The sequence below is a fragment of the Streptomyces bikiniensis genome (assembly GCF_000716625.1).
GTDB classification, from domain to species: domain Bacteria; phylum Actinomycetota; class Actinomycetes; order Streptomycetales; family Streptomycetaceae; genus Streptomyces; species Streptomyces bikiniensis.
Map to the genome: position 1 here is coordinate 57672 of NZ_JNXJ01000006.1, position 56044 is coordinate 113715.

Sequence of the window (56044 nt, forward strand, 5' to 3'; positions counted from 1 at the left end):
TCGGGCACGACCTGGGCGGCTACCTGGCCTGGACGGCGGCCGTGATGCGGCCCAAGCTGGTGCGCCGGCTCGTGGTCTCCTCGATGCCGCACCCGCGCCGCTGGCGCTCGGCGATGCTCTCCGACTTCTCCCAGTCGCGGGCCGGTTCGCACGTCTGGGGCTTCCAGCGGCCGTGGCTGCCGGAGCGCCGGCTGGTCGCGGACGACGCCGCGCTCGTCGGGGAGCTGATCCGGGACTGGTCGGGGCCGCGGCCGGTCGCCGACGAGGAGGCGATCGAGACGTACCGGCGGGCGATGCTCGTCCCGTCGACGGCGCACTGCTCGATCGAGCCGTACCGCTGGATGGTGCGGTCGCTCGCCCGTCCGGACGGCATCCAGTTCAACCGGCGCATGAAGCGGCCGGTGCGGGTGCCGACGCTCCATCTGCACGGCTCCCTGGACCCGGTGATGCGGACCCGCAGCGCGGCCGGTTCGGGCGAGTACGTGGAGGCGCCGTACCGCTGGCGGCTCTTCGACGGCCTCGGGCACTTCCCCCACGAGGAGGACCCGGCGGTCTTCACCGCGGAGCTCGTCAACTGGCTGAAGGACCCCGAGCCGGACCGCTGAGGGAACCCGGGCAGGCCGCTGACGCGCCGTCGGGCCCCCGTCCGGCGAACGGAGTTGCCCCGAACGGCCATGTGCCTCGCGCATACTCCGATTGGCGGGCTCCGGGGAGGTTACCGACCTTGGGGCACGGGCAGACGTCCGGGTATGGGCTGGACGCACGACTACGGTGACACGACGGCACGCGACCGCGGCTCGGCCGCCGGACCGGGACCCCTCGAAAGGGGCGGACCTCCGGAGCCGGGCCGTACGCACGCCGTGCAAGGGGTGGGGATCTCGCGCATCCTGCGCCGCCGGGCCCGCTGGGTCTCGGCCCGGCTCAGGCACACCCGCGGCTGACCCTCCGGGGCTTCCGGAGGTGGTGAGCGGTAGCAGCGGCACGAGGGGTCCGCGGGGGTTTCAGAGGGCGCAGCCCTGGGTGTCGACCTGCTGGTTGGCCGCCAGGCCGCGCTCGACGTCCCCGCGGACCTCGTCGGCCGTCAGGGCGTAGCCCGTGTTCGCGTCGTCGCGGGAGCGGGCGAAGATCACGCCGTACACCTCGCCGTCCTCGGTGAGGAGGGGGCCGCCGGAGTTGCCCTGACGGACCGTCGCGTACAGCGAGTACACGTCCCTGTTGACCTCGCCGCGGCTGTAGATGTCGGGGCCGGGGGCGCCGATGCGGCCCCGGACGCGCGCCGAGCGCACGTCGTACGCGCCGTTCTCCGGGAAGCCGGCGACGATCGCGCCGTCCCCGCTGCGGGCGTCCTCGTCGGCGAAGACGAGCGGCGTGGCCCTGAGGTCCGGCACGTCCAGGACGGCGATGTCGCGCTGCCAGTCGTAGAGGACGACCTTGGCGTCGTAGAGCTTGCCCTCGCCGCCTATCTGGACGGTCGGCTCGTCGACGCCGCCGACGACGTGGGCATTGGTCATGACGCGGCGCTCGCCGAAGACGAAGCCGGTGCCTTCGAGGACCTTGCCGCAGCTCTGCGCGGTGCCGACGACCTTCACGATGGAGCGCTGGGCGCGGGCGGCGACCGGGCTGTTCGCGAGGGCCGGGTCGGGGGGCGTGACCGGGGTGATGGGCTCGTTGACGAAGGGGCTGAAGACCGGCGGGAAGCCGCTGCGGGCCAGGGTGGAGCGGAAGTCGGCGAACCAGCCCGAGGCCTGTTCCGGCATCACCCGCTCCAGGCCGAGCAGGACTCTGGAGCTGCGTACCTCCTTGCCCAGGGTGGGCATCGAGGTGTTGGCGATGAGCGAGCCGATCAGCCAGGCCACGAGCAGCATCGCGACGACGTTGACCAGGGCGCCGCCCGTGGCGTCGAGGGCGCGCGCGGGCGACCAGGTGATGTGCCGGCGCAGCTTGTTGCCGAGGTGGGTGGTGAAGGCCTGGCCGACGGAGGCGCAGACGATGACGATCATCACGAAGACGACCGTCGCCGTGGTGGAGACCTCGCTGTTGTCGGTCAGCTCGTTCCAGAGGACCGGGAGCAGCAGGACGGCGACGAGACCGCCGCCGAGGAAGCCGATCACCGAGAGGATGCCGACCACGAACCCCTGGCGGTAACCGATGATCGCGAACCACACGGCGGCGAGCAGCAACAGGATGTCCAGCACGTTCACCGTCAATAGCCTCGCAGATTCGTTTCCGGTCGCCCCGGGGTCAGCCTGTCATGAGCGCCAGTCGAGCGGGACCTGTCTGGCCCTGTCCCAGGGCAGCTCCCAGCCGGCGAAGTGGAGCAGCCGGTCGATCACTCCGGCCGTGAAACCCCAGACCAGGGCGGATTCGACCAGGAAAGCCGGGCCTTTGTGGCCGCTGGGGTGGACGCTGGTCGCGCGATTGGCGGGGTCCGTGAGATCCGCCACGGGGACGGTGAAGACGCGGGCGGTCTCGCCGGGGTCGACGGCGTCGACCGGGCTCGGGTCGCGCCACCAGCCGAGGACCGGGGTGACGACGAAGCGGCTGACGGGGATGTAGAGCTGGGGCAGCACGCCGAAGAGCTGGACCCCGGCGGGGTCGAGGCCGGTCTCCTCCTGGGCCTCGCGCAGGGCGGCGCGCAGCAGTCCGCCCTCCTCGGGGGCGCCGTCCTCGGGGTCGAGGGCGCCGCCGGGGAAGGAGGGCTGTCCGGCGTGTGAGCGGAGGGTGCCGGCGCGCTCCATGAGGAGCAGTTCGGGACCCCGCTCGCCCTCGCCGAAGAGCACGAGGACGGCGGACTGGCGTCCGTCCCCGCTCGCGGGCGGCAGGAAGCGGCTCAGCTGCTCGGGCCGGACGGTGCGGGCGGCGCGGTCGACGGGGGCGAGCCAGGCGGGCAGGCCGTCGCGGCTGACGAGGCCGCCGGTGCCGAAGCCGCGGGCCTCGTACCCGTGCGGCTCGGGCCCGGGGGTCCCGTGCCCCTGGGTCTCTTCTTCAGTGCGCGTCATGGGCACCCCCGTTGGTTCTCAACGCGATGGACGGACGGGATCGTTCCCGGGGCCCGTCCCCGGGCGGAGGGGACGGGCGCGTCGGGCTCAGCCGCTCGCGCCCAGGGGCGGTGCCGGGCGGCCCGGGTAGTCGGGCGGCGGGTTGAGCCGCTGGCCGGGGAAGCCGCCCTTCTCGTACTTGAGCAGCTTCGCCGCCTTCTCGGGGTCGGTCTCGCCCTCCCCGTACGAGGGGCAGAGGTGGGTGATCGGGCAGGCGCCGCACGCGGGCTTGCGGGCGTGGCAGATGCGGCGGCCGTGGAAGATCACCCGGTGCGAGAGCATGGTCCACTCGCTCTTGGGGAAGATCGTGGCGACCTCGGCCTCGATCTTGACCGGGTCGTCGGACTCGGTCCACCTCCAGCGCCGGGCGAGGCGCATGAAGTGGGTGTCGACGGTGATGCCGGGGACCCCGAAGGCGTTCCCGAGGACGACGAAGGCGGTCTTGCGACCGACGCCGGGGAGTTTGACCAGGTCCTCCAGACGGCCGGGGACCTCGCCGCCGAAGTCGTCCCGGAGGGCGGCGGAGAGGCCCATGATCGACTTGGTCTTGGCGCGGAAGAAGCCGGTCGGCCGGATCAGCTCCTCGACCTCCTCGGGCACGGCGGCGGCGAGGTCCTCGGGCGTGGGGTACTTCGCGAAGAGGGCGGGGGTGGTCTGGTTGACCCGCAGGTCGGTGGTCTGGGCGGAGAGGACCGTGGCGACGAGCAGTTCGAAGGGGTTGCGGAAGTCCAGCTCCGGATGGGCGTACGGATAGACCTCGGCCAGCTCGCGGTTGATCCGGCGCGCCCGGCGCACCATCGCGAGCCGCGACTCGGGCTTGGCGGCGCGGCGCGTCTCCGTCTCGGCGGCGCGGCGCGGCGCGGGCCCGGCGGTCCGGGACGGCTCGGACGGGCCCGCACGGCGCGCCTCCGGCTTGGCGGTGCGGGTCGGTCGGGGGCCGGTCGCGCGTCCCGGCTCGGGCGCAGACTTCCGATTTGTCGCCTTCGCCCGTTTCGACGCACCGTGTTCGCCCACGGCGGAATTACTTTCGGCCGACACCTTTACAGCCCCCTTGGCCTGCGCTCTCACCGGCGAGTTGGACACGCGGCCAGCCTAGGGGCCGCCACCGACATCTGCCCCGGGCACGGCCGATCAGCCCCCGATCGGGCCCCTGACGTACGGAAGTGCGGCACGGTGCGTCAAACTTGTTGTGATTGATCGCACTGTTTTGTGCGTCCGGCATCATGGGATCCGGATCCCGTGAGCAGGTCGACAGTAGGAGAGAACTCGTGGACGACGTTCTGCGGCGCGCCCCGCTCTTCGCGGCGCTCGATGACGAGCAGGCTGCCGAGCTGCGCGCCTCGATGAGTGAGGCGACGCTCGCCCGTGGCGACGCGCTCTTCCACGAGGGCGACCCCGGCGACCGCCTGTACGTGGTCACCGAGGGCAAGGTGAAGCTGCACCGCACCTCCCCCGACGGCCGCGAGAACATGCTGGCCGTTCTCGGCCCCGGCGAGCTCATCGGCGAGCTGTCCCTCTTCGACCCGGGCCCGCGCACCGCCACCGCGACCGCGCTGACCGAGGTCAAGCTGCTCGGCCTGGGCCACGGCGACCTCCAGCCCTGGCTGAACGCGCGCCCCGAGGTGGCCACCGCGCTGCTGCGCGCGGTCGCCCGGCGCCTGCGCAAGACCAACGACCAGATGTCCGACCTGGTCTTCTCCGACGTGCCGGGCCGGGTCGCCCGCGCGCTCCTCGACCTGTCGCGCCGCTTCGGCGTGCAGTCGGAGGAGGGCATCCACGTCGTCCACGACCTCACCCAGGAGGAGCTGGCCCAGCTCGTCGGCGCCTCCCGCGAGACGGTCAACAAGGCGCTCGCGGACTTCGCCCAGCGCGGCTGGCTCCGCCTGGAGGCCCGCGCCGTGATCCTCCTCGACGTGGAGCGCCTCGCGAAGCGCTCGCGATAAGAGCACCGCACGCGTACGCGTGAAGCACGTGGAGAAGGCCGCCCCCGTGGACCCGGGGGCGGCCTTCTCCGTACGTACGCGCGTACTACCGGCCTTGCCGGCGGTGGATCAGCGCTTCGTGCCGTCCACGATCACCGGGGCGGAGCCGCCGTTCGCGCAGGGCACGGCGTAGACCGGGTTCGCCGCCGCGGCCTCCTTGAAGGCGTCGATGCACTGGTTCATCAGGACCTTGTCCGTCAGCGAGTCGTTGAGGATCTTGTTGGCGCGGGCGATGCCCTCCGCCTCGATCCGGCGCCGGTCGGACTCGGCCTTGGCGGTGCGGGCGGCCTCCAGGGCGCGCTCGGTCGCCTGCTGCTGCTGGATCTTGCGGTCGATCTGGTCCTGCAGCGCCTTGGACGGCTTCACGTTGCGCAGGTTGACCGTGGTCACGTCGATGCCGCGCGGGGCCAGGCGCTCCTTGACCAGGGCGGCGATCTCCGCGTTGATCTTCTCGCGGGCGGAGCTGTAGCCCTCCTCGCTGGTGTGGCGGGCGAAGACGTTGCGCACGATCTCCCGGCTGTCCGGGAAGACCAGCCGCTGCTGGATGGCGGCCTCGCTGCCGGCGAGCCGGTACAGCTCCACGGCCTTGGCCGGCGCGACCGCCCACTTCACGGTCACCTCGGCCTCCATCACCCCGCCCTGCGAGGAACGGACCTCGACCACGTCCTGGTCGGACAGGTTCAGGTCCACCGGGCGGGTGGAGAAGGAGGTGACCGTGGTGAACGGCGAGATCACGTTCACGCCGGGCGTCATGGGCGAACCCACCTTGCCGAAGGTCACCGGCACGCCGACCTCGTACGCGCCGACCACGTGGACGACGCTGGTGACGCCCGCGAGGAGGGCGGCGATCAGCGCGCCCAGCGCGCCGAGGCGGAGGCCGGAGCGGTCCATGGAGCGCCCCACCAGGTAGAGCACCACCGCCGCTATGAGCAGAAGAACGGCCAGGACGAACACGAGAAATCCCCCCGTGGGACGGTTGCCGGAACAACGGACGTAAAGGGACCGTAAGGCATGGCGCGCCCCCCGAGCCATGCCGCGTCCCGGCAGCCGCGCCCGGCCTCCGCTGCCGGGCCCGGACCCACACCGGAAGGCCGCCCCCGGCCCGGAGGCGCCGGTCAGATCAGCCCGCGCTCCCTCAGGTACTCCAGCTGCGCCCGTACCGACAGCTCGGCCGCCGGCCACAGGGAGCGGTCCACGTCCGCGTACACGTGGGCCACGACCTCGGGCGCCGTGCGAAGGCCGTTCTCGGCCGCCGTCTCGACCTGGGCGAGCCGGCTCGCCCGGTGTGCGAGGTAGAACTCCACGGCCCCCTGCGCGTCCTCCAGGACCGGCCCGTGGCCCGGCAGGACCGTGCGCACCCCGTCGTCGACGGTCAGCGAGCGCAGCCGCCGCAGCGAGTCCAGGTAGTCCCCGAGGCGCCCGTCCGGGTGCGCGACCATCGTCGTCCCGCGCCCCAGGATCGTGTCCCCGGTCAGGACCGCCCGGTCGGCGGGCAGGTGGAAGGAGAGCGAGTCCGAGGTGTGGCCGGGCGTCGGGACGATCCGCAGCTCCAGGCCGCCGACCGTCACCACGTCCCCCTCGCCGAGCCCCTCGTCGCCGAGCCGGAGCGCCGGGTCGAGGGCCCGCACGGGTGTCCGGGTCAGCTCGGCGAAGCGCCCGGCGCCCTCCGCGTGGTCCGGGTGGCCGTGGGTGAGCAGGGTGAGCGCGACCCGCTTGCCGAGCTTCCCGGCGGTGGCGACCACGTTCCGCAGGTGCCCCTCGTCGAGGGGACCGGGGTCGACGACGACGGCCAGGTCCGAACCGGGCTCGGAGAGCAGCCAGGTGTTGGTGCCGTCGAGGGTCATCGCGGACGGGTTGGGCGCCAGGACGTTCACGGCGCGCTCGGTCGCGGGCCCGCTGACCACGAGCCCGCGCGGCTGCCCGGGCAGGGCGGCGGCGTCGCTCATCGCGGACCCCCGGACGGAATGATCTTGGTGAATTCCTCGTGGCCCGGCCAGCTCAGGACCAGCTCCTCGCCCTCCAGGCGCGCCTGCGCGAGCACGGGGGCCAGGTCCCGCGCCTCCGCCGCCGCGAGGGCCTCGGCTGCCGTCCCGTACGGCTCCAGGGTGCGGAGGGTGGAGATCGTCGGCGGCATCATCAGGAGTTCGCCCCGGTCGTAGCCCGCGGCGGCCTCCGCCGGACGGATCCAGACCGTGCGGTCGGCCTCGGTGGAGGCGTTGCGGGTGCGCTGCCCGGCCGGGAGGGCGGCGACGAAGAACCAGGTGTCGTACCGGCGCTGCTCGAACTCGGGCGTGATCCAGCGGGCCCAGGCGCCGAGCAGGTCGGAGCGCAGGACGAGCCCGCGCCGGTCGAGGAAGTCCGCGAAGGACAGCTCGCGGGCGACGAGCGCCCGGCGGTCCCGCTCCCAGTCCTCGCCCGTGGTGTCCCCGACGACCCCGTCCTCGGTCTCCCCGGCGAGCAGGACGCCCGCCTCCTCGTACGTCTCGCGCACGGCGGCGCAGACCACGGCCTGGGCCTGCGCGGGGTCGTCGAGGCCGAGCCGGGCCGCCCAGGTCTCCAGGGACGGGCCCGCCCAGCGCACCGGGTGCTCGTCGCGCGGGTCGACACCGCCGCCGGGGTAGGCGTACGCGCCGCCCGCGAAGGCCATCGAGGTGCGGCGGCGCAGCATGTGGACGTCGGGTCCCGCGGCCCCGTCCCGCAGGAGCAGGACGGTGGCGGCGCGCCGGGGCACCACCGGGGTCAGCTCACCGGCGGCGAGGGCGCGGATGCGGTCGGGCCACTCGGGCGGGTACCACTGACCGTTCGACTGCTTCGACTGACCATTCGACATGGCCGGATGCTATGCGCAAGCGCGGGAATGCACGAGGGCGAGCCGCCGGGCGGAACTCCGCGCGACACACGTGAAGGCCGGCCGCCCGACGACGGGCGGCCGGCCTTCACGCGCGCGTACTCGCGCACTACAGCGGTCGGGCCGGGCGAGGATCGCGCGCCCGGCCTTCACGCGCGCGTACGCGCGGGTGGAGCGGCGGTCAGGCCTCGGTCAGCTCCACCTGGACCTCGACCTCGACCGGGGCGTCGAGCGGCAGCACGGCCACGCCGACGGCGCTGCGCGCGTGCACGCCCTTCTCGCCGAGGACGGCGCCGAGCAGCTCGCTGGCGCCGTTGATCACGCCCGGCTGCCCGGTGAAGTCGGCGGCGGAGGCGACGAAGCCGACGACCTTCACGACGCGCTTGACGCGGTCGAGGTCACCGGCGACCGACTTCACGGCCGCGAGGGCGTTGAGCGCGCACGTGGCGGCGAGCTGCTTGGCCTCCTCGGCGGTGACCTCGGCGCCGACCTTGCCGGTCACCGGGAGCTTGCCCGCCACGATCGGGAGCTGGCCCGAGGTGTAGACGTACACGCCCGACTGCACGGCCGGCTGGTAGGCGGCCAGCGGAGGGACGACCTCCGGCAGGGTCAGGCCCAGCTCGGCGAGCTTCGCCTCGACGGCCCCGCTCACGACTTGGGCCGCTTCAGGTAGGCCACGAGCTGCTCGGGGTTGTTCGGCCCGGGCACGACCTGGACGAGCTCCCAGCCGTCCTCGCCCCAGGTGTCCAGAATCTGCTTGGTCGCGTGCACCAGAAGCGGCACCGTGACGTACTCCCACTTGGTCATGGGCCCGACTGTATCCGCTGCCGGGGAGCGCTTCTCCGAGGCGGCCCCCCGGACCCCCGCCCGGCCCCCCCCGCTCCGGGCGGGTCCCCGCGGCGGCCCCTAGGGGGCGTCTCGGGGGCGGCCTCCTGATTGGGCGCGGCCGCCAGTGGTTAGGCTCGACAGCGTGAGCAGGCTCCAGGTCGTCAGCGGCAAGGGCGGAACCGGTAAGACGACGGTCGCCGCCGCCCTCGCGCTCGCCCTCGCGACGGAGGGGAAGCGGACCCTCCTCGTCGAGGTCGAAGGCAGGCAGGGCATCGCACAGCTCTTCGAGACGGAGGCGCTTCCGTACGAGGAGCGCAAGATCGCCGTCGCGCCCGGCGGCGGGGAGGTGTTCGCGCTGGCGATCGACGCCGAGCGCGCGCTCCTCGACTACCTCCAGATGTTCTACAGACTGGGCAGCGCGGGGCGGGCCCTGAAGAAGCTCGGCGCGATCGACTTCGCGACGACGATCGCGCCGGGCGTACGGGACGTGCTGCTGACCGGCAAGGCGTGCGAGGCGGTCCGGCGGCGGGAGAAGGACGGCCGCCCGACCTACGACCACGTGGTCATGGACGCGCCGCCCACCGGCCGCATCACCCGCTTCCTCAACGTCAACGACGAGGTGGCCGGCCTGGCCAGGATCGGCCCGATACACAACCAGGCGCAGGCCGTCATGCGGGTCCTCAAGTCCCCCGAGACGGCGGTCCACCTGGTGACCCTCCTGGAGGAGATGCCGGTCCAGGAGACGGCGGACGGCATCGCGGAGCTCCGCGCGGCCGAACTCCCGGTGGGACGGGTCGTGGTGAACATGGTCCGGCCGCACGTCCTCGACGCCGCGGCGGTACGGGCCGCCTCCGGCGACCACCGGGAGGCGATCGCGAGGACCCTGGCCTCCGTCGGCGTCACGGGCTCCGCGAAGCTGGTCGAACCGCTCCTCGACCAGGCGTCCGAGCACGCCCGGCGGGTGGAGCTGGAGCGGACGCAGCGCGCCGTCCTGGACGGCATCGGCGTCCCCGCGTACGAGCTTCCGTACCTGGGGGACGGGGGGGACGTCGCGGGGCTCTACCGGCTGGCGAAGGAACTGCGGAGGCAAGGGGTGGGCACGTGACGGAGAAGACTGCGACCGCCGCCGCGGGCGGGCCCGCCGACGGACTCGACACGGCTCCCGCCCAGGCCGCCGGCGGACACGGCACCGCCCCCGCCCAGACCGCCGCTGAGCGCGACACCGTCGCCGCCCAGGCCGCCGACGGACACAGCACCGCCCCCGCCCAGACCGCCGCTGAGCGCGACACCGCCCCCGCCCAGGCCCCCGCCGGGCTCGACGCCGCGCCCCTTCTGGAGCTGGACCCGCTGCTCGACGATCGGGGCACGCGCATCCTCGTGTGCTGCGGCGCCGGCGGGGTCGGCAAGACGACCACCGCGGCGGCCCTCGGCGTGCGGGCGGCGGAGCGCGGGCGGCGCGTCGTCGTCCTCACCATCGACCCGGCCCGCCGCCTCGCGCAGTCGATGGGCATCGACTCCCTCGACAACACCCCGCGCAAGGTGGAGGGCATCAAGGGCTCCGACGGCGGCGAGCTGCACGCGATGATGCTCGACATGAAGCGGACCTTCGACGAGATCGTCGAGGCGCACGCGGACCCCGCGCGGGCGCGGGCGATCCTGGAGAACCCCTTCTACCAGTCCCTGTCGGCCGGGTTCGCCGGTACGCAGGAGTACATGGCGATGGAGAAGCTGGGCCAGCTCCGGGCGCGCGACGAGTGGGACCTGATCGTCGTCGACACCCCGCCGTCCCGGTCCGCCCTGGACTTCCTGGACGCCCCGAAGCGGCTCGGGTCCTTCCTGGACGGGAAGTTCATCAAGCTGCTCATGGCCCCGGCGAAGGTGGGCGGCCGGGCCGGGATGAAGTTCCTGAACGTCGGCATGTCGATGATGACGGGGACGCTCGGGAAGCTGCTCGGGGGTCAGTTCCTCAAGGACGTGCAGACGTTCGTGGCGGCGATGGACACGATGTTCGGCGGTTTCAGGACCCGCGCCGACGCCACGTACAAGCTGCTCCAGGCCCCTGGCACGGCCTTCCTCGTGGTGGCCACGCCGGAGCGGGACGCGCTGCGCGAGGCCGCGTACTTCGTGGAGCGGCTGGCCGCCGAGGAGATGCCGCTGGCCGGGCTCGTCCTCAACCGGGTGCACGGCAGCGGGGCCGCCGGTCTCTCGACGGAGCGGGCGCGGGCCGCGGCGGAAAATCTTGACGAGGGTCGCATTGTGGATCAGGGGGACGGGAAGACTGGTCAGCGTGGCTCCCCGGCCACCGCCCCAGAGCCGTCCGATCTCGCCACCGCCGCCACGTCTGCCGTACCTGCCGCACCTGCCGCACCCGCCGGGTCCGAGGCTGCCCCCACAGCCGCGACCGACCCGGCCGCACAGCACCCCGCCGCACAGCACGCCGACGCACCCGATGACGAAGCGCACGACGCCGAAGCACATGACGTCGGATCACACGACGCCGTGGACGTACGGCATCTCACCGCGGGACTCCTCCGCCTGCATGCCGAGCGCATGCGGGTGCTCGCGCGGGAACAGCACACGCGGGACCGCTTCACCGCGCTCCACCCCGAGGTGGCGGTGGCGGAAGTGGCCGCCCTGCCCGGCGACGTGCACGACCTCGCCGGGCTGCGGGCCATCGGCGACCGGCTCACCGGCGGGCGAACGTCCCCGGCCTGAGCCGCCTCCGCCCTCTCCGGACCGTCCGGAGGGTTTCCGCGCGTCGGGGGCGCACGCCCCGGCGCGTCTAGCCGACCGCCGCGTACGCCTCGTACGTCGCGTCGTCGTCCATCGCTACGGGCAGCAGGCCCGCTCCCCGCTCGTACTCCGTGCGCGCGGTCTCCAGGAGCCGGCGCCACGAGGTGACGGTCGGTCTCCGGCGCAGCAGGGCGCGGCGCTCGCGCTCCGTCATGCCGCCCCACACGCCGAACTCCACGCGGTTGTCGAGGGCGTCGGCGAGGCACTCGGTCCGCACCGGGCATCCGGTGCACACCGCCTTCGCCCTGTTCTGCGCCGCTCCCTGCACGAAAAGTTCATCCGGATCGGTAGTGCGGCAGGCCGCCTGCGCACTCCAGTCAGCTACCCAGCCCATACCGGCGCCGTCCTCTCCCGAATCGAGGCTCCCCCACGGCGGCAGCGGCATATTCACCGCTGCCAGTTGGGACGTTACGGAAGGCGGGGACAGCGCAACACCCCCTTCGGGCCCAATCTTGAATGGCCCGAACGGACTATGCGTGCGCGTCAGATCACCCAGGGGAGTGATCGATGGACATGCGTGGAATAAAGGACATACCTCGCGGATATGCCCTTCCTCAGCGGTCTCACTTCGGACACCGCGTGACGCACGAGCCGGAATCGGACACGAGCTTCCCGTGTTTCGGGGTCACGGGAATTCATGCCGTCGTCACAACCGGGCCTTGTTGCCGGACCTCACTGCTGTGACAGTTGTGAGCAGCTTAGGCCAAGGCCTGGGCGCGTGTCCGGCGAATGGAAACCTGGGCCGCGCGCGTACCCGGATGTCACGGTCCGGTACCCGAACGCTCCGAGAGGCCCCCGCTCCCGCTGTTCGCTCATGTCTACGGATTAGGCTGCCCCCCATGGCAAAGAAGCGCTCGGGCGGTGGTCTGACCGGGACCCAGCAGGCCGCCAAATTCCTCGGTGTCAGTGTGCTCGCCGGAGCCGTGCTGGCAGGCATCGCCCTGCCCGCGGCCGGGGCACTCGGACTGGCCGCGAAGGGCACGGTCGAGGGGTTCGACGAGATCCCCTCCAACCTGAAGACCCCGCCGCTGAGTCAGCGCACCAAGATCCTCGACTCCGAGGGCGGCCTGATCGCCACGGTGTACTCGCGGGACCGGACGGTCGTCCCGCTCGACAAGATCTCCCCGTACATGCAGAAGGCGATCGTCGCGATCGAGGACGGGCGCTTCTACGAGCACGGGGCGGTCGACCTCAAGGGCGTGCTGCGCGCGATCAACCGCAACGCGCAGTCCGGCGGGGTCTCCGAGGGCGCGTCGACGCTCACCCAGCAGTACGTGAAGAACGTCTTCGTCGAGGAGGCCGGCGACGACCCCGAGAAGGTCGCGCAGGCCACCCAGCAGACCATCGGCCGCAAGGTCCGCGAGCTGAAGTTCGCGATCCAGGTCGAGGAGGAGCTGGGCAAGAAGAAGATCCTGGAGAACTACCTCAACATCACGTTCTTCGGGCAGCAGGCGTACGGCATCGAGGCCGCCTCGCAGCGGTACTTCTCCAAGCACGCCGCCGACCTGAACCTCGGCGAGGCGGCGATGCTGGCCGGACTCGTCCAGTCGCCCAGCCGCTACGACCCGGTCAACGACATCGAGGAAGCGACCAAGCGCCGCAACGTGGTCCTCCAGCGGATGGCCGACGTGAAGGACATCAGCCAGGCCGAGGCCGACGAGGCGAAGGCCGCCCCGCTGAAGCTGAAGGTCAAGGCCCCGAAGAACGGCTGCATCACCGCCGTCAGCGGTGCCGGCTTCTTCTGCGACTACGTCCGCAAGACGATCCTCACCGACCCGGTCTTCGGCAAGACGGCCGAGGAGCGCCAGAAGCTGTGGAACCTGGGCGGCCTCACCGTCAGGACCACGCTCAGCCCGCGCGCGCAGGCCGCCGCCAACGAGGCCGCCACCGCGAAGGTCGACAAGGACGACCCGGTCGCCGCCTCGGTGGTGCAGGTCCAGCCCGGCACCGGCAAGATCCTCTCGATGGGCCAGTCCCGCCCGTACGGTCTGGACCCGAAGAAGCACGAGACGACGCTCAACCTCGGCGTCGCCAACCGGATGGGCGGCAGCACCTACGGCTTCCAGGTCGGCTCGACCTTCAAGCCGTTCACCGCCGCCGCGGCCCTGGAGAAGGGCATCAGCCCCGCCCAGACCTACACCACGCCGTGGAAGATCGAGCTGGAGAACAGCTCCTTCCGCACCTGCAAGGGCTCCCCCACCGGCTACGACAAGTGGCCGCTGCAGAACGAGCTGGAGGAGGAGGCCGGCACCTGGGACATGACGAGCGCGCTCGGCAAGTCCATCAACACCTACTTCGCCCTCCTGGAGCAGCAGACGGGCCTCTGCGAGACCGTGCAGATGGCGCGGAAGCTGGGCTACGAGCGCGGTGACGGCGAGCCGGTCAAGGAGAACCCCTCGATCACCCTCGGCAGCGAGGTCAGCACCCCGCTGTCGATGGCGTCCGCCTACGCGGCCTTCGCCAACCGGGGCCTGTACTGCACCCCGGTCGCCATCGAGTCGGTCAAGGCCGCCAACGGCGACAAGCTCAACGTGCCGCAGACGAAGTGCACGCGGGCGATGAGCGACCGGACCGCCGACACCATCAACCAGATGCTGAAGGGCGTCGTCGAGGACGGCACCGGTACGAAGGCCGGTCTGAGCGACCGCGACAACGCGGGCAAGACCGGTACGACCAACGACCGCATGGACGCCTGGTTCGTCGGCTACACCCCGAACCTGTCCACCGCGGTCTGGGTGGGCGACGACGTCGGCGAGAAGGACACGTCGATGTTCAGGATCACCATCGGCGGTGAGTACTACCCCAAGGTCTGCGGCGGCTGCCTCCCCGGTCCGATCTGGAAGATCGCGATGACCGGCGCGCTGGACGCCGGCCAGACGCCGTCCTTCAACACCGTCTCCGTACCGCGGGCCGAGAAGCCCGAGGACAAGGAGGAGGGCGACCAGGGACCGAACAAGCCGGGGAAGCCGAACAAGCCCCGCGACGGCAAGCCCGGTGACCGCAGGCCGAACGTCCCCGGGATCACGCTCCCGCCGGGCATCTTCGACTGAGCCCGGCCCCACCGCGTACGAGAGAGGGCGCCCCCGCACGGCGGGGGCGCCCTCTCTCGTCGTCGTCTCCGCGGATCAGCCCGCGAGCAGCTTCTTCACGGCGGCGGCGACCCGGCCGCCCTCGGCCCGGCCGGCCACCTTCGGGTTCACGATCTTCATGACGGCGCCCATGGCGCGCGGCCCCTCGGCACCCGCGGCCCTCGCCTCCTCGACGGCCGCCGCGACGATCCCGTCGAGCTCCTCGTCGCCGAGCTGCTTCGGCAGGTACGCGTCGAGGACGAGGCCCTCGGCCCGCTCCCGCTCGGCCGACTCGGGGCGACCGCCCTGCTCGAAGGCGTCAGCGGCCTCGCGGCGCTTCTTCGCCTCCTTGGCGATCACCTTCTGCACCTCGTCGTCGGAGAGTTCGCGCTTGGTCGTGCCCGCGACCTCCTCCTTGGTGATCGCGGTGATGGTCAGCCGCAGGGTCGAGGAGCGCAGTTCGTCGCGCTCCCTGATCGCGGCGTTGAGGTCGTCCTGGAGCTTCGCCTTGAGCGTGGTCATGACCCAAGTGTGGCAGGTGCCGCACCCCGACCGCCCGCGCATTTCCCTCGCACGGGTCTGCGACGATAAGGGGATGCGCGCACGGTACGGGATCCCCCTGAAGATCACGGCAGGCCTCACGGTGACGGCCGCGGCCGGACTCGTCTACGCGGCGGGCTTCGAGGCCCGCTCCTTCCGGCTCCGCCGGGTGACGGTCCCGGTGCTCCCCCGGGGCATGGGCGACCTGCGGGTTCTCCAGGTCTCCGACATCCACATGGTGAGCGGGCAGCGCAAGAAGCGGGCCTGGCTCCAGACGCTCGCCGGGCTCCGCCCGGACTTCGTCGTCAACACCGGCGACAACCTCTCCGACCCCGAGGCGGTGCCGGAGCTGCTGGACGCGCTCGGGCCGCTGATGGAGTTCCCGGGCGTGTACGTCTTCGGCTCCAACGACTACTACGGCCCCAAGTTGCGCAACCCCGCCCGCTACCTCCTGGAGAAGGCGCAGGGCCGCCACGGCCTCAACGGCAACAAGCCGGCCGTCGGCGCGGTCCACAACCCCTGGGAGGGGATGCGGGACGCCTTCGACGCGGCGGGCTGGGTGGACCTGACCAACACCCGGGGCCGGCTGAAGCTGTCGGGGGCCGAGCTGGCGTTCACCGGCCTGGACGACCCGCACATCAAGCGGGACCGGTACGAGCGGGTGGCGGGCGGCCCGGACCCGGACGCCGACTTCACGGTGGGCGTGGTGCACGCCCCGTACCTGCGCTCCCTCGACGCCTTCACGGCGGACGGGTACGAGCTGGTCCTGGCCGGGCACACCCACGGCGGGCAGCTCCGCGTCCCCCTCTACGGGGCGCTCGTCACCAACTGCGACCTGGACACGGACCGGGCGCGGGGCCTCTCCACCCACACGGCCGGGGGCCACACGTCCTACCTGCACGTCTCGGCGGGCTGCGGCACCAACCGCTACACCCCGGTCCGCTTCGCCTGTCCCCCGGAGGCCACCCTCCTCACCCTGACGGCCCGCCCCTGACCCCGGGGCGGCGCCCCCCGAATACCGGATTTCGCCTCAGCGCGCGGGTGGGCTAAAGTAATCGATGTCGCCGCGACGTGAACACGCAGAGCAGCGACATCGGGGTGTAGCGCAGCTTGGCAGCGCGCTTCGTTCGGGACGAAGAGGTCGTGGGTTCAAATCCCGCCACCCCGACAGCCGAAACACCAGGTCAGGGGCCTGATCCGCGAGAGCGGGTCGGGCCCCTGAGTGGTTTCGGGGGGTGGTCCGGGTGTCCCTTGGGTGCGGATTCCGGCCCCCGCCCCTCGTCGAGCACGTGGAGCTCCAGGCCTTCGTAGCGGCTGACCAGTTGTACGGCTTCCACTCCTTCGAAAAGGAGGTCCGGACGTTCCGGGTTCGAGGAGTCCGGGGCGGAACGGAGCAGCAACTGCGAGTGGCCGATTCCGTAACGCCGGAGTCTGAACGTCCGTGCGGAGGCGAACACCACGGAGGGGCCGGCATCGTCACGTCCCGAAGGGGTGGTCGATCTTCCGTCCTCTCCCGTGCCGCGGCTTCCTCCTGGGAGCCCTAGATCACCGGCGGCCGTCCCAGCCGTGTCATGTGCAGGACCGTGGACCAGCGGATCGGGGTGCGGGGGCCCGCCGGGCGGCGGATGCCCTCGGCGAAGCCGGCGAACCAGGCGCCGAGGCCGGGGAGGGAGCGGGTGCGGGCCAGGGTGAGGAGGGTCCAGACGCCGAGGTAGACGGGGACCAGGAGGGCCGGGAGGTTGCGCTTGGCCAGCCAGACGCGGTTGCGGGCCGTCATGCGGTGGTAGACGGCGTGCCGGGCCGGGCTGGTCCTCGGGTGCCGGAGGAGGAGCTTCGGCTCGTAGACGACCTTCCAGCCCGCGTCCAGGGCCCGCCAGGCGAGGTCCGTCTCCTCGTGGGCGAAGAAGAAGTCCTCCGGCCAGCCGCCGATCGCGTCGAGCATCCGCATCGACAGGCCGTGGCCGCCGCCGAGGAAGGTCGTCACCTCGCCGCCGCGCAGGGGGTCCTTCGCCCCCAGGCGGGGCACGTGGCGGCGCTGGGTCTCGCCCGTCTCGTCCGCGATGCGGAACGAGACCACGCCGAGCGCCGGGTCCCCCTCGTACAGGTCCGCGAGGCGGCGGAAGACGTCACGGTCCACGAGGAGGCCGTCGTCGTCGAGGTCCACCACCACGTCCACGTCGCCGAAGGCGCGGAGCGTGTCGAGCGCGACGTTCCGGCCGCCCGTCACCCCCCGGTTCTCCGGGAGTTCGACCCCGGTCACGCCCTCGGGCAGCTCCGGGAGCGTGCCGGTGCCGTTGCCGACGACCACGATCCGGGCGGCCGGCTCGTCCTGGTCCGCCACGGCGGCGAGCAGCGCCCGCAGCTCGGCCGGGCGCGTGCCCATCGTCAGTACCGCCACACCCACGCGGGGTCGCGCCACGGTCCGCTCCGTTCCTCGCAGGCCAAAGGTCCTCGCGGGCCCGAAGGCCCCACGGGCCGCGATGCTAGCCGGACCGCGCCACCTTCCGTTCACCCGCACCACGAATGGCGTGCACCGGGAGGGCGTTCGGAGGGGGAGCGCGGCGAGGGACGCGTCCGCACGGCTCTACGCTGGTTCCCTTCCGTCAGGTTGATCGATCTTCGAAAGGGTGGTCTCCAGGTGCTGGTCGCGGACCGATATCGGCTTCACATGTGTATCGGCCGGGGCGGCATGGGCGAGGTGTGGCAGGCCACCGACGAGGTCCTCGGCCGGTCCGTGGCCGTGAAGCTGATGCTGGCGAACGCGGCCGACCCCTCCGCGGGCGACCGGTTCCGCCTGGAGGCCCAGACCGCCGCCCGGCTCAGCCACCCGCACGTGGTGGGCGTCTTCGACTTCGGCACGTGGGACGGGAAGCTGTTCCTCGTCATGGAGCTGGTCGAGGGCGACAGCCTCGCCGGAAACCCCTCCGACCCCCTGGTCCTGCCGCCCGAGCGGGTCGCCGTGGTCGCCGCCCACGCCGCCGCCGGCCTCGCGGCCGCGCACCGGCAGGGCGTGGTGCACCGCGACATCAAGCCGGGCAACCTGCTCGTGGACGCCGAAGGGACCGTGAAGCTGGCCGACTTCGGTATCGCCCGCTTCGTGGACGACCCCTCCGCCGCGCTCACGACGACCGGTCAGATCGTGGGCACCGGCCTCTACCTGGCGCCCGAGCGGGCCCTCGGGCAGCCCGCCTCGCCCGCCTCCGACGTGTACTCCCTGGGCTGCGTGCTCTACCAACTCCTCACCGGCAGACCCCCGTTCCGCGCGGACACCGCGACCGCCCTGCTCTACCAGCACATCGACACCCCGCCGGCGCCGCCCGCGCACCTCGGGGTGGCGCTGCCGCCCGAGTTCGAGTCGTACCTGCTCAGCCTGCTGGCGAAGCAGCCGGAGCAGCGCCCCCCGGCCCAGGCCATCGCCGACTGGTTCTCCTCCGGGGCCTGGCGCTCCCGCCCCCAGGCCCCGCACGCCCCGGGGCCGCGGCACCACGCCGGGCCCGCGCCCCTGCCCGCGCCCGCGCCCCTGCCCCGGCACGTGAACGCCCCCACCCCGCCGCCGATGACGGCCGTCCCCGGGACCGCCGCGCCCTCCTCCCGGCGGCGCGAGCGCCCGGCCGCCACCACCGGGCTCGCGGAGCTCTCCCGGCGCCGTCCGCGCAAGACGGCGGCCGTGGCCGGGGCCATCGCCTTCGTGGTCTTCATGGTGATCGGGATGGCCTGGCTCTCCTGAGGCCCCCGGTCGGCGGGCGCGCCCGCGGCCCGCTCAGTACGCCCTCGGTGCCATCACCAGCGGGTCCCCCCCCCGTCCGCCGGGACCAGCAGACAGCGCGGTACGCCGGGGCCCGCCGTCGCCCGTACGGTCACCGTCGTCGGCGGGTCGGTCGGAAGTCCGACCGGAAGGGCGACCTGGCGGTCGTGCCCGATCGTGACCCGGGCCGTCTCCTTGCCGTCGACCAGGACGTCGACGACCGCCGAGTGCCCCGTCTCCACGGTCACGGAGACCGAGTGCCCGAGGTGGTCGATGTGGAAGTGGTGCCGTCGTCTCATGGGTCACCTCCGTACCTCCCAGGGTAGGTACGGCCCGGCCCTCCCGCCCCTCCCTGCCCGGCCCTCCCCACCCCTCCCCGGCCCGGCGTGCGGGTGCCGGGACCCGGTGTTCAGATGGACCGGTACGGCGAGCGACGCCCGCGCGGAACGGAGCACCCTCCCATGGACGACACCCTCCCCCCGTTCGAGGACACGACCGACTTCGAGAACGCCGACCGGGGCTTCCTCGCCGCCCTCGTCCCCGGCACGGTCACGGACGACGGCGGGCGGACGGTCTGGGACGGCGACGCCTACCGGTTCCTGGAGGCGGACTGCCCCGACACCGCGCACCCCAGCCTCTGGCGGCAGGCGCGGCTCTGCGCCCGGCAGGGGCTCTACCAGGTCACCGAGGGCGTCTACCAGGTGCGGGGCCTCGACCTGTCGAACATGACGCTCGTCGAGGGCGAGCGCGGGGTCGTCGTCATCGACCCCCTGATCTCCACGGAGACCGCCGCCGCGGCCCTCGCCCTCTACCGCGAGCACCGCGGCGACCGCCCGGTCACCGGCCTGATCTACACCCACTCGCACGGCGACCACTTCGGCGGCGCCCGGGGCGTCCTGCCCCGCGGCACCGAGGAGGGCGTGCCCGTCCTCGCCCCGGCCGGCTTCCTGGAGCACGCCGTCAGCGAGAACGTGTACGCGGGCAACGCCATGACCCGCCGGGCGGTCTACATGTACGGGTCGAACCTGCCGAAGGCGCCGGACGCCCAGATCGGCGCCGGACTCGGTCCGACCGTGTCCACCGGCACCATCAGCCTGATCCCGCCGACCGTGGACGTCACGGAGACCGGGCAGGAGGAGACGGTCGACGGCCTGCGGATCGTCTTCCAGCTCACACCCGGCACCGAGGCCCCGGCCGAGATGAACTTCCTCTTCCCCGACCTCCGCGCCCTGTGCCTGGCCGAGAACGCCACGCACAACATGCACAACGTCCTGACCCTGCGCGGCGCGGTCGTCCGGGACGCCCGGATCTGGTCCGCGTACCTCGACGAGGCGATCGAGTACTTCCACGGGCGGTACGACGTCGCCTTCGCCTCCCACCACTGGCCGACCTGGGGCCACGACGAGGTGGTGCGGTTCCTGACCGAGCAGCGCGACCTCTACGCGTACCTGCACGACCAGACGCTGCGCCTGCTCAACGAGGGCCTGACCGCGCCGGAGATCGCCGAGACGATCGAACTGCCGCCCGCGCTCGCCCAAGCCTGGCACGCGCGCGGGTACTACGGCTCCCTGAACCACAACGCGAAGGCGGTCTACCAGCGCTACCTGGGCTGGTTCGACGGCAACGTGGCCCACCTCTGGGAGCACCCGCCGGTCGAACTCGCGAAGCGGTACGTGGCGGTGGCGGGCGGCCCCGCCGAAGCGCTCGCCAAGGCACGCGGGTACGTGGAGGAGGGCGACCTGCGGTTCGCCGCGACCCTCCTGAACCACCTGGTCTTCGCCACCGCACCGGAGGTCCCCGTCGGCGAGGAACGGCCCGCCAGCGCGGTCCACGAGGAGGCCAAGCAGACGCTCGCCGGGGTCTACGAACGGCTGGGGCACGGCTCCGAGAACGGCCCCTGGCGCAACTTCTACCTCACCTCGGCGCAGGAACTGCGCCAGGGGATCGGCGGCGAGGCGGTCGACACGACCAATCCCGAGATGGCGGCGGCCCTCACCGTCCCCATGCTGGTCGACTCGCTCGCCGTCGCGATCGACGGGCCGCGCGCCTGGGACGACGACCTGACCGTGGACCTGGTCCTGACGGACGACCCGGAGGGCGGGCGGCGGCGTCTCACCCTGCACAACGGCGCCCTCACCCACCGGGCGGTCACCGACCCCCGGACGCCCGCCGGGGCCACCCTGACCCTGTCCAGGCCGCAGCTCCTCGGCCTGCTCGCCGGGCGGGGGCCCGGGGAGCTCGGGGTCGGGGTGGAGGGCGACCCCGCCCTGTTCGCCCGCCTCCTCTCGTACGTGACGAAGCCCGATCCGCTGTTCCCGATCGTGACCCCGTAGGGGCCCTTTCCGGGGCCCCTGAAACCTCCGGGGGCCGCTGGGGCTCCTCCAGGGGACTCCAGCGCTCCTCCAAGGCCCTCCTCTACGGCTCCTCTACGGCTCCTCGGAGAGGGTGAACAGTCCCAGGCGCGCGCCCTCTTCGTGCGCCCGGCGCAGCCGCTCCCCGCCGAGCGCCTCGCGCAGGGCCCGCTCGCTGCGCTTCCGCGCCGTCGCGGTGGAGGCCGCCGGGCGGTACGCGTCGCCGAAGACGGAGGTCCGCAGCACGTCCACGGCGCCCAGGAGGTGGGCGGCGGCCACGGGCCGCCCGGTCGCGATCCGCAGCTCCGCGAGGAGTTCGGCCGCGCAGGACGCGCCCGCCGCCGAGCCGAGCGTCAGATGGCCGCGGAGCGCCCTCCGGGCGTGGTCGACGGCTCTCCCCCGCTCACCGTCCCAGGCGAGCAGCTCGGCACGCGCGTGGTGCGCCCAGGCGTCCGCCCACAGGTCGCGCCCCGCCCAGGCCCACCGCCCGGCCCGTTCGAGCGGCAGCCGGTCCAGGGCCTCCTGCGCCGCCTCCGGGTCGGTGCGGGCGAGGGCGAGGGCGAGCCCGGCCCAGGCCGTCTCGCGGCCGGGGCCGAAGTCCGGGGGCTCCTCCGTCAGGGCCAGCGCCTCCCGGAACTCGGCCGCCGCCGCGCGCGTGCGCCCCTGGTACAGGGCGGTGGAGCCGCGCAGCTGGGCGAGCAGGCCCAGACAGCGGTCGTCGCCGTCCCGTACGGCCGCCGCCCAGGCCCGGACGAGGAGCGGGTCGGCGTCCTCGGGGCGGCCAGCCTCCAGTTCCAGATGGGCGGCGAGCCACAGGGCGCGGGCGGGCGGCGGCCCGGGGTGCAGGGCGAGGGCGTGCCGCAGCCGGGTCCGGCCCTCGGCGGCCCGCCCGCAGACCACCCACAGGAACCACAGGGAGACCGCGATCTCGACGCTCGTGCCGGCCTCGGCGCTCGGGGACAGCGGCGCGGTCGTGGGGTCCATGGCGGCGGCCAGGTCCGGGAGTTCCCGCAGGGCGAGGTCCCGGGCGTCGAGCTGCCGGCCGCTCTGCCACCGGTCGGCGGCTCGCCGGGCGAGCCGGGCGCACCACCTGCGGTGGTGCAGGACCACGGCCCGGCGGTCGCCGCGCTCGGTGAGCCTGCGGGCGCCCACCGCGCGCATGGGGAGCGGCATCCAGTAGCGGGGCGTGTCCTCCTCGCCGTCGAACAGGTCGTCCACGGGCAGGAGCGCGAGGGGGGCGAGCCGGTCGAGGACCGCCCGGACGCGGTTCGAGGGGAGCGTGCCGGAGGCGCAGACCTCGCGGACCGCGTCCCGGCAGAAGGCGCCCTCGAAGACGGACAGCCGCTCCCACAGGAGCCGTTCCTCCGGTCCGCAGCGGGCGTACCCGCCCTCGGCGGCGGCGAGCTGACCCGCGGTCACCGGTTCGCCCCACAGCAGCTCGGTCTCCGGACGGCCGGCTCCGACGCCGCCGGTGTCCCGGCCCCGGGCCCCTCCGCCCCGGGCGCCCCCGGCGGGACCGGTCCCTTCGACACTCCAGGCGTCCCCGGCGGGACCGGTCCCTTCGACACCCCAGGCGTCCCCGGCGGGACCGGCCCCCTCGGCACCCCGGGCACCCCGGGCGCTTCCGGTGCCCCCGATGCTCACGACTCCCCTGATGTCCCCGGCACTTCCGGCGCACCCGGCGCCCCCCGCGTCCCCGACGTGTCCGGTGTCCCCGATACGTCCGATGCGCCGGACGCGTCCGGTCGGGCCGGTGTCCGGTTCTCCGGCCGGCCCTCCGGCCGGACGTCCGGTCAGGCGTCCGTTCCCCCGCAGATGCCCCGTCATCCCCACCCTTCCCTGCTCATTCCCTGTTCATTTCCGCTGCTCCCCGTTCCACCCCGCCTACGCGCGCGTGGACGGGGCTCCGGGTCGTCGTGCCCACGGGCCGTGCCCGCGCGCCGTGTTCGCGCGTTGTGCCCGACGTCATGGCGAAGGCCACCGCCACGGGATTGAATGCACGTGCCCAGGTGCACATCCTGGGGCGCCTCGGAACCCGGAGGCGGGGTTTGCCGGGGATCGGCCAAGGAGGCACATGGATACCGGGGAATCCGTCCTGGGAGAGGCGGATCTGGCACTGATCCACGCACTGCAGATGGCTCCGCGCGCCACCTGGACCCAGCTCTCGGCCGTCCTGGAGACGAGCCCCGACACCCTCGCCCGGCGCTGGGAGCACCTCAACGGCAAGGGCTACGCCTGGAGTTCCCTGCTCGCCGCCCGGCACGGCAAGGAGTCCACCCTGTACGCGTGGGTGGAGCTGGAGTGCGCCGCCGGGGCCATCGAGACCACCGCGGGCGACCTCTCGGAGGACCCCTGCACCCTCGGCGTCCACCAGGTGACCGGCGACGCCGACCTGGTGCTGCTCGTCGCCTCCCCGGACCTCTACGCCCTCGACGCCTACCTCGCCGACCGGGTGCGGCGCCTGCCCGGGGTGCTCAGGTGCCGCGCACAGGTCGTCACGCGGCTGCACAACCGCCCGTACCGGTCGCGGATCGACCAGCTCACCCCCGGGCAGGTCCAGCTCCTCACGGAGCTGACGGGCGGGGAGCGGCGGAACCGGACCCACGCGCGCGCGTACCCGTACGTCACCGACCTGGACCGGCGGATCGTCGCGGAGCTGGCGGGGGACGCGCGCCGCAGCGCCGCCGAGCTCGCCCGGCAGTGCGGCACGAGCGAGTCGACGGTGCGGCGCAGGCTGGACGTCCTGGCGGCGACCGGCGCGTTCCACCACCACTGCCTGCCCGCGCCGCGCTTCTCCGGGCGCCCGGTGTGGGCGCTGGTCACGGCGGACATCCCGCCCGTCGAGGTGTCGGAGTCGGTCGCCGCGCTCGGCCGGCTGCGCCAGACCCGGCTGGTCACCTCGGTCACCGGGCCGTACAACCTGGCGCTCGCGATGTGGCTCCGTACCGTCGACGAGCTGCACGAGGTGACGGCGGTGCTCGTACGGGCCGCGCCGGCGCTGCGGATCACCGGCACCTCGCTGTCGCTGCGCACGCACAAGATCGGGGCGCAGGTGCTCGGCCCGGACGGACGCCGGACGCACCACGTGCGCCCGGAGCAGGGGGCCTGAGGGTTCAGGCCGGGCGGGACGCCTTCACCGAGTACGTCAGCGGGACGCGGGGGCGGCCCGCCGGGAAGCGGTAGCAGCCGTCCTCGTGCCGCCGGAGGACGCCGTAGCGGGGCAGGAGCGCGGCGTCGTGCTCGTGCAGGAAGTCGATCCGGAGGCCCGCCCGCACGAGCGCCGTGACGACCTCGCCGACCGGATGCGCCCGTTCACCTCCGGAGTCGGGATCGGAGTCGGGGTCGGAGTCGGGGTCCGCGTCCGGCCCGGTGTCCGGCCCGGCGTCCGGCCACGGGTCGCGGACGAAGTAGTCGTGCACGACCCGGCTGCCGGTCTCGTGGTCGAGCGCGTCGGCCAGCGGATGGGGCTCGGCCAGGTAGAGGAAGCCGCCGGGGGCGACGAGCGCGGCGGCGGTCTCCGCCCAGCGCTCGACGTCGGGCAGCCGGCGCAGCGCCCCGCCGCCGGTGTGGACGATGTCGTACGCGCGGTCGGGGACGGCCTCGGCCGCGTCGTACACGCAGGCGGCGACGAAGGCGGCCCGGTCCTGGGTGAGACCCAGGTCGGCGGCGAGCGCGCGGGCGGTCTCGACCGCCTGCTCGGAGGGGTCCAGGCCGACGACGTGGGCGGCGCCCCGGCGGGCCCAGGAGAGGGCGCCCAGGCCGGTGCCGCACGGGAGGTGGAGCAGGGTCCGCCCGGTGACGTCCCCGACCTCCGCGACCTCGAAGTCCCGCAGGGCGTCCTCGTCCGCGCGGCCGGCCCCGCGCCGCTCCTCGGGGGTCGGAGAGTGCATGTCGGCGAGGTTATCCACAGGCTGCGGAGCACGCGACCCGAATGTCCTTCGGCCGGAGCATGATGGGTGCCATGACTGAGAGCGAGAAGCCCGAGAGCCACAGGACCCCCGAGAGCCACGCGAGCCCCGGCGCGCCCGTCTGGGAGCAGCGCTTCCGCGCGCCCCGCGTCTCCCTGCCGGAGTGGGCCGAGGAGGCACCGGACCGCTCGCTGTTCGTGTCCAACGCGACGGGGACGTACGAGCTGTACGCGTGGGACCGGGCGACCGGGGAGCAGCGGCAGGTCACGAACCGGCCGAACGGGACGACGGACGGGACGCTGTCCCCGGACGGCGCGTGGGTCTGGTGGTTCGCGGACACCGACGGGGACGAGTTCGGGGTGTGGATGCGGCAGCCGTTCGCGGGCGGCGCGGACGAGTCGGCCGTGCCGGGCCTGGCTCCCTCCTACCCGGCGGGGCTCGCGATCGGCCGGGAGGGCACGGTCGTGGTGGGCCGCTCCACGGACGAGGAGGGCTCGACGGTCCATCTCGTACGGCCCGGGGGCGGCGCCCCGGTGGAGGTCTACCGGCACCGGGAGTCGGCCGGGGTCGGGGACCTGTCGTACGACGGCTCGCTGATCGCGGTCGAGCACACCGAGCACGGGGACGCGATGCACTCGGCGCTGCGGGTCCTTCGCGCCTCGGACGGGAGCGCGGTCGCGGAGCTCGACGACACCAAGGGCGGCACGGAGGAGCTGGGCCTCACCGTCCTCGGCTTCGCCCCGGCCGCCGGGGACACCCGGCTGCTCGTCGGCCACCAGCGGCGCGGGCGCTGGGAGCCGATGCTGTGGGACGTGGCGACGGGCGCCGAGACCGATCTGCGGCTCGACCTGCCGGGCGACGTGTCGGCGGAGTGGTACCCGGACGGCTCGGGCCTGCTGATCGTGCACGGCTACGAGGCCCGCAGCGAGCTGTGGCGGTACGAGATCGCCACCGGCGCCCTGGTGCGGGTGGAGACCCCGGCCGGCTCGGTGTCGAGCGCGACGGCCCGGCCGGACGGCTCCGTGGAGTACCTGTGGTCCTCGGCCGCCGAGCCGCCGGTGGTGCGCTCCACGGACGGCGGGGTCGTCCTGGACCCGCCGGGCCCGAAGGCGCCGCCGTCGCTGCCGGTGGAGGACGTGTGGGTGGAGGGGCCCGGCGGCAGGGTCCACGCGCTCGTGCAGCGCCCGGCGGAGGGCGAGGGCCCGTTCCCGACGGTCTTCGAGGTGCACGGCGGTCCGGCCTGGCACGACAGCGACGCCTTCGCGTCGGGCCCGGCGGCCTGGCTGGACCACGGGTACGCGGTGGTGCGGGTCAACTACCGGGGCTCGACGGGGTACGGCCGGGAGTGGACGGACGCGCTGAAGCACCGGGTCGGCCTGATCGAGCTGGAGGACATCGGGGCGGTCCGGGAGTGGGCGGTGGCGAGCGGGCTCGCGGACCCGGAGCGGCTGGTCCTGTCCGGCGGCTCGTGGGGCGGCTACCTGACGCTCCTCGGCCTGGGCACGCAGCCGGACGCCTGGGCGGTCGGGCTCGCGGCGGTGCCGGTCGCGGACTACGTGACGGCGTACGAGGACGAGATGGAGGCCCTGAAGGCGCTGGACCGGACGCTCCTGGGCGGTTCGCCGGAGGAGGTGCCCGAGCGGTACGCGGCCTCGTCGCCGCTGACGTACGTGGACGCGGTGAAGGCGCCGGTGCACATCTCGGCCGGGGTGAACGACCCGCGCTGCCCGATCCGCCAGATCGACAACTACGTCGACCGGCTGGCGGCCCGGGGCGCGGTCCACGAGGTGTACCGGTACGACGCGGGGCACGGCTCCCTGGTGGTGGAGGAGCGGATCAGGCAGGTCGCCCTGGATCTGGCGTTCGCCGCGAAGCACCTGGGGACCCGGCCGGTCGAGTCGGGCCCCCGGCCCTGACCCGCCGGACGGGCCCGCTCGGGTGCCGGCCCCGACCCGCCGACCGGGTCCCGGCCTCGGCCCCCTGATCGGGTCCCGGCCTTGCCCCCCGCTCGGGTCCCGGCCTTGGCCTGCCCCGATCGGGTCCCGGCCTCGGTCCGCCGACCGGGTCCCGACCTCGGTCCGCCGCTCGGGTCCCGGCCTCGGCCCGCCGGTCGGGCCCGGTCGGGCACCCGGGCGACGGGGAGTCGAGCGGACTTGCGTACCGTGGGGGGCGTGTACCGGTTCCTGAACACTCCCCGCTGGTGGGGGATCAACCTCTTCGTCCTCCTCGCGATCCCGTTCTGCGTCTTCATGGGGACCTGGCAGCTGGGCAAGTTCGAGGACCGCGTCGACTCCCACCAGGAGGCGGAGGAGCGGCCCGCCGCGAGCGCGGCGAAGGCCGAGCCGCTGGAGTCGCTGCTCCCGGTGGACAAGGAGACCTCGGGCCGCGCGGCCGAGGCGCGCGGCCGGTTCGGGGACCAGTTCCTCGTGCCGGGCCGCGAGCTGGACGGCCGGGCCGGGTCGTACGTCCTGACGCTGCTGCGGACGGACGGCGGCCGGTCCCTGCCGGTGGTCCGGGGCTGGCTCCCGGAGGGCGGGCGGGCGCCCGCCCCGCCGTCCGGCGAGGTCACGGTGGTGGGCGCGCTCCAGGCCTCGGAGAACCAGGGTTCGAAGGGCGTGAACGCGGCGGGCGGGCTGCCCGAGGGGCAGCTCGGCATGATCAGCGCGGCGTCCCTGGTGAACGTGGTGACGGACGACGTCTACGACGCCTGGATCACCCTCGCGGACTCCCCCGCCGGTCTCACGCCGGTCCCGGCGGCGGCCGCGGCGGGTACGGGTCTGGACGCGAAGGCGTTCCAGAACCTCGGCTACACGGCGGAGTGGTTCGTCTTCGCCGGCTTCGTGCTCTTCATGTGGTTCCGGCTCGTCCGCCGCGAGGCGGAGGCGTCCCGGGACGCGGCGCTGGGACTGTAGGTCCCGAAGTCCCGAGGTTCCGAGGTCCCGAGGTCCCGGGCGGCCCCGGCGCCCCGGCCTCGAAAGGCCTGGCCCCGCCCCTCAGGACGTGCCCAGGAGCCCCGTGCGGTAGACCGTGCCGGAGCAGGCGTCGGGGACGACAGCCGACTGGGAGGGGCCGCCGGGCTCCGCGGTGTGGCTGACGACGACGCTGCCGTCCGCCGGGCCGTCCGTCAGGACGAGCTGGGCCGCCGGGCCGCCGTCGGCCGGGCCCGGCTCCGGGCTGCCGCCAGAGCCGCCGGGGCCCGTGCCCCCGCTGGGCTCGGGGTTGCCGGTGGGCTCGGTCGGGGCGGGCGTCGGGGGCGGTGTGGTCGGCGGGTCCACGGGGGTGGTCGGCGTCGGGGTGGGGGTGGTCCCGGTCGTCGGACAGGTCTCGCTCGGCACCCAGACGAACTTCACCTCGTAGGAGCCCTTCGGCTCCAGGAGGAGCCGGGAGGCCTCCCGCGCGGCGCCGGGCAGTGCGCCGCCCGCGCCGCCGGAGGCGTGCCGGACCACCGTGATGCGCCCGGGGTCGGCCGCCCCCCGGGCCTCGAAGCCGACGGTCCCGGCGCCGTCCACGACACAGGGGGTGCCGGAGACGTTGACGACGCGGAAGCTGCCGTACACCCTGCCCTCGGCGTCGGGTCCGCCGGCCTGCGCGCCGCCGGCGCCGAGCTGGCCGGAGGCGCAGCGGTCGGTCCCGGGGGCGATCTCCTGCGCGTTCCCGGAGGCCTCGCCGGGCGCCCCGGCGTCGGCCTCCGGCTTGCCGGAGGAGCCGTCGGCGGCGCCCTCCCCGCCGGTCGGGCTCGGGGAGGCGCTGCTCGCGGGGGTCTGGGCGCTCCGGCCGCCCTCGACGCCGGTCTCGGTGCCGGTGCCGCCCTGGGCCTCCTCGCCGTGCCCGGCGTTGACGGGGCTGGCGGTGGTGGTCCCCTCCGAGGAGGCGACGTGCACGAAGGCGGGCACGGCCGTTCCGATGAGGACCGCGGCGGCCGCGGCGCCCACGACGGCCTGCCGCTTGCGGGCGCGGCGGGCGGGCACGGCGCGGCGCAGGTGCTCCAGCGACCCGAGGGAGGGTTCGAGGCCGTCCACGGCACCGTGGAGCATCCGCCGCAGCGCCAGTTCCTCGTTCCCGCCGTCGCCGCCGTCCTCGCCGGCACCGGGCTCGGTGTTCACCATGCGCTGTCCACTCAGATCGTCACGTTCGTCTCGGGCACGGGCTCCGGAGCCCCCGGTGACCTTACGGCCCCCGGCGCCCGTCCCGCGTTCCTCGGGCTCCCCGTGGTCCTCGGTGTGGTCCCCGGCTCCCGCCCCGGGGCCCTCGGCGGCCCCGGGACCCCGGTCGCGGCCCTCCGGCGCCACGCCGTCCTCCGGGGCGGTCCCCTCCTCGGGAGTCCTGCCCCGCTCTCCGGGCGTCCCGCTCACGACGCCGCCCCCATCGCGACGCGCAGCGCCGCGATGCCCCGCGAGCCGTAGGCCTTCACCGAGCCCAGGGATATCCCCAGCGTCTCGGCGACCTGGACCTCGGTCATGTCCGCGAAGTACCGCAGGACGAGGACCTCGCGCTGGCGCCGCTGGAGCCCCCGCATCGCCTTGATCAGGTCGTCGCGCTCCAGGCGGTCGTACGCCCCCTCCTCCGCGCTGGCCATGTCCGGCATCGGCTTCGTGAGCAGCTTGAGGCCGAGGATGCGGCGGCGCAGCGTGGACCGGGAGAGGTTCACGACGGTCTGGCGCAGGTAGGCGAGGGTCTTCTCCGGTTCGCGGACCCGCTTGCGGGCCGAGTGGACGCGGATGAACGCCTCCTGGACCACGTCCTCGCAGGAGGCCGTGTCGTCGAGGAGCAGCGCGGCGAGTCCGAGGAGCGACCGGTAGTGGGCGCGGTAGGTCTCGGTGAGGTGGTCGACGGTGGTGCCGACGGCCGGGGCGTCCTCGTCGCCGGTGCGGGGCGACGGGATGCCGTCCACCCGGTGGGACCGGGAACCGGTGGGCACGGGGGCGATCACCGGCATTCCGCCGAGGGCCCGCGGACGCCGGAACGGGGCGACGACGGGTCCGCGGACGGGGCCGGCGACGCCGCTCCGTACGGGGAGCAACGCCGTGCCCGCGCCGCGCAGCGGGGCGATGGTCGCGATGTCGAGTACCTCTGCCACGCCTGTTGGACACGCCTACCCCCGACAGGGTTGTACGCGCTCGCCGCCCTTTTCGACGGCGGGTTGTTCGTCCTCATGCGTAACCGTTCTCCCCCGATGCCCCGCTTTCACAGCGCGCCCGGCGCCACGCGCCCTTGGGTGCCCGCAGAGACGCGCCCCGCCCAACTACTGGTTGCAGCAAGGGGGAAGTGCATCGTCGTCCAGGACATCGCCGCAGTTCAAGGGATATCTGATGCCTTTTTGCTCACAGGTCGTTCACAGATCACACAAATCCGTGACACACGACTCCCCCCGGACGGACGGCCGGGGGGAGGCGCCGTACGGGGGGAGTCGCGAAAGGAACCGGGGGCCGGGCGGGGTCAGCGCCCGGTGCCCCCGTAGACCACGGCCTCGTCCGAGTCGCTGTCCAGGCCGAAGGCGGTGTGGACGGCGCGCACGGCCTCGTTGACGTCGTCGGCGCGGGTGACGACCGAGATGCGGATCTCGGAGGTCGAGATCAGCTCGATGTTCACGCCCGCGTCGGAGAGCGCGCGGAAGAAGTCCGCGGTGACGCCCGGGTTGGTCTTCATGCCGGCGCCGACCAGGGAGATCTTGCCGATCTGGTCGTCGTAGCGCAGCGAGTCGAAACCGATCGCGCCCTTCGCCTTCTCCAGGGCGTCGATGGCCTTGCGGCCCTCGGCCTTGGGGAGGGTGAAGGAGATGTCCGTGAGCCCGGTGGAGGCGGCGGACACGTTCTGGACGATCATGTCGATGTTGATCTCGGCGTCCGCGACGGCGCGGAAGATGGCCGCGGCCTCGCCCGGCTTGTCCGGCACGCCGACGACGGTGATCTTCGCCTCGGAGGTGTCGTGGGCGACACCCGAGATGATGGCCTGCTCCACCTTGGAGTCCCCTGTCGGTTCGTTGCTGACCCACGTGCCCTGGAGTCCGGAGAAGGACGACCGGACGTGGATCGGGATGTTGTAACGGCGCGCGTACTCGACGCAGCGGTGCAGCAGCACCTTGGAGCCGGAGGCGGCGAGCTCCAGCATGTCCTCGAAGGAGATCCACTCGATCTTCTTCGCCTTCTTCACCACGCGCGGGTCGGCGGTGAACACGCCGTCGACGTCGGTGTAGATCTCGCAGACCTCGGCGTCGAGCGCGGCGGCGAGCGCCACGGCCGTGGTGTCCGAGCCGCCGCGGCCCAGGGTGGTGATGTCCTTCTTGTCCTGGGACACGCCCTGGAAGCCGGCGACGATGGCGATGTTGCCCTCGTCGAGGGCGGTGCGGATCCGGCCCGGCGTGACATCGATGATGCGCGCCTTGTTGTGGACCGAGTCGGTGATGACACCGGCCTGGCTGCCGGTGAACGACTGGGCCTCGTGGCCCAGGTTTTTGATCGCCATGGCCAGCAGGGCCATGGAGATCCGCTCCCCGGCGGTCAGCAGCATGTCGAACTCTCGCCCGGAAGGAATCGGGGATACCTGTCCGGCGAGATCGATCAGCTCGTCCGTCGTGTCGCCCATCGCGGAAACCACGACGACCACCTGGTGGCCGTTCTTCTTGGCGTCCACGATCCGCTTGGCGACGCGCTTGATGCCTTCGGCATCGGCAACGGAGGAGCCTCCGTACTTCTGCACGACAAGGCCCACGTGCGCTCCTCGCTCAGTCTGTGCCGCAGCCGGCGCTGCGATCGGCTCAGTCTAACGAGGGAGTCGAAAACGCCTACGAGGTATCGCATGCTGAGACGACCCGCTCAGTACGTGATCACCGGGACGAAAACCCCCGGTCACCCGTCGGGGGCGGAGCGGCCCCGCGGCCTCAGGACTTCAGCGAGCGCAGCCCCAGCGGCCCCGCGATCTCCCGGATCATCACCCGGCCCGCCTCCTCCGCCAGGTCGTCGTCGCCCAGGTCCTCGTCCGTGTCGAGGCCGTCCAGGGCCGCGAGCGGCTGGTCGAGGCGGACGTGGGCGACGAGGGACTGGAGGGCGCGGAGGGTGGCCGAGGCGGTCGGGCCCCAGTTGGAGAAGTACGAGAACTGCCACCACCACAGGGCCTCGGTGGTCCGGCCCGCCCGGTAGTGGGCCAGGCCGTGGCTGAGGTCGGCGACGATGTCGGCCAGGTTGTCGGAGATCCGGGCCGGGACCGGGGCCTTGCGGGGCTCGTACGGGTCGAAGACCTCGGAGAAGACGTCGACCGGCTCCAGGAGGGCGGCGAACCGCTCGCGCAGGTCGTCCGCGTCCGGCTCCGGACCCGTGTCCGTCTCGTACCGCTCGTCCGGGACGATGTCCTCGTGGGCCCCGAGCCGCCCGCCCGCCAGGAGCAGCTGGGAGACCTCCAGGAGCAGGAAGGGCACCGTGCTGCCCGGCTCGTCGCCCTTGGCCACCTCGGTGGTCGCGACGATGAAGCTCTCGATGGAGTCGGCGATCTGGACCGCGAAGTCGTCGGGGTCCTGCGTGACGGAGTGCAAGGTGGGGTCAGACATGGGACTGCCTTCCTCGGAGCACCCACGCGTGGGCTGGGTCGTCATACATCCAGGTCGTCATACATCCAGGTCGTCGTACGTCCGGATCATGGCCACACGTCCGCGTCGTCGCCGTACGTCCGGGTCGTCGTCACACATCCAGCAGCCTCCTGCCCTCGAAGGCGCGGCCCAGGGTCACCTCGTCCGCGTACTCCAGGTCGCCGCCGACCGGGAGTCCGCTCGCGAGCCGGGTGACCCGCAGGCCCATGGGCTTGATCATCCGCGCCAGGTACGTCGCGGTGGCCTCGCCCTCCAGGTTCGGGTCGGTCGCGAGGATCAGCTCGGTGACCGTGCCGTCCGCGAGCCGCGCCAGCAGCTCGCGGATGCGCAGGTCGTCCGGGCCGACGCCCTCGATGGGGCTGATCGCGCCGCCCAGGACGTGGTAGCGGCCGCGGAACTCGCGCGTCCGCTCGATCGCCACGACGTCCTTGGGCTCCTCGACCACGCAGATGACGGTCACGTCCCGGCGGGGGTCCCGGCAGATGTTGCACTGCTCCTGCTGTGCCACGTTGCCGCAGACCGCGCAGAACCTGACCTTCTCCTTGACCTCCAGGAGGGCGTGCGCGAGCCGGCGGACGTCCGTCGGCTCGGCCTGGAGGACGTGGAAGGCGATCCGCTGCGCGCTCTTGGGACCGACGCCCGGCAGCCTGCCCAGCTCGTCGATGAGGTCCTGAACCACGCCTTCGTACAACGGAACGCCCTTCTCGGGTGTGCTTGATTCTTACGGTAGTGGCTGGGGCCGGGCCTTAGAAGTCCAACGGGAGCGGTGCCGTGGACGACCCCGCGTACGGGTCTCAGAAGCCGAGGCCCGGCAGGCCGCCCATGCCCTGCGCCAGCGGGCCCAGCTTGGCCTGCTGGAGCTGCTGCGCGTTGTCGTTGGCGGCCTGCACGGCGGCGACGATCAGGTCGGCCAGGGTCTCGGTGTCCTCCGGGTCCACCGCCTTGGGGTCGATCACCAGGCCGCGCAGCTCGCCGGAGCCGGTCACGGTGGCCCTGACCAGGCCTCCGCCCGCCTGTCCGTCGACCTCCGTGGCCGCGAGCTCCTGCTGCGCCCGGGCGAGGTCCTGCTGCATCTTCTGGGCCTGCTGGAGGAGCTGCTGCATGTTGGGCTGGCCGCCACCGGGAATCACGGTCACTCCTGAGGGTCGATGTGCACGGGTCGATGTGCACGGGTCGATATGTCTGGCTCGGTACGCCGAGCCTACGTGGTCCCCGCCCACCCTGCCTCCATCACTCTTTCGAGTGAGAAACTGCGGGCTCCTCTACCTGATCAACACCCCCTTGTGGGCGGAAATCCCGGGATTCCGGGCCCACCGCCCTCCATTCGGCGGTAGGAAGAGCAGGCACCACGTGCACCGCACGACACAGAAGGACACGAGCGACACGAGCGCCGAGCCGAGCAGAGGCGCTGGGCCGAACAGAGGAGTCCCCCGGTGAGCCAGCAGCCGGAGATGCAGCCGCCGGGGCACCCCGGGGAAGACGTCCGTCCCGAACCGACCGGCCGTCCCGGTCCCGGCGGCCGCGACCCGGGCGGCCGCGACCTGACCGGGCGGCCCTTCCCCCTGGGGGACTGGGGCGAGCCGGCGGAGCGGCTCGACGAGCTGTACCGCTGGGTGGAGGCCAACGCCCTGCGCACCGCCGAGTGGTACCTCTCCGACCGGGTCTGGAAGCGCCGCGCCGCCCGCCTCCTGCGGATCGGCACCACCGTCGGGGTGATCGCGGGCGCCGCGCTGCCGCTGCTCGACCTGACCGGGGTCGCGGCGGGCACGGCCGGCTGGGGCTACCTGTCGCTGCTGCTGGGCGCCGCCTGCATGGCCTGCGACCGGTACTTCGGGGTGACGTCGGGCTGGATAAGGGACGTGGCGACGGCGCAGGCGGTGCAGCGGCGCCTCCAGGCGCTCCAGTTCGACTGGGCCTCGGAGAGCGTCCGGGAGGTCCTGGGGCCCACGGAGGGCACGGCCAGCGAGGCGGCCGAGCGCTGTCTCGGCGTGCTGCGCCGCTTCTCGGAGGACGTGACGGAGCTGGTACGGGCGGAGACCGCCGACTGGATGGTCGAGTTCCGCTCGGGCCCGGCGCCGCTGGCGCTCCAGTCGGTCGGCGTGGTGCCGTCCCGGCCCGAGAGCGCCCCGCCGGCGGGCGGCCGTTTCCCGCTGCCGCCGGGGACCCGCCCGAACATGCCGCGCCAGCGTCCCCCGGAGGCCCGCTGAGGCCCCTCCGGGGGACGCCGACCTTCCGGAGGATCAGCTCAGGATGATCATCGAGCCCTGGGCCAGGCTCCGGGTCGCCGCCGCGTGCAGCCCCAGCCACACGTGCCGCTCCCGGGCGAAGGGCCCCTGGTCGTACGGGGAGGGGCCGACGGCCGGCTCCTCCAGGGCGGTCGGCCGCTCCGGCGGCAGCGGGGCGGCCGGCGGGTTCGCCGGGTCGATGCCGATCGAGGGCGCCACGAACTGGAGCTCGCGCAGCAAGCCGTGCGAGGAGCCGAGCGGCCCGCCGCCCTGCAGCAGCTCGTCGCTGGCGAGCGGCGCGGGGAAGTCGACCGGGACGTAGGCGCCCGCGTGGTCGTAGTGCCAGACCAGGTGCGACTGCTGGGCGGTCGACTCGAACATCTCCAGGAGCTGTTCGTAGTCCCCGCCGAGCTCGCCGACCGGCTCGACCGGCAGGCCGTGCACCTGGAGCAGGTAGGCGCGGCGCAGGAAGTGCAGGGCCTCGTAGTCGAAGCCGGCGACCGGGGCGACGTCGCCGGAGAGCCCCGGCATGTACGCGTAGACGGGCACGGTCGGCAGGCCCGAGGCGCTGAGGACGGCGTCGTAGGCGGCGATCTCTTCGGCGAAGGGGTTGTCGGGGCTGTGGCACAGCACGTCGACGAGGGGGACCAGCCACAGGTCACAGGCCAAGGGAGGCTCGCTCTCCGTCAGTTGCAGGGACGGCCAGGGTAGTCGGATCGTCCGACGACGCCCACCCGCTGAGGACCTGCCCCCGGAGCCGCCCCCTCAACCCGCCGGGCCCCGCCCGGGACGACGGCCGGACCCCGCCGCCCGGGAACCGCCCCGCCGGCTCAGGCCCTGTCCCGCCACCCGGGAACCGCCCCGCCGGCTCGGGCCCCGCCCCGCCGCCCGGAACCGCCCCGGCGCTCAGGCCCCGCCCCGCCGCTCGGGCCCCGCCCCGCCGCTCGGGCTCCGCCCCGGTGCTCAGGCCCGCCGCTCCAGGTCCTCCAGCCGGTCCGCCCACTCCAGCGCGTGCGCGTTGTAGGCCCGTACGACCGCCACGGCCGCCTCCGCGTCGCCGCGGGTGACCGCGTCGACCAGGTCCACGTGCCCGCTCCACAGCCACCCCAGGAGGTCCCGTTCGGAGCGCAGGTGGGGGACGGAGAAGACCCAGGCCTGGACGCGGAGCCGGTGCAGGAAGTCCGCGAGGTGGTCGTTGGCGGCGATCAGGCGCCCCAGCTCGTGCCAGTAGCGGATGTCGTACCCGATGAGGACGTCCAGGTCCCCGGCGCGGGCCGCGCGCGCGGCGGCCTCGCCCCGGCGGCGCAAGGAGACGAGCGCGACCCCCATGCCGGGCTCGGGGCCCCGGGGCGGGCACGGGAGGGCGGTGGCGCGGCGCCGGAAGATGCCGTCCACGACGAGCATCCGGGCCTCGACCATGCGCCGGTAGTCGTCCACGGAGTACTGGTGGACGCGGAAGCCGCGGTGCTGGTCGGAGTCGAGGAGGCCCTGCGCGCAGAGGTCCACGAGGGCTTCGCGCACGGGCGTGGCCGAGACGCCGTACTGCTCCGCGATCTGCTTGACGGTGAACTCCCGCCCGGCCTTGAGACGGCCCGCGAGCACCTCGTCACGGAGCGCGTCCGCGATCTGCCGACTGAGGGTGCTGCGGGTGACGGCTCCGCTCGCGGGCATGGTGGTGGGTCCCCTCCGTCCGGTTCCGGACACCCTAGTCCAGACGGAGGGAACCTCTCCGGTACGCGTGCGGGCCGTGGTCAGACGGTGTGCTCGTCGGCCACCGAGAGGGCCGCGTCCAGGGCCGCCAGGCCCTCCTTGGCCTCCGCCTCGGAGACGTTGCAGGCGGGGACGGCGTGGGTGCGGTTCATGTTCACGAAGGGCCACAGGCCGTGCTTCTTCGCGGCGGCGGCGAAGGCGGCCATGGGGGCGTTGGCCTCGCCGGACGCGTTGTACGGGACGAGCGGTTCGCGCGTCTCCCTGTTCCTGACCAGGTCGAGGGCCCAGAAGACGCCGAGGCCGCGGACCTCGCCGACCGACGGGTGGCGCTCGGCCAGCTCGCGCAGGCCGGGGCCGAGGACGGTCTCGCCGATGTGCGCGGCGTGCTCGACCACCTTCTCGTCCTCCATCACCCGGATCGTGGCGACGGCGGCGGCGCAGGCCAGCGGGTGCCCGGAGTAGGTCAGGCCGCCGGGGTAGGGGCGCTCGTCGAAGGTGGCGGCGATCTCGGCGCTGATGGCGACGCCGCCGAGCGGCACGTAGCCGGAGTTCACGCCCTTGGCGAAGGTCATCAGGTCGGGCACGACGTCGAAGTGCTCGGCGGCGAACCACTTTCCGGTGCGGCCGAAACCGGCCATGACCTCGTCCAGGACGAAGACGATGCCGTACCTGTCGCAGATCTCGCGGACGCCGGCGAGGTAGCCGGGCGGCGGGGTCATGATGCCGGCGGTGCCGGGCACGGTCTCCAGGATGATCGCGGCGATGGTCGCCGGACCCTCGAAGGCGATCGTGTCCTCCAGGTGCTGGAGGGCCCGCGCGCACTCCTCCGCCTCGGTGGTGGCGTGGAAGGGCGAGCGGTAGAGGAACGGCGCCCAGAAGCGCACGACGCCCGCGGAGCCGGTGTCGGAGGCCCAGCGGCGCGGGTCGCCGGTCAGGTTGATGGCGGTGGAGGTGGCGCCGTGGTACGAGCGGTAGGCGGAGAGCACCTTGGTGCGGCCCGTGTGCAGCCGGGCCATGCGGACGGCGTTCTCGACGGCCTCGGCGCCGCCGTTGGTGAAGAAGATCTTGTCCAGGTCGCCCGGGGTGCGCTCGGCGATGAGGCGTGCGGCCTCGGAGCGCACGTCCACGGCGAAGGCGGGCGCGAAGGTGGCGAGCCTCCCGGCCTGCTCCTGGATCGCGGCGACGACCTCGGGGTGCTGGTAGCCGATGTTGGTGTAGACGAGACCGCTGGTGAAGTCGAGGTAGCGGTTGCCGTCGTAGTCCCAGAAGTACGAACCCTCGGCGCCGGCGACGGCGAGCGGGTCGATCAGGCCCTGGGCGGACCAGGAGTGGAACACGTGGGCGCGGTCGGCGGCCTTGACGGCGGCTCCGGCCCGCGGGTCGGGTGCGGCGTGAGGGGTCATGCGGCCGAGGGTAGGGAACCGCAGGTGGGAAGGGCCATGGCCATCTTGTCCACCGAGACCGGGAGGGACGCGACACGTTGCCCCCTGGCCGTCTCTATTGACAGCATCCTGTCGAGATGACAGTCTTCTGTCATGACATCCGAGAGCGGCACCACCACCGTCCACCTCGCCGTCTACGACACCCTCGCGGACTGGGAGACCGGCCACGCCACGGCCTGGCTCGCCCGCGCGGGCCACACGATCAGGACCGTCGGCCCGGTCGCCGGCGAGCCCGTCACCACCCTCGCCGGAATCCGGATCGTCCCCGACCTGGCGCTGGACGACCTGCGCCCCGAGGACAGCGCCCTGCTGATCCTGCCGGGGGCCGAGAAGTACGACGAGGGCGACGAGCTGGCCCCGTTCGCCGCCAAGGCCCGCGCCTTCCTCGACGCCGGGGTCCCGGTCGCCGCGATCTGCGGCGCGACGGCGGGCCTGGCCCGCGAGGGCCTCCTCGACGACCGCCGCCACACCAGCGCGGTCTCCTTCTACCTGGCCGCCACCGGCTACCGGGGCGGCGAGCACTACGTCGAGGCGGACGCGGTGCGGGACGGCGACCTCATCACGGCGGGCCCGACCGAGCCCGTCGCCTTCGCCCGTGAGATCTTCGCCCGGCTCGGGGCGTACGAGGGGAAGCGGGACGCCTGGTTCCGCCTCTTCCACGACTCGGACCCGGCGGCCTTCGCCGAGCTGAACGGATGAGCCACGAGCCGCAGGACGCCCTGTCCCGCACGGCCCTGGGCGTCTTCCGCCTGAACGGCCAGTTCCTCGCCGTCTCGGAGAAGCTGGCCGAGCCGGCGGGCCTGACCGCCGCCTGGTGGCAGGTCCTCGGCGCCGTGCTCCCCGAACCCCTGCCGGTCGCCGGGATCGCCCGCGTCATGGGCATCACCCGCCAGAGCGTCCAGCGGGTGGCCGACCTCCTCGTACGGGAGGGCCTGGCGTCCTACGAGCCGAACCCGGCCCACCGCCGCGCCAAGCTCCTCGCCCCCACCGACGCGGGCCGGGCGGCGGTCCGCCGCATCGACCCGGGCCACGCGGAGCTGGCCGCCCTGCTCCAGCGGGAGCTGGGCGGCCCGGAGGCGTTCGAGGAGACGGTGCGGGTCCTGGAACGCCTCTCGAAGGCGGTGGAGGCGGTGGAGGAGGCCGGGCCCGGTCACCAGTAGGTGACCTGCCGGAGGTAGACGCACTCGTGCCGAGGCAGCACCAGATAGGTGAACATGCCGCCGGGCACGAAGGCGTCGTTCCCTCTGGGCCCCTCGCCCCGGTAAACGGATCCGTCCAGGTAGAACGCCTCGGCGGCCCTCACCAACTCGTCGGCCCGCTTCTCCACCTCGGCCACGAAGGCGGGCGGCGCACCACCGACGACATGTTCCTCGTCGGGGTCGTACTCCCAGCGCCAGCTCACTCGGACACCGCCCGCGCGGCCTCGTCCTCGACCGCACGGAGTTCGTCCATCGCGGCACGGAAAGCGGGATCGGCCTTGCCACCCGTGCGGTGGAGTGCGTCCAGTGCCGAACGGCGACGCGTGGAGAGGTCGTGCCTCCGCTCGATCTCCACCTCACGGGCCCAGACGTTCAGCCAGCCGTGCAGGGGGCCGAGCGTGTCGTGCTCGGCCGCCAGGGAGAAGGCCTCGTTCTTCTGCTGTTCCATCTCCGCCAGCCGGTGGGGGGCGATACGGGCGAGAGCGACGCGCAGCGCGTCGGGGGTGCGCTCAGGGCGCGGGATCAGCTCTCCGCCGTGCTCGGGCTCCGTGCTCACAGTGTCCTCCCAGGGGTCCCCCGCCAGCCTAGCCAGCGAAGAACTCCGTGACGGCGCTCCGCAGGAGCAGCGGGTGTACGAACCTGTCCGGGCCCGACGGCGGACACCGCCACGCGAGCGGCCAGGTCCGGCCGGTGAGGGCGGGCACGGGTACGTAGCTCACGTGCGCCGGTCCCGCGTTGAAACGGGTCACCCCGCGCGGCCACGCCTTGTGGGACGTCGTCCCCGGCGGGACCAGGAAGTAGACCCCGCGCCGCCCGTTCGCCTCGATGACGACCGGCCCCGGGTCGCCGCCGGTGAGCGCCTCCATCCAGTCGGCCAGCCGACGCCCGTCGTCGCCGTCCACTCGAACGGCGTCGAATTGTACGCCTGCCTTACGCAGTTGGAATCCGGAAACTGGAATCCAGTCCACGTTCACTTCCCGATTCTCTTCAATCACGGGGACATGTTCCCGCGCCGACGCTAGCGTTTTCCACGACTGCTGACGGTGCGTCGGCAGCCCGTCGACCTGCGCCAACCCAGCTTGAATGCAGTCGAATTGGGCGGAGAGCAGTTGAGACCGGTTGAGACCGGTTGAGTTCGAATGGGGAGCGCGATGACGCGAGCGGAGAACAGGGAACCGGTGGGTCCGGCGGCGCGGATGGCGGCTTCGCTGGCCAAGAGAATGCGTATGAAGAAAGGAATGACGCAGGAACAACTCGGGGCGGAGATGGGTTACACCGGAGCGGCGATCAGCGCGATGGAGCGGATGATCCAACCGGTGAGCGACGAAATGCTGGCGCAGCTCGAACAGGCGCTGAGCAGCGGGACGGGCATCTTCGAGGAGCTGCGGGAACTCGTACGGCTGGAGAAACTGCCGGAGCAGTTCCGCGGGTACGCGCCGATCGAACAGAAGGCGGTGGCGCTGTGGCTGTACGCGAACCATGTCGTCCACGGCCTCTTCCAGACGGAGGCGTACGCGCGGGCGCTGATCGCGGGCGGGTACCCGGAGCCGATGCCGGAGCGGACCGAGGAGCTGGTGATCGGCCGTATGGCTCGGAAGGCGCTGTTCGACAGGAAGCCCGTGTGCGAGATCGAGCTCGTCCTCGACGAGTCGGTGCTGAAGCGCCCGATCGGGAGCAAGGAGGTCATGCGGGAGCAACTGGAGTACTTGGCGGAGTGCGCCCGGAGGAGGAACGTGAACCTTCAGGTGCTGCCGCTAGACGCGGGGCTGAGCGGAGAGTACGCCGGTGACCGGGGAGAGTTGAACATCGTGGAGAGCCCTGCCCATGACCACGTGACCTTCCTGGAGATCCAGGGGGAGAGCCTGCTGATCACCGACCGGACGAAGGTGAGTACGCACCGGCAGCGGTATGCGAAGATCCGGGCACAAGCCCTGGATCCGCGCAGGTCGCTGGGCGTCATCGAGGAGTTGGCGGGAGTACGGAGATGAACGACACCCTGCAGTGGTTCAAGTCCAGCTACAGCGACAGCGGCGGCGGCAACTGCGTCGAGGTCGCCGCCTGCCCGCACGCCGTGCACCTGCGCGACTCCAAGCAGCAGGACGGCGGGCCCACGTTCGCCGTGGAGCCCGCCGCCTGGTCCGCGTTCGTCGCGTGGCAGAGCTGACCGTCAGCAGTACAGGTTCGCGCCGGTCGGGACGCCCAGGATCTGGGTGAACTGCTGGTACCTGGTGACCCGGCTCTGCACCTGGGCCGGGTTCTTCCCGTCGCACTCCAGCGCGCCGTTGATGGAGCGGATGGTCTGGCCGAAGCCCGCGCCGTTCACCATGGCGTTGTGGCCGGTCATCGTGCCGGGGCCGTTCTGGGTGTTCCAGTACCAGAGACCGGTGGACATGGCGACGGCCGGGTCCTGCTCGACCCGCCAGGGGTTGTTCAGGAGGTCGATGCCGAGGGCGTCACCGGCCGCCTTGTAGTTGAAGTTCCAGGAGAGCTGGATCGGGCCGCGGCCGTAGTACGCGGCCTGGCCGGCCGGGCAGCCGTAGGGCTGGTTCCGGTCGCAGTAGTGCGGGTAGTTGGCCGTGTTCTGCTCCACGATGTAGTAGAGCCCGGCGGTCTCGTGGGAGACGTTGGCGAGGAAGGCCGCGGCCTCCTGCTTCTTCACCGTGTCGCTGCCGGTGGTGGCGAAGGCCGGGTACGACTTGAGGGCGTTGACCAGGCCCGCGTACGTGTAGAACGGGTTCCGGTTCGGGAACATCTGGTTGAACTGGGCCTCGGAGACGACGAAGCCGTTGTTCTGGCCGCCGTCGTCACCGCCGCCGCCGGTGCCGCAGGCGCCCTCGTCGCGCCAGACGTCCGAGGAGCCGGGGCGCTCGTTCTGCGTCCACCACTTCGCGTACCAGTTGTGGCCGTTGTACGAGGCGGTCTTGCCGCCGGTGTAGACCGTGGAGGAGTTCCACGCCGTCACACAGGCGGGGGCCGCCCCTGCCGAGGCCGCGGGGAGCATGACGGCCACGCCTACGGCCGTACAGAGCGCGGCGAACAGCGTGAGCAACTTGCGGAGCATCGCTCGTCCTTCCGGGTGGGGGGGTCCGGGATCGGATGGGAAGGGCCAGCGAAGCGTGATTGGTCTGGACCTGTCAAGGTCTAGACCAGAAATCGTGACAGTGGTCCGGAGAGAGAACACCCCTCCCCGATATGCGAGTTCAGTCGAAGCGGATGTGCCGGGCCCCGACCGCCGCCCGGCGCAGGCGGGCGCGGAGGGCGCCGTCGGTGTCGGGGGCGAGGACGAGGCCGGCCGAGGCGGCGATGCGGTCCGCCACCTGCGGGACCGTCAGGCGGTCGGTGCGGACGTGCTCCGCGAACTCCTCGCCGCGCAACCGGTCCAGGCACAGGTCGAGCCTCGACACGGCGAAGCCCTCCCGGCGCAGCGGGGCGTCCTTCCCGCCCAGGGCCCGCACCGCGTGCCCGAAGCCGCGCTCGCGCAGCCGGCGCAGGACCGTCGCGCGCTCGGCGAGGAGCGCGAAGTGCCGCACGTCGTGGCCGGCCGCGCGCAGCCGCCCGACGGTCTCCTCGAAGTACCGGGGCTCCACGACCGTCATCGGCGCGATCACCACGCCCGGGTGCCTCCGCAGGGCCAGGTCCAGGACCTCGTACACGCCCTGCCGCCAGGCCGGGAGGTCCTGGAAGTCACCCCGGAGGCCCGGCGGCGCCATGCGGTGCAGGCCGAAGCCGACGTGCTCGGGGTCGCAGACGACGCTCCCCGGCAGCCGCCTGCGCAGCTCGTACGCGGTCTGCGTCTTGCCCCCGCCGAACGGCCCGTTGATCCAGATCAGCATCCCCCGACCCTAGGGCCCGTCCGACCCTGATCCGTCGGACAGGCCCCGGGGTGGGCGGTCAGATCAGGAGCACGATCCGGCCGGGGCGGTGGCCGGCCTCCGCGCGGCGGTGGGCCTCGGCGGCCGAGGCCAGGGGGACGATGTCCGCCGTCCGGGTCATCAGCTCGCGGGCGGCGACGCCGTCCAGGATCGTCTTCAGGCGGGCGGCGTCCGGGCGGGGGCGGATCGCGGTGACGTCGATGTCCCGGACCCGGTCCGGCAGCCGCTCGCCGGAGGCCGAGACGAAGGTCCCGCCGTCCCGCAGGGCGGGCAGCAGCGGGGCGCCGATGAGCGCGGCGTCCAGGACGGCCGCGACCCCCTCGGGGACGTGGGCGCGCACCTTGGCGACGACGTCCGCGGGGTCGCCGCGCGGGACCAGCTCCTCGGCCCCGAGCCGGAGCAGCTCGTGCCGGACGTCCTCGTCGGCGAGGGCGACCACCCTGTACCCCGCCGCGGCGGCGTGCTGGACGGCGAAGCGGCCCACCACCCCGCCGGCTCCGCTGATCAGGACCGGGGAGCCCTCGGGCAGGTCCAGGAGGTCGACGGCCTGGTCGGCCACGAGCGCGGAGAGCGGCACCGAGGCGGCCGTCGTGAAGTCCATGTCGTCCGGGATCGGCGCCAGCCACTCGGGAGCGGCGCGGATCACCTCCGCGTACGAGCCCTCGCCCGTCCCCTCCGACACCCAGGGGATGAAACCGGCCACCCGGGTCCCCTCGGGGAGGCCGGGCGCGGCGTCCAGGAGCACGCCCGCGAAGTCGAAGCCCAGGACGAAGGGCGGGGCCAGCTCGCCCAGGAAGGCGGCCCACTGCCCCGAGCGGATCCGCAGGTCCGCCTGGTGCACGGCGGCGGCCTTGAGCCGTACCCTGACCCGGCCCGGGACGTCGCCGGCCTCCGGTTCGGGGCGGTTGGCGATCCTGAGGACCTCGGGTCCGCCGTAGGAGATCACTTCGACGACGCGCATGGGGCACTCCTGTACCGCTCGTGTACTGCTCGCTCGCTCGCTCGCTTGCCTGCTTGCTTGCCTGCTCGCTCGCTTGCCTGCTCGCTTGCCTGCCTGCTCGCCTGCTCGCTCGCGGACTGCTCGTACGGAAGCCCCCTCGTGGCCATTACACAGAGGCTCCCCACCCCCGGCAACTGCTGATGACCCGCCCGCGCGACACCCCGGGAACGCGGCCGGAATCCGGCTTGCGGAAGGGAGAACTCCAGGTGACGGGTGGCGAAGCCCCCCACGGAACCGCACACACGTCCGTACCGTCGCGCGCATGGACTGGCTCACCTCCGAGAACCTCGTCGCCGTCGTCACCGCACTCATCGGCGTCCTGGTCTCGATCGGCGTCGCCTGGTACCAGTGGTGGGTGCTGCGCCAGCGGCGGATCGGCTACCGCATCCAGCTGGACACGGCCGTCGGCGGCGGGACGAACGGTGCCGATGCCGGCACCGGCACCGGCACCGGCGCGGCCGTGCGGCGCGGTTACTTCAACGCCAGCCCCGGCCTGGAGGACGCCACCCTCGTCCTGCTCAGGATCGAGAACGACGGGGCCCTGTCCGTCACCCGCGAGCACTACACGGACGGGGACGACCACGGGCTGACGGTGGAGTTCGAGGGGCGGCACGTGAAGGCGGTCGTCGTCACCGCCCCCGACCACCCCCGCCTCCTCAGCCACTTCCCCGAGTCCTGGACGGGCCCCGCGGAGGGCGCCACCAGCATCGCCCTGCCGAAGGTCCCGCTCAACCGGGGCGCCTACTACAAGCTGCTCGTCCTGCTCGCCGGCGGCCCGATCGGCGGCGCGGTCACGGTCGACGGCAGCATCACCGAGGGCCGCGTCCACCCCACCCGCAGCCTCACCCCCGACGACAAGCCGCCCGTCTTCAGCCGGGCCGCGCTGTCCGTCACGGTCCTCCTCACCGCGTGCGTCGTCGCCCTCGCCGCGATCATCGTCCGGGAGGAGGCCCCGCCGCCGATCGGCTGCGCCCGGGGCACCCTCACGGTCAGCGGCTCGACGGCCTTCGCGCCCGTCGCACGGCAGCTCGCGAAGGAGTACGAGAAGGACTGCGCGGGTGCGAAGGTGACCGTGGACGCGCACGGCTCGGCCACCGGCGTCCGGGAACTGGACGCCGCCGGGAGGAAGGCCGCCGCGGCGAAGGAGGCACCGCCCGCCGTCGTCGCGCTCTCCGACGGGCGCAAGCCGAACGGCCACCCGGAGCTGCGGGAGACCCCGGTCGCCGTCTCCCTCTTCACCCTCGTCGTGCACGACGGGGTACCCGTCGCCAACCTGAGCCGGGCGCAGATCCGGGGCGTCTACCGGGGCGACATCACCAACTGGAGCGCGCTCGGCGGCCCGAACCTGCCGATCCGGCTGGTGAGCCGGAACGCCGGCTCCGGCACCCGGGAGGTCTTCCAGCGCCGGGTCCTCGGGGAGAACGAACCGGCCCACTCCTCCCTCGACTGCGAGCACCGCGACGACCCCCGGGCGAAGGTGACCCGCTGCGAACTCGACTCCACCGAACAGGTCCTGGACACCGTCGCCCGGCTCCCCGGGGCCGTCGGCTACGGCGAACTGCGCGCGAGCGGCACCGTGAAGGGCCTGCACCGGGTGGCGATCGACGGCCGCGACGCCGACGTCGACGAGCTGGGCGCGTCCGACTACCCGTACCGGGAGATCGAGTACGCCTACACCTGGGGCGAGCCGCCGACCGGCTCCCTGACGGCCGGCTTCCTCGCCTACCTCACCCGGGGCGCCGGCCAGGACCTCGTCCGCCTCCACGGCCACCTGCCCTGCGCCACCCCGAAGGGGCTGCGGGTCTGCGGGGACGGGTGAGGCCCTCCCCCGGGGCGCCCGGGGCTGCCGAGGCCCCCGGGGCGCTCGAAGGGACACGGGGACGGGCCCCGGCCGGTCTGGCATGCTCTGACGACGTGGAGCCATTGAACGCGGAGGACCCGGAGCGCATCGGCCCGTTCCGACTGATCGGCCGCCTCGGGGTCGGGGGGATGGGCCGGGTCTTCCTGGCGCGCTCGGCCGGGGGCCGGACGGTCGCCGTGAAGGTGGTGCACGCGGAACTGGCCTCCCAGGACGAGTTCCGGCGCCGGTTCGCCCGCGAGGTCGCCGCCCTGGAGCGGGTCGGCGGCACGGGCACGGCCCCCGTCCTCGGCTCGGACACCGGCGCCGAGGCCCCCTGGGTCGCCGTCGGGTACGTGCCGGGGCCCTCGCTGCGGGCGGTGGTGGGCGACGCGCACGGGCCGCTGCCGACGGAGACCGTACGGACCCTGGCGGCCGGGCTCGCCCGCGCCCTCGGCCATATCCACGCCGCCGGGCTCGTCCACCGCGACCTCAAGCCCTCGAACGTCCTGCTGACCGTCGACGAGCCGCAGCTCATCGACTTCGGCATCGCCCGCGCCCTCGACACGGTCGCCGAGGGCGGCAACCTCACCACCACCGGGGCCGTCGTCGGCTCCCCCGGCTTCATGTCGCCCGAGCAGGTGCGCGGCGAGCGCCTGACGCCCGCGTCGGACGTCTTCTGCCTGGGCTCGGTCCTGGTGTACGCGGCGACCGGGCGCGCGCCCTTCGGCACGGCGGACAGCGGCGTCCACGCCACGATGTTCCGCATCGCCCACGACGAGCCCGACCTGACGGGCCTGCCGCCCGAGCTCACCGGCCTGATCCGGGCCTGCCTCGCCAAGGACCCGGCGGCCCGCCCCGCGACGGACGAGCTGGTCGGGACGCTCCCGGTCGCCGACCCCTGGCTCCCGGCGGACGTCCTGGCCCGCCTGGGCCGACACGCGGCGCGACTGCTGGAGGCGGAGGCGGGGACGGGGACGGGGGTGGCCCCCGGGGCCGAGGGCACTGGCCATACGGTCTCCGGGGGCTCCGGTCGTACGGCCTCCGGGGGCTCCGGCCGTACGGTCTCCGGGGGCTCCGGCCGTACGGTCTCCGGGGGCACCGGTCGTACGGCCTCCGGGGACACCGGCCGTACGGCCTCCGGGGAGCCGACCGGCGCCCCCGCCCCCGCTCCCGCCCACCCGACCGGGTCCACCGTCGCCCCGTCCCGCCCCCGGCGCCGCCGGGCCCTGCTCGCCGGCCTCACGACCCTCGCGGTGGCGGCCGCGGCCACCGCCGCGTACACCTTCTGGCCGGGCCCGGCCACCGGTACCGACGGGAAGGGCGAGCGGGGAACGGGCGGGACGGCCGCCCCCGCCCCCGCCGGGATCGTCCCGGCCGCCTTCCTCGGCGCCTGGGAGGGCGTGCTCCAGGGCGGCGAGGACCACCCCAGGGAGACCGTCCGCATCGAGATCACGCAGGGCCCGGCCGGCGCCAAGAACGCCGTCTACACCCAGGTGTCCGAGAACCGCCTGTGCATGGGACGCTCGCGGCTCGTCTCGGCCGACGAGGACGAGGTCGTGTACGGCGAGTCCGACGTGACGACCAGCGTGCCCGCCGCCCGCTGCACCCCGGCCGCCCACCAGACCCTCGCCCTGCGCTCCCCCGACGTCCTGGAGTGGACCTCGGGCGCCGCGAGGGCCACCTTCCGCAAGGCCCCCACCGGCACGTCCGTCGTCCCCGCCCGCTTCCTCGGGGAGTGGCAGAACGTCCCCCGGCCGGAGGTCTACGGCGACCAGGACGGGCGGTACGGCACGTGGGTGACGGTCACGCAGGGGCCGGTCGGGACGCGGGTCGTCCGGTTCCGGGACGTCTTCCCGCGCCTGGACGAGGAGGGCGCGCCCACCCCCGAGACGGTCTCCTGCGGCTCCACCGCCGTCCTCGGCGGCTCCGGGAACCTGCTGGTCGTCGGCCCGCAGGTGCGGGACCAGGGCGCCTGGGACCCCGAGTGCGCGGAGAACGGCTCCAGCTACCTCCAGGTCGTGCGGGGGAAGGGCGAGGACCGGCTCCTGGTGTACCCGATGGTCGACGCGGAGCCGGGCGAGTACCGGCGGCGTTCCTAGTCCTTCCGGAAAGCCGGAAAGCCGGAGCGCGCGAGGGCCCGCGCCCCGGTCGGTGACCGGGGGCGGGCCCTCGCACGTACTCCTTCTCCTTCCGGACGTCCTACAGGAAGGAGTTGATCTCGATCGTCTCGGTGCGGCCGGGGCCGACGCCGATGGCGGAGATCGGGGCGCCCGACATCTCCTCCAGGGCCTTCACGTAGGCCTGCGCGTTCTTCGGCAGGTCGGCGAAGGTCTTGGCCTTGGTGATGTCCTCGGACCAGCCCGGCAGCATCTCGTAGACCGGCTTCGCGTGGTGGAAGTCGGTCTGCGAGTAGGGCAGCTCCTCGACGCGCCTGCCGTCGATCTCGTACGCGACGCAGACCGGGATCTGCTCCCAGCCGGTGAGCACGTCGAGCTTGGTGAGGAAGAAGTCGGTCAGGCCGTTGACGCGGGTGGCGTAGCGGGCGATGACCGCGTCGAACCAGCCGCAGCGCCGGTCGCGGCCGGTGGTGACGCCGCGCTCGCCGCCGATGCGGCGCAGGTCCTCGCCGTCCTGGTCGAACAGCTCGGTCGGGAACGGGCCGGCGCCGACGCGGGTCGTGTACGCCTTGAGGATGCCGATGACGCGGCTGATCTTCGTCGGGCCGACGCCGGTGCCGGTGCAGGCGCCGCCGGCGGTCGGGTTCGAGGAGGTGACGAAGGGGTACGTGCCGTGGTCGACGTCGAGCAGGGTGCCCTGGCCGCCCTCGAAGAGCACGACCTTGTCCTCGTCCAGCGCGTTGTTGAGGATCAGGGTCGTGTCGGCGACGAACGGCTTGATCTGCTCCGCGTACTGGAGCATCTCCTCGACGATCTGCCCGGCCTCGATGGCCCGCCGGTTGTACAGCTTGGCGAGGAGCTGGTTCTTCCCCTCCAGGGCCGCTTCGACCTTCTGGGTGAGGATCGACTCGTCGTACAGGTCCTGGACCCGGATGCCGACGCGGTTGATCTTGTCGGCGTAGGTCGGGCCGATGCCCCGGCCCGTGGTGCCGATCTTGCGCTTGCCGAGGAACCGTTCCGTCACCTTGTCGAGGGTGACGTTGTACGGGGTGATCAGATGGGCGTTGCCGCTGATCAGGAGCTTCGACGTGTCGACGCCGCGTTCGTTCAGTCCGCTCAGCTCGGAGAGCAGGACCGCCGGGTCGACGACGACACCGTTTCCGATCACCGGGGTGCACCCCGGCGAGAGGATTCCGGAAGGGAGAAGATGCAGCGCGTACTTCTGGTCGCCCACGACGACCGTGTGGCCGGCGTTGTTGCCGCCCTGGTAGCGCACCACATAGTCAACGGATCCACCGAGCAGGTCGGTGGCCTTTCCCTTGCCCTCGTCACCCCACTGAGCACCGAGCAGCACAAGTGCGGGCACAGGCGTACACCCCTTCCGGGTGGGGCATGTCCAAGGTCAGGGGGCGTACGCCGCCTCACCGGTGTGCCCCGGAATAGACGAAGCCCCTGGCGCAATAGCGCAAGGGGCTCTTGCACAAAGATGCTACCCGAGGAAGGACCGAGGTGTCGGATCACGACCAGCTGCTGGTCATCGTCGACCCGGTCGCCCGCCGAAGCGACGGCGAGTCCGTACGGATCGCGAAGGATGTCCTGTCCGCCGGCGCGAAGGCGAAGATCTGCCTGCCGGACGGCCCGGAGGAATTCTCCCGGGCCCTGGCCCGGCGCGGCTCCCGGCGCCCCGTGCTGCTCGGGGACGACCGGGCCCTGCTGCGCGCGGTGACCCTGCTGCACCGCGAGCGGGACCTCGCGGAGGGGGCCCTCGCCCTGGTTCCGATCGGCGCGCCGGAGGCCCTGGAGGTCGCGCACGCGCTCGGCGTGCCGTCCTCCACCCCGGCGGCGGCGCGGGCGGCCCTGGAGGGGGCGGTGCGCCGCCTGGACCTCCTGGTGGACGACAGCGACGGCGTCGTCCTCGGGGACCTGCTGGTCCCGGCCGTCCCGGTCCCGGCCCCGGCGGCCCCGTCGGTCTGGGGCACCTGCCGTTCCCTGGTCCGCACCCTGGTCCCCCCGGCGGTCCGCACGCACCCCCTGCGGGTGGAGGCGGACGGCGTCCTGCTCGCGGACGTGGACGCCCCGCTGGAGGCCCTGACGGCCCGCTCGGTCGCCGGCGCGGCCGAGGTGACCGTCCGTCCCCCCGCCGCCCCGCCCCGCCGCACCACCGCCCGCACCCTCACCGTCTCGGGCCCGGACTTCCGCTACCGCGCGGACGGCCGCCTGACGGGCCCGGTGCGGAGACGGACGTGGACGGTGCGGGAGGGGGCGTGGGGGTTGCGGCTGCCGAGGGGGTGACGTCGGGGAGGGGTGTGGGGGCGCGGCTGCCGGAGGTGTGACGTCGGGGAGGAGGTGACGTTGCCGGGGGCGCGCAGGGAATCCCGTACGGGGAGCGGATAGCGTCCTGGAAGGGGACACCACGGGGGCCGTGATGACGTATGCGCTGGACGGGGCGGAGACCGCCGAGGCACTGGAGCGGTACCGGCGGCGGGCCGAGGGGTCGCTGGCCGGGGGCCTCCTCCTGCTCCTCGCGGGCGCGCTCTTCGCGTTCCGGCCCGGCTCCGCCGGGATCGCCGCCGTGCTCGCGTGGCCCGTCACCTTGGGCGTCATGTTCGCCCTCGTCGGGGCCGGGTCCCTGGTGATCGCCCGCAGGATGCGGGCCGTCCTGGTCGCCGGGGAGTGGTCGGCGCACACCGCCGTACCGGTCGCCCGCCGCCTGCACTCCCCGGCGGTCGTCCTGGGCTCTCCGGCGACCGGCGAACTGTGGCCGCTCACCGTCGTGGCCGTGCGGTGGCGGCAGGACGCGGCCGAGCCCGGCCCCGACGGCGTACTGCGCTGGTGCGGCGACCCGCGCACGGGCGGGGTCCTCGCCCATCCGGACAGCGGGAAGCTGTTCTGGGCGAAGCCGGTACGGGGCGGGGCCGCGCGGCGCCGGGTCGTACGGCGGGCGGAGGCGCGAGGGCTGCCGGCCCTGGCGGCCCCGACCGGTCCACGGCCGGCCGGAGACGGCACCGCGCCCCTGCCGAGGCCCCGGACACGCCCTCCGCCCGCTGCTGCGCCCCGGTCTAGCGCGGGAGCCCCGGGAAGACCGGCGCGTCCTACGGGCGCGATGGGGTGAAACGGGACAGCCGGAAGGCCTCGCCGGGCGAGCCGGCCCTCACACCTCCACCACCAGCTCCTCGAACCCCCTGATCACGTACCCCGGCTTCCGCACCGGCTCCGAGACCAGGCGCAGCCCCGGTGCCCGCCGCAGGAGCTCCGCGAAGAGGGTCGTCAGTTCCAGGCGGGCCAGGGGGGCGCCCAGGCAGTAGTGGATGCCCGCGCCGAAGGCGAGGTGGGGGTTGTCGGGGCGGGTGAGGTCGAGGGTGTCGGCCGTGGGGCCGAAGCGGGACGGGTCGCGGTTGGCCGAGCCGAGGAGGAGGGCGACCTCCGAGCCCCGGGGGATCAGCAGGCCGTCGAGTTCGACGTCGTCCAGGACCCAGCGCTCGAACATCTGGAGCGGGGTGTCGTAGCGCAGGAGTTCTTCCACAGCTGTGGACAAGTTTTCGAGACGTGGACGGACGCCCTCCTGGAGGAGGATCCGCCAGCCGTTGACCGTGGTGTTCACCGTCGCCTCGTGGCCCGCGTTCAGGAGGAGCACGCAGGTCGAGATCATCTCCTGCTTCGTCAGCTCCCGGACCCCGAGGAGGGCTGTGATCAGGTCCTCTCCCGGATCCTTGCGGCGCCTCGCGATCAGTTCGCGGAGGTAGGCCGAGAACGCGAGCGACGCCTCCACCGCCCGCCCCGCCGTCTCCTCCGACGGGTTCGGCTCGAACATCCCGCAGATCGCCGCCGACCAGGGCCGCAGCCGGCCCCGCTCCTCGTCCTCCTCCGGGATCCCCAGCATCTCCGCGATCACCGCGACCGGCAGCGGTTCCGCCACCAGCGCCTGGAGGTCGCCGCCGCCCGCCGCCAGCAGGTCCCCGACCAGACCGGCGGCGAGGCGCCGTACCGTCGGGGCCAGGTTCTCCACCGTCCTCGGCGTGAACGCCTTCGAAACCAGGCGGCGGATGCGGGTGTGGTCCGCGCCCTCCAGGTCCAGGAGCCCGTGGTCGTTCAGGGTGTGGAAGGGCTCGTGCGCCGGGTCCGGCGCCTCCCGGCCGAACTCCTCGTGCGTGAAGCGGTGCGTGTACGTGCGGCCCAGGCGCCGGTCCCGCAGGAGCGCCGAGACGTCCTCGTGGTGCGGGACCAGCCACTGGCGGGTCGGCTCGTGCCAGTGGGCGCGGCCCGCCGCCCGCAGCTCGGCGTAGGCGGGGTAGGGATCGGCGACGAACTGCGGGGACCAGGGGTCGTACGCGGGGGTGTCCATGGACCGACGCTAGGGCCTGCCCGGCGGAACAGGGTCGGACAGGCCGCGGCCGTCTGGTGCGGTGGCCCGCAAGGCGCCGGAGCGGGTCGACAGCGGAGCTGTCGGGGCGTTTCGGCAACGCGGCGAGGTGCCGTGCCGGGCGTCGCGGCCCCGGCCGCGGTCCGCCGGACAGGCCCTACCCGCCGACCCGTACCAGCCCCGCCTCGTACGCGAACACCGCCGCCTGCGTCCGGTCCCGCAGGCCCAGTTTCACCAGGATCCGGCTCACGTGCGTCTTGATCGTGGACTCCGCCACGACCAGGTGGTCCGCGATCTCCGCGTTCGACAGGCCCTGCGCGATCAGCACCAGGACCTCCGTCTCGCGCTCGGTCAGCTCCCCGATCTGCGCCGTCGCCGGCAGACGCGGCGATGCCCCCGGCGCCTTCGCGAACTCGGTGATCAGGCGCTTCGTGACGGTCGGCGCGAGCAGCGCCTCGCCCGCCGCGACGACCCGGACCCCGTCCGCGAGCTGCCGGGCCGAGGCGTCCTTGAGCAGGAAGCCGGAGGCCCCGGCGCGCAGCGCCTGGTACACGTACTCGTCCAGGTCGAACGTGGTCAGGACCAGCACCTTCGCGTCCGCGTCGGCCGCCACGATCTCCCGCGTGGCCTCGATGCCGTTCAGCTCCGGCATCCGGATGTCCATCAGGACCACGTCCGGGCGCAGGGCCGCCACCTGGGCGATCGCCTCCCGGCCGTTGACCGCCTCACCGACGACCTCGATGTCCGGCATCGCGCCCAGCAGGACCGAGAAGCCCTCCCGGACCATCATCTGGTCGTCGACGATCAGCACCCGGATCACGACACGGCCTCCTCACGGCTCACGGGGACGAAGGCCGCCACCTCGTAGCCACCGTCCTCGGTCGCCCCGGCCGTCATCTCACCGCCCAGCATCGTCACACGCTCCCGCATCCCGGTGATGCCGTGGCCCGCCCCCGGCGACGGCTTCACCAGGCCGCGCGCCGGACCGTTGGCGATGCGCAGGCCCAGACCTCCGAGGACGTACGACACCTCGACCTTCGCCGCCGCGCCCGGCGCGTGCCGCAGCACGTTCGACAGGGCCTCCTGGACGATCCGGTACGCGGACAGCTCCACGCCCTGCGGCAGCTCGCGCACCGCGCCGGTCACCGTCTTCTCGATGTCGAGTCCGGCCTCGCGGACGTTCGCGACCAGCGCGTCCAGGTCGGCCAGGGTCGGCTGCGGGGCGTCGGGCGCCTCGTAGTCCTCGGCCCGGACGACCCCCAGGATGCGGCGCAGCTCGGTCAGGGCCGCGACCGCGTTCTCCCGGATGGTGAGGAAGGCCTGCTCCAGCTCCGGCGGCGGGTTCTCGACCCGGTACGGCGCGGCCTCCGCCTGGATGGCGACCACCGACATGTGGTGGGCGACGACGTCGTGCAGCTCCCGGGCGATCGTGGTCCGCTCCTCCAGGAGCGTCCGCTTCGACCGCTCCTGCGCGGTGACCGTCTGCTGCGCGGTGACCTCGCGGTCGGCCTGGCGGCGGATCTGGAAGACGGCGACGGTGAGCAGGACGAGCGCCGAGACGAAGAGCATCGGCACGGAATCGGAGCCGCGCCCCGCCCCCAGGAACATCTCCGTGAAGAGGCAGAAGCCCGCCGTCACGAGCCACATCCACACCCCCGTGCGGGGGCGGGTGCGGGCGGCCACCACGGCGAGGACCACCAGGTGGGAGAAGAACGTCGTGTGCGACCAGGGCCAGCCGCCGTCGTAGTCGCTGAGGTAGCCGATGAAGGGTGCCGAACCGAGCGAGGCCCAGAAGGCGAGGACCGGCCGGACCAGGGTGAGCAGCACGATCGCGGGCGGCGCGCAGGCGACCACGAGTGTCAGCGGAGCGAAGTGGGTGTCGACGCTCTCGTACCCTGCGGCGAAGGCGATGAAGGCCGCGAACGCGACGACCGCGTGCGGGAAGAACCCCGCGCGGGCCCGTATCCGCTTCGGCAGGAGGCGTGCCAACCGGCTGGTCGCCTCCACGGGTGCCAGCGGCCGGTAGGCCAGGGCGTCGTCGAAGAGCTCCTGGCGCAGCCCGCCGAGGACGGCCTGGACCAGGTGGAACTCGGGGGCCCGGCTCGTCCCGGGGGTCTGTGTCTGAGTCACGCCGATTACGGTACGGGGACCGCCGGAGCGGGTCGTCCCGCTCCGTACGGATCCTTCCCCGTCCGCCCTGAGTACTACGAAGGGCCCCGGGACCCCCCATGGGGGTCACCAGGCCAGCTGGGCGATCTCCTCCGCCACCACCGCGCACGCGTCCGTCGCCGGGTCGATCGGCGGGAAGTGGCCGGTCTCCTCCAGGAGCGTCAGGCCGACCGTCTCCCCCGCCTTCGCCGCCGCCTCCGCGTACGCGTCGGCCACCGCGTACGGCACGACCACGTCCTCGCGGCCCTGCACGACGGTGGTCGCGATGCCGGTCGGGAGGAGGAGGGCCGGGTCGGCGGAGGCAGCGCGCTCCCCGTACGCCTCCGGCCCGCCGAGGAGCTCGGTGACCGCGCCGCCGCACACCCCCAGCTCGACCGCCCGCGCGAAGTGGGCGATCGGGGCGAGGGCGACGACCCCGCGCAGCGGCGGCGGCTCGGGCAGCCGCCACGGGGAGCCCGCGGGCAGGACGTGCCGGGCGGCGGCCCACAGGGCCAGGTGTCCGCCGGCCGAGTGCCCGGTGAGCACGATCCGGCCCGTGTCGGCCTGCGGCAGGTGCACGGCGGCCAGCTCCGGTACGGCGTCCAGGGCGGCGGCCACGTCGTCGAAGGTCTCGGGCCAGCGCCCGGCGACCGGGGACGTGCCGCCCTGGCGGGGCAGGCCGCCGCCGCGCCGGTACTCGACGCTGGCGACGGCGAAGCCGCGCCGGGCCAGGAAGTCCGCGAACGGCGACAGGTGCGCCCGGTCGTACGGCGCCCGCCAGGCGCCGCCGTGCAGGGCGACGACCAGCGGGGCCCGGACGCGCCCGTCGCGCGGGGCGTAGAAGTCCACCACCTGGTCCGGGTGGTCGCCGTACGCGGCGGTGGCGTCCGGGGCGACGACCGGGTGCGAGAAGGCCGACGCCTCTTCGGCGGCGTCGCGCGCGGCGGGATCCATGGCTGTTCCAACCTCTCGGGTACGGGGCCGAATTGGCCTGACCTGCGGGGACGGTACCAGGACCGGAGCCCCGCGGATCAGGTGATCATCGGACCCTCGTACCCGTTACGCGGCCGGCACGTCCGCCAGGACCTCCGCCAGGACCCGCGCCGCGCGCTCCGCGTCCGCGAACCCGACGTACAGCGGTGTGAAGCCGAACCGCAGGACGTCCGGGCGGCGCAGGTCGCCCACGACCCCGCGCCGGATCAGTTCGGCCATCACGGCCGGGGCCCCGGCACAGCGCAGCGCGACCTGGCTGCCGCGCTCGCCGTGCGCCTCGGGCGTGATCGACGCGACTCGGCCCTCGGGGACGTACGCCCAGACGCACTCCAGGAAGAAGTCCGTGAGGGCGAGGGACTTGGTCCGCACGTCCTCGACCGCGACCCCGTCCCACACGTCCAGCGCCGCTTCGAGCGCCAGCATGGAGAGGATGTCGGGGGTGCCGACCCGGCCCCGCA

The 56044-nt window shown here is 73.4% G+C and carries 56 protein-coding genes and 1 tRNA gene (2 of these 57 only partly in view); 22 read left to right on the forward strand and 35 right to left on the reverse strand.

From position 1 onward, the window contains the following. Together OO47_RS05525 and OO47_RS37635 are read left to right on the forward strand one after the other, a co-directional pair. Positions 1-605, forward strand: the 3' portion of a protein-coding gene (locus tag OO47_RS05525; RefSeq protein ID WP_030206000.1) for an alpha/beta fold hydrolase. 334 nt of this gene lie to the left of the window's left edge; 605 of the gene's 939 nt are visible here — the last part of the coding sequence; the start codon falls outside the window, past its left edge; the stop codon is at positions 603-605. Positions 606-749: 144 nt separating this feature from the next. Next, positions 750-941: a hypothetical protein gene (locus OO47_RS37635; RefSeq protein ID WP_033208166.1), complete on the forward strand. Its 192-nt coding sequence runs from the start codon at positions 750-752 to the stop codon at positions 939-941. Between the two features lie 60 nt (positions 942-1001). On the opposite strand, the gene OO47_RS05535 is transcribed toward OO47_RS37635, so the two are convergent. From OO47_RS05535 to nth, 3 genes are all read right to left on the reverse strand, one after another. Then, positions 1002-2201, reverse strand: a complete 1200-nt coding sequence (locus OO47_RS05535) for a MarP family serine protease (protein ID WP_030206003.1) — start codon at positions 2199-2201, stop codon at positions 1002-1004. 48 nt (positions 2202-2249) lie between these two features. After that, a complete protein-coding gene (locus OO47_RS05540; RefSeq protein ID WP_030206005.1) occupies positions 2250-2999 on the reverse strand; it encodes an NUDIX hydrolase in 750 nt (249 codons plus the stop codon). An 87-nt stretch (positions 3000-3086) separates the two neighbouring features. Further along, complete coding sequence (gene nth / locus OO47_RS05545; RefSeq protein WP_063831880.1) at positions 3087-4076, reverse strand: endonuclease III; 990 nt, start codon at positions 4074-4076, stop codon at positions 3087-3089. A gap of 230 nt (positions 4077-4306) precedes the next feature. On the opposite strand from nth, the gene OO47_RS05550 reads away from it, so the two are divergent. Continuing rightward, a complete protein-coding gene (locus OO47_RS05550) occupies positions 4307-4981 on the forward strand; it encodes a Crp/Fnr family transcriptional regulator (RefSeq protein WP_015034542.1) in 675 nt (224 codons plus the stop codon). A gap of 108 nt (positions 4982-5089) precedes the next feature. Here the strand turns inward: OO47_RS05550 and OO47_RS05555 are convergent, their stop codons facing one another. The 5 genes from OO47_RS05555 to OO47_RS35970 form a co-directional block, all read right to left on the reverse strand. Further along, a complete protein-coding gene (locus OO47_RS05555; RefSeq protein WP_030206012.1) occupies positions 5090-5974 on the reverse strand; it encodes a prohibitin family protein in 885 nt (294 codons plus the stop codon). Positions 5975-6135: 161 nt separating this feature from the next. Next, positions 6136-6966, reverse strand: coding sequence for an MBL fold metallo-hydrolase (locus tag OO47_RS05560; RefSeq protein ID WP_030206015.1), 831 nt, complete (start codon positions 6964-6966; stop codon positions 6136-6138). Next, positions 6963-7850 carry an NUDIX hydrolase gene (locus OO47_RS05565; protein ID WP_030206017.1) on the reverse strand — a complete coding sequence of 296 codons (888 nt, stop codon included), beginning with the start codon at positions 7848-7850 and terminating at the stop codon, positions 6963-6965. The genes OO47_RS05560 and OO47_RS05565 overlap by 4 nt, the downstream gene beginning before the upstream one ends. Before the next feature lie 199 nt (positions 7851-8049). After that, positions 8050-8520, reverse strand: coding sequence for a RidA family protein (locus OO47_RS05570; RefSeq protein ID WP_030206020.1), 471 nt, complete (start codon positions 8518-8520; stop codon positions 8050-8052). Beyond that, positions 8517-8675, reverse strand: coding sequence for a DUF4177 domain-containing protein (locus OO47_RS35970; RefSeq protein ID WP_106969341.1), 159 nt, complete (start codon positions 8673-8675; stop codon positions 8517-8519). The genes OO47_RS05570 and OO47_RS35970 overlap by 4 nt, the downstream gene beginning before the upstream one ends. A 163-nt stretch (positions 8676-8838) precedes the next feature. On the opposite strand from OO47_RS35970, the gene OO47_RS05575 reads away from it, so the two are divergent. Together OO47_RS05575 and OO47_RS05580 are read left to right on the forward strand one after the other, a co-directional pair. Then, positions 8839-9801, forward strand: coding sequence for an ArsA family ATPase (locus OO47_RS05575; RefSeq protein WP_030206023.1), 963 nt, complete (start codon positions 8839-8841; stop codon positions 9799-9801). A 227-nt stretch (positions 9802-10028) separates the two neighbouring features. Next, on the forward strand, positions 10029-11411 hold the full coding sequence (locus tag OO47_RS05580) for an ArsA family ATPase (RefSeq protein WP_033208236.1): 1383 nt from the start codon (positions 10029-10031) through the stop codon (positions 11409-11411). Positions 11412-11478: 67 nt separating this feature from the next. On the opposite strand, the gene OO47_RS05585 is transcribed toward OO47_RS05580, so the two are convergent. Beyond that, entirely contained in the window at positions 11479-11823 is a 345-nt protein-coding gene (locus OO47_RS05585; protein ID WP_030206027.1) for a WhiB family transcriptional regulator, read from the reverse strand. Between the two features lie 505 nt (positions 11824-12328). Between OO47_RS05585 and OO47_RS05590 the strand changes: the two genes are divergently transcribed. Next, complete coding sequence (locus tag OO47_RS05590; protein ID WP_051715203.1) at positions 12329-14539, forward strand: transglycosylase domain-containing protein; 2211 nt, start codon at positions 12329-12331, stop codon at positions 14537-14539. A gap of 75 nt (positions 14540-14614) precedes the next feature. On the opposite strand, the gene OO47_RS05595 is transcribed toward OO47_RS05590, so the two are convergent. Beyond that, positions 14615-15079, reverse strand: coding sequence for a GatB/YqeY domain-containing protein (locus OO47_RS05595; protein ID WP_030206032.1), 465 nt, complete (start codon positions 15077-15079; stop codon positions 14615-14617). Positions 15080-15152: 73 nt separating this feature from the next. Here OO47_RS05595 and OO47_RS05600 point away from each other — a divergent pair, with 73 nt between their 5' ends. Then, positions 15153-16091 (forward strand): metallophosphoesterase, encoded by a 939-nt coding sequence (locus OO47_RS05600; protein WP_030206035.1) that lies wholly within the window; start codon positions 15153-15155, stop codon positions 16089-16091. A 100-nt stretch (positions 16092-16191) separates the two neighbouring features. Continuing rightward, positions 16192-16265 (forward strand) — tRNA-Pro (locus OO47_RS05605). A gap of 372 nt (positions 16266-16637) precedes the next feature. Here OO47_RS05605 and OO47_RS05610 read toward each other — a convergent pair. Then, positions 16638-17516, reverse strand: coding sequence for a glycosyltransferase family 2 protein (locus OO47_RS05610; RefSeq protein WP_030206038.1), 879 nt, complete (start codon positions 17514-17516; stop codon positions 16638-16640). A gap of 219 nt (positions 17517-17735) precedes the next feature. Between OO47_RS05610 and OO47_RS05615 the strand changes: the two genes are divergently transcribed. Beyond that, a complete protein-coding gene (locus OO47_RS05615; RefSeq protein ID WP_199812272.1) occupies positions 17736-18824 on the forward strand; it encodes a serine/threonine-protein kinase in 1089 nt (362 codons plus the stop codon). Between the two features lie 53 nt (positions 18825-18877). On the opposite strand, the gene OO47_RS33255 is transcribed toward OO47_RS05615, so the two are convergent. Further along, on the reverse strand, positions 18878-19141 hold the full coding sequence (locus OO47_RS33255) for a hypothetical protein (protein WP_234323086.1): 264 nt from the start codon (positions 19139-19141) through the stop codon (positions 18878-18880). A 162-nt stretch (positions 19142-19303) separates the two neighbouring features. On the opposite strand from OO47_RS33255, the gene OO47_RS05625 reads away from it, so the two are divergent. Beyond that, the gene (locus tag OO47_RS05625) at positions 19304-21175 is read left to right on the forward strand and encodes an alkyl/aryl-sulfatase (protein ID WP_030206045.1); all 1872 of its coding nucleotides are present in this window, start codon (positions 19304-19306) and stop codon (positions 21173-21175) included. A 93-nt stretch (positions 21176-21268) separates the two neighbouring features. On the opposite strand, the gene OO47_RS05630 is transcribed toward OO47_RS05625, so the two are convergent. After that, on the reverse strand, positions 21269-22612 hold the full coding sequence (locus tag OO47_RS05630; RefSeq protein ID WP_234323087.1) for a tetratricopeptide repeat protein: 1344 nt from the start codon (positions 22610-22612) through the stop codon (positions 21269-21271). A 655-nt stretch (positions 22613-23267) separates the two neighbouring features. On the opposite strand from OO47_RS05630, the gene OO47_RS05635 reads away from it, so the two are divergent. Further along, positions 23268-24302 (forward strand): Lrp/AsnC family transcriptional regulator, encoded by a 1035-nt coding sequence (locus OO47_RS05635; RefSeq protein ID WP_030206050.1) that lies wholly within the window; start codon positions 23268-23270, stop codon positions 24300-24302. 4 nt (positions 24303-24306) lie between these two features. Here the strand turns inward: OO47_RS05635 and OO47_RS05640 are convergent, their stop codons facing one another. Further along, on the reverse strand, positions 24307-25083 hold the full coding sequence (locus OO47_RS05640; RefSeq protein ID WP_030206053.1) for a class I SAM-dependent methyltransferase: 777 nt from the start codon (positions 25081-25083) through the stop codon (positions 24307-24309). A gap of 71 nt (positions 25084-25154) precedes the next feature. Here OO47_RS05640 and OO47_RS05645 point away from each other — a divergent pair, with 71 nt between their 5' ends. Continuing rightward, entirely contained in the window at positions 25155-27017 is a 1863-nt protein-coding gene (locus OO47_RS05645) for a S9 family peptidase (protein ID WP_051715299.1), read from the forward strand. 255 nt (positions 27018-27272) lie between these two features. After that, entirely contained in the window at positions 27273-28013 is a 741-nt protein-coding gene (locus OO47_RS05650; RefSeq protein WP_030206057.1) for an SURF1 family protein, read from the forward strand. Between the two features lie 81 nt (positions 28014-28094). Here OO47_RS05650 and OO47_RS05655 read toward each other — a convergent pair whose 3' ends face one another. The 6 genes from OO47_RS05655 to OO47_RS05680 form a co-directional block, all read right to left on the reverse strand. Then, positions 28095-29207, reverse strand: a complete 1113-nt coding sequence (locus OO47_RS05655) for a hypothetical protein (protein ID WP_234323088.1) — start codon at positions 29205-29207, stop codon at positions 28095-28097. Positions 29208-29449: 242 nt separating this feature from the next. After that, positions 29450-30178 carry a SigE family RNA polymerase sigma factor gene (locus OO47_RS05660; RefSeq protein ID WP_078489492.1) on the reverse strand — a complete coding sequence of 243 codons (729 nt, stop codon included), beginning with the start codon at positions 30176-30178 and terminating at the stop codon, positions 29450-29452. Between the two features lie 359 nt (positions 30179-30537). Next, a complete protein-coding gene (locus OO47_RS05665; protein WP_030206060.1) occupies positions 30538-31809 on the reverse strand; it encodes an aspartate kinase in 1272 nt (423 codons plus the stop codon). 169 nt (positions 31810-31978) lie between these two features. Continuing rightward, positions 31979-32641: a DUF5063 domain-containing protein gene (locus tag OO47_RS05670; RefSeq protein ID WP_030206062.1), complete on the reverse strand. Its 663-nt coding sequence runs from the start codon at positions 32639-32641 to the stop codon at positions 31979-31981. 130 nt (positions 32642-32771) lie between these two features. After that, positions 32772-33371, reverse strand: coding sequence for a recombination mediator RecR (recR, locus tag OO47_RS05675; RefSeq protein WP_030206063.1), 600 nt, complete (start codon positions 33369-33371; stop codon positions 32772-32774). Positions 33372-33474: 103 nt separating this feature from the next. Further along, positions 33475-33810 (reverse strand): YbaB/EbfC family nucleoid-associated protein, encoded by a 336-nt coding sequence (locus OO47_RS05680; RefSeq protein WP_078489505.1) that lies wholly within the window; start codon positions 33808-33810, stop codon positions 33475-33477. Positions 33811-34131: 321 nt separating this feature from the next. Between OO47_RS05680 and OO47_RS05685 the strand changes: the two genes are divergently transcribed. Then, positions 34132-34887: an SLATT domain-containing protein gene (locus tag OO47_RS05685; protein ID WP_030206067.1), complete on the forward strand. Its 756-nt coding sequence runs from the start codon at positions 34132-34134 to the stop codon at positions 34885-34887. Between the two features lie 33 nt (positions 34888-34920). Here the strand turns inward: OO47_RS05685 and OO47_RS05690 are convergent, their stop codons facing one another. From OO47_RS05690 to OO47_RS05700, 3 genes are all read right to left on the reverse strand, one after another. Then, positions 34921-35574: a hypothetical protein gene (locus tag OO47_RS05690; protein WP_030206069.1), complete on the reverse strand. Its 654-nt coding sequence runs from the start codon at positions 35572-35574 to the stop codon at positions 34921-34923. A gap of 294 nt (positions 35575-35868) precedes the next feature. Beyond that, entirely contained in the window at positions 35869-36576 is a 708-nt protein-coding gene (locus OO47_RS05695; RefSeq protein ID WP_030206071.1) for a GntR family transcriptional regulator, read from the reverse strand. 80 nt (positions 36577-36656) lie between these two features. Beyond that, positions 36657-38018 (reverse strand): aspartate aminotransferase family protein, encoded by a 1362-nt coding sequence (locus tag OO47_RS05700; RefSeq protein ID WP_030206073.1) that lies wholly within the window; start codon positions 38016-38018, stop codon positions 36657-36659. Positions 38019-38150: 132 nt separating this feature from the next. Between OO47_RS05700 and OO47_RS05705 the strand changes: the two genes are divergently transcribed. Next, entirely contained in the window at positions 38151-38756 is a 606-nt protein-coding gene (locus OO47_RS05705) for a DJ-1/PfpI family protein (RefSeq protein ID WP_030206079.1), read from the forward strand. After that, complete coding sequence (locus OO47_RS05710; protein ID WP_030206083.1) at positions 38753-39217, forward strand: MarR family winged helix-turn-helix transcriptional regulator; 465 nt, start codon at positions 38753-38755, stop codon at positions 39215-39217. The genes OO47_RS05705 and OO47_RS05710 overlap by 4 nt, the downstream gene beginning before the upstream one ends. Here OO47_RS05710 and OO47_RS05715 read toward each other — a convergent pair. Genes OO47_RS05715 through OO47_RS05725 form a run of 3 tightly spaced genes read right to left on the reverse strand, consistent with a single transcriptional unit; the run spans position 39208 to position 40230 of the window. Then, positions 39208-39459, reverse strand: coding sequence for a hypothetical protein (locus tag OO47_RS05715; RefSeq protein WP_030206086.1), 252 nt, complete (start codon positions 39457-39459; stop codon positions 39208-39210). The two genes, OO47_RS05710 and OO47_RS05715, sit on opposite strands and share 10 nt — an antisense overlap. Further along, positions 39456-39812 (reverse strand): hypothetical protein, encoded by a 357-nt coding sequence (locus OO47_RS05720; protein WP_030206089.1) that lies wholly within the window; start codon positions 39810-39812, stop codon positions 39456-39458. The genes OO47_RS05715 and OO47_RS05720 overlap by 4 nt, the downstream gene beginning before the upstream one ends. 28 nt (positions 39813-39840) lie before the next feature. Further along, positions 39841-40230 carry a hypothetical protein gene (locus OO47_RS05725; RefSeq protein ID WP_106969342.1) on the reverse strand — a complete coding sequence of 130 codons (390 nt, stop codon included), beginning with the start codon at positions 40228-40230 and terminating at the stop codon, positions 39841-39843. Positions 40231-40407: 177 nt separating this feature from the next. Between OO47_RS05725 and OO47_RS05730 the strand changes: the two genes are divergently transcribed. Both OO47_RS05730 and OO47_RS05735 read left to right on the forward strand, forming a co-directional pair. Next, positions 40408-41244 (forward strand): helix-turn-helix domain-containing protein, encoded by an 837-nt coding sequence (locus OO47_RS05730; protein WP_030206094.1) that lies wholly within the window; start codon positions 40408-40410, stop codon positions 41242-41244. After that, the gene (locus OO47_RS05735) at positions 41241-41420 is read left to right on the forward strand and encodes a DUF397 domain-containing protein (RefSeq protein ID WP_030206097.1); all 180 of its coding nucleotides are present in this window, start codon (positions 41241-41243) and stop codon (positions 41418-41420) included. The genes OO47_RS05730 and OO47_RS05735 overlap by 4 nt, the downstream gene beginning before the upstream one ends. A gap of 3 nt (positions 41421-41423) precedes the next feature. Here OO47_RS05735 and OO47_RS05740 read toward each other — a convergent pair whose 3' ends face one another. The 3 genes from OO47_RS05740 to OO47_RS05750 form a co-directional block, all read right to left on the reverse strand. Next, complete coding sequence (locus OO47_RS05740; protein WP_030206099.1) at positions 41424-42317, reverse strand: glycoside hydrolase family 19 protein; 894 nt, start codon at positions 42315-42317, stop codon at positions 41424-41426. 139 nt (positions 42318-42456) lie between these two features. After that, entirely contained in the window at positions 42457-43089 is a 633-nt protein-coding gene (locus tag OO47_RS05745; RefSeq protein ID WP_030206102.1) for an AAA family ATPase, read from the reverse strand. A 58-nt stretch (positions 43090-43147) separates the two neighbouring features. After that, positions 43148-44089 carry an NADP-dependent oxidoreductase gene (locus OO47_RS05750; RefSeq protein WP_030206105.1) on the reverse strand — a complete coding sequence of 314 codons (942 nt, stop codon included), beginning with the start codon at positions 44087-44089 and terminating at the stop codon, positions 43148-43150. A gap of 301 nt (positions 44090-44390) precedes the next feature. On the opposite strand from OO47_RS05750, the gene OO47_RS05755 reads away from it, so the two are divergent. Both OO47_RS05755 and OO47_RS38390 read left to right on the forward strand, forming a co-directional pair. Continuing rightward, on the forward strand, positions 44391-45947 hold the full coding sequence (locus OO47_RS05755) for a PstS family phosphate ABC transporter substrate-binding protein (RefSeq protein ID WP_030206109.1): 1557 nt from the start codon (positions 44391-44393) through the stop codon (positions 45945-45947). A 95-nt stretch (positions 45948-46042) separates the two neighbouring features. Next, on the forward strand, positions 46043-48067 hold the full coding sequence (locus OO47_RS38390) for a serine/threonine-protein kinase (RefSeq protein WP_030206112.1): 2025 nt from the start codon (positions 46043-46045) through the stop codon (positions 48065-48067). A 100-nt stretch (positions 48068-48167) separates the two neighbouring features. Here OO47_RS38390 and OO47_RS05765 read toward each other — a convergent pair whose 3' ends face one another. Then, positions 48168-49451, reverse strand: coding sequence for an adenylosuccinate synthase (locus tag OO47_RS05765; RefSeq protein ID WP_030206115.1), 1284 nt, complete (start codon positions 49449-49451; stop codon positions 48168-48170). 143 nt (positions 49452-49594) lie between these two features. On the opposite strand from OO47_RS05765, the gene OO47_RS05770 reads away from it, so the two are divergent. Both OO47_RS05770 and OO47_RS05775 read left to right on the forward strand, forming a co-directional pair. Continuing rightward, on the forward strand, positions 49595-50377 hold the full coding sequence (locus OO47_RS05770) for a hypothetical protein (RefSeq protein WP_030206118.1): 783 nt from the start codon (positions 49595-49597) through the stop codon (positions 50375-50377). Between the two features lie 133 nt (positions 50378-50510). After that, positions 50511-51197 (forward strand): hypothetical protein, encoded by a 687-nt coding sequence (locus OO47_RS05775; protein WP_030206120.1) that lies wholly within the window; start codon positions 50511-50513, stop codon positions 51195-51197. A 39-nt stretch (positions 51198-51236) separates the two neighbouring features. Here the strand turns inward: OO47_RS05775 and OO47_RS05780 are convergent, their stop codons facing one another. The 5 genes from OO47_RS05780 to kynU all read right to left on the reverse strand — a co-directional run. Further along, positions 51237-52427 carry a cytochrome P450 gene (locus tag OO47_RS05780; protein ID WP_030206123.1) on the reverse strand — a complete coding sequence of 397 codons (1191 nt, stop codon included), beginning with the start codon at positions 52425-52427 and terminating at the stop codon, positions 51237-51239. A gap of 175 nt (positions 52428-52602) precedes the next feature. After that, on the reverse strand, positions 52603-53265 hold the full coding sequence (locus OO47_RS05785) for a response regulator (protein ID WP_030206124.1): 663 nt from the start codon (positions 53263-53265) through the stop codon (positions 52603-52605). Further along, complete coding sequence (locus OO47_RS05790) at positions 53262-54575, reverse strand: sensor histidine kinase (protein ID WP_030206127.1); 1314 nt, start codon at positions 54573-54575, stop codon at positions 53262-53264. Before OO47_RS05790 ends, OO47_RS05785 begins: the two co-directional genes overlap by 4 nt. A gap of 105 nt (positions 54576-54680) precedes the next feature. After that, entirely contained in the window at positions 54681-55547 is an 867-nt protein-coding gene (locus OO47_RS05795; RefSeq protein WP_030206130.1) for an alpha/beta hydrolase family protein, read from the reverse strand. A 105-nt stretch (positions 55548-55652) separates the two neighbouring features. Next, positions 55653-56044, reverse strand: the end of a protein-coding gene (gene kynU / locus OO47_RS05800) for a kynureninase (protein ID WP_051715205.1). 850 nt of this gene lie beyond the right edge of the window; only the last 392 of its 1242 coding nucleotides appear in the window; its start codon lies off the right edge, out of view; its stop codon occupies positions 55653-55655.

Coding starts and splice junctions, on each gene's coding strand:
- OO47_RS37635 (WP_033208166.1), top strand. CDS start 750: ATGGGCTGGACGCACGACTACGGTGACACGACGGCACGCGACCGCGGC.
- OO47_RS05540 (WP_030206005.1), bottom strand. CDS start 2,999: ATGACGCGCACTGAAGAAGAGACCCAGGGGCACGGGACCCCCGGGCCC.
- OO47_RS05560 (WP_030206015.1), bottom strand. CDS start 6,966: ATGAGCGACGCCGCCGCCCTGCCCGGGCAGCCGCGCGGGCTCGTGGTC.
- OO47_RS05565 (WP_030206017.1), bottom strand. CDS start 7,850: ATGTCGAATGGTCAGTCGAAGCAGTCGAACGGTCAGTGGTACCCGCCC.
- OO47_RS35970 (WP_106969341.1), bottom strand. CDS start 8,675: ATGACCAAGTGGGAGTACGTCACGGTGCCGCTTCTGGTGCACGCGACC.
- OO47_RS05585 (WP_030206027.1), bottom strand. CDS start 11,823: ATGGGCTGGGTAGCTGACTGGAGTGCGCAGGCGGCCTGCCGCACTACC.
- OO47_RS05590 (WP_051715203.1), top strand. CDS start 12,329: ATGGCAAAGAAGCGCTCGGGCGGTGGTCTGACCGGGACCCAGCAGGCC.
- OO47_RS05595 (WP_030206032.1), bottom strand. CDS start 15,079: ATGACCACGCTCAAGGCGAAGCTCCAGGACGACCTCAACGCCGCGATC.
- OO47_RS05600 (WP_030206035.1), top strand. CDS start 15,153: ATGCGCGCACGGTACGGGATCCCCCTGAAGATCACGGCAGGCCTCACG.
- OO47_RS33255 (WP_234323086.1), bottom strand. CDS start 19,141: ATGAGACGACGGCACCACTTCCACATCGACCACCTCGGGCACTCGGTC.
- OO47_RS05625 (WP_030206045.1), top strand. CDS start 19,304: ATGGACGACACCCTCCCCCCGTTCGAGGACACGACCGACTTCGAGAAC.
- OO47_RS05635 (WP_030206050.1), top strand. CDS start 23,268: ATGGATACCGGGGAATCCGTCCTGGGAGAGGCGGATCTGGCACTGATC.
- OO47_RS05640 (WP_030206053.1), bottom strand. CDS start 25,083: ATGCACTCTCCGACCCCCGAGGAGCGGCGCGGGGCCGGCCGCGCGGAC.
- OO47_RS05645 (WP_051715299.1), top strand. CDS start 25,155: ATGACTGAGAGCGAGAAGCCCGAGAGCCACAGGACCCCCGAGAGCCAC.
- OO47_RS05655 (WP_234323088.1), bottom strand. CDS start 29,207: ATGGTGAACACCGAGCCCGGTGCCGGCGAGGACGGCGGCGACGGCGGG.
- OO47_RS05670 (WP_030206062.1), bottom strand. CDS start 32,641: ATGTCTGACCCCACCTTGCACTCCGTCACGCAGGACCCCGACGACTTC.
- OO47_RS05685 (WP_030206067.1), top strand. CDS start 34,132: ATGCAGCCGCCGGGGCACCCCGGGGAAGACGTCCGTCCCGAACCGACC.
- OO47_RS05695 (WP_030206071.1), bottom strand. CDS start 36,576: ATGCCCGCGAGCGGAGCCGTCACCCGCAGCACCCTCAGTCGGCAGATC.
- OO47_RS05700 (WP_030206073.1), bottom strand. CDS start 38,018: ATGACCCCTCACGCCGCACCCGACCCGCGGGCCGGAGCCGCCGTCAAG.
- OO47_RS05705 (WP_030206079.1), top strand. CDS start 38,151: ATGACATCCGAGAGCGGCACCACCACCGTCCACCTCGCCGTCTACGAC.
- OO47_RS05710 (WP_030206083.1), top strand. CDS start 38,753: ATGAGCCACGAGCCGCAGGACGCCCTGTCCCGCACGGCCCTGGGCGTC.
- OO47_RS05730 (WP_030206094.1), top strand. CDS start 40,408: ATGACGCGAGCGGAGAACAGGGAACCGGTGGGTCCGGCGGCGCGGATG.
- OO47_RS05735 (WP_030206097.1), top strand. CDS start 41,241: ATGAACGACACCCTGCAGTGGTTCAAGTCCAGCTACAGCGACAGCGGC.
- OO47_RS05740 (WP_030206099.1), bottom strand. CDS start 42,317: ATGCTCCGCAAGTTGCTCACGCTGTTCGCCGCGCTCTGTACGGCCGTA.
- OO47_RS05745 (WP_030206102.1), bottom strand. CDS start 43,089: ATGCTGATCTGGATCAACGGGCCGTTCGGCGGGGGCAAGACGCAGACC.
- OO47_RS05750 (WP_030206105.1), bottom strand. CDS start 44,089: ATGCGCGTCGTCGAAGTGATCTCCTACGGCGGACCCGAGGTCCTCAGG.
- OO47_RS05755 (WP_030206109.1), top strand. CDS start 44,391: ATGGACTGGCTCACCTCCGAGAACCTCGTCGCCGTCGTCACCGCACTC.
- OO47_RS05775 (WP_030206120.1), top strand. CDS start 50,511: ATGACGTATGCGCTGGACGGGGCGGAGACCGCCGAGGCACTGGAGCGG.
- OO47_RS05780 (WP_030206123.1), bottom strand. CDS start 52,427: ATGGACACCCCCGCGTACGACCCCTGGTCCCCGCAGTTCGTCGCCGAT.
- OO47_RS05795 (WP_030206130.1), bottom strand. CDS start 55,547: ATGGATCCCGCCGCGCGCGACGCCGCCGAAGAGGCGTCGGCCTTCTCG.